At 73.6% G+C, this 56,609-nt stretch carries 50 protein-coding genes and 2 tRNA genes (2 of these 52 cut by a window edge); 24 read left to right on the top strand and 28 right to left on the bottom strand.

The features are described 5' to 3' along the window. The 9 genes from ACIRO3_RS13930 to ACIRO3_RS13890 form a co-directional block, all read left to right on the top strand. On the top strand, positions 1-4,094 hold the 3' portion of the coding sequence (locus ACIRO3_RS13930; RefSeq protein ID WP_404135993.1) for an SDR family NAD(P)-dependent oxidoreductase. Its footprint begins 3,250 nt before the window's first position; the window shows 4,094 of its 7,344 coding nt (coding positions 3,251-7,344); its start codon lies beyond the left edge, outside the window; the stop codon is at positions 4,092-4,094. Continuing rightward, positions 4,087-8,886, top strand: coding sequence for a beta-ketoacyl synthase N-terminal-like domain-containing protein (locus ACIRO3_RS13925; RefSeq protein ID WP_404135990.1), 4,800 nt, complete (start codon positions 4,087-4,089; stop codon positions 8,884-8,886). The genes ACIRO3_RS13930 and ACIRO3_RS13925 overlap by 8 nt, the downstream gene beginning before the upstream one ends. Then, positions 8,876-9,199 carry an acyl carrier protein gene (locus tag ACIRO3_RS13920; RefSeq protein WP_404135987.1) on the top strand — a complete coding sequence of 108 codons (324 nt, stop codon included), beginning with the start codon at positions 8,876-8,878 and terminating at the stop codon, positions 9,197-9,199. The genes ACIRO3_RS13925 and ACIRO3_RS13920 overlap by 11 nt, the downstream gene beginning before the upstream one ends. Before the next feature lie 6 nt (positions 9,200-9,205). Continuing rightward, on the top strand, positions 9,206-10,030 hold the full coding sequence (locus ACIRO3_RS13915; protein ID WP_404135984.1) for an alpha/beta fold hydrolase: 825 nt from the start codon (positions 9,206-9,208) through the stop codon (positions 10,028-10,030). Next, positions 10,027-11,193, top strand: coding sequence for a glycosyltransferase (locus ACIRO3_RS13910; RefSeq protein ID WP_404135981.1), 1,167 nt, complete (start codon positions 10,027-10,029; stop codon positions 11,191-11,193). The genes ACIRO3_RS13915 and ACIRO3_RS13910 overlap by 4 nt, the downstream gene beginning before the upstream one ends. After that, the gene (locus tag ACIRO3_RS13905) at positions 11,190-13,052 is read left to right on the top strand and encodes a methyltransferase domain-containing protein (RefSeq protein ID WP_404135978.1); all 1,863 of its coding nucleotides are present in this window, start codon (positions 11,190-11,192) and stop codon (positions 13,050-13,052) included. Before ACIRO3_RS13910 ends, ACIRO3_RS13905 begins: the two co-directional genes overlap by 4 nt. Continuing rightward, entirely contained in the window at positions 13,049-14,002 is a 954-nt protein-coding gene (locus ACIRO3_RS13900) for a galactokinase (protein WP_404135975.1), read from the top strand. The genes ACIRO3_RS13905 and ACIRO3_RS13900 overlap by 4 nt, the downstream gene beginning before the upstream one ends. Positions 14,003-14,049: 47 nt before the next feature. Continuing rightward, entirely contained in the window at positions 14,050-15,333 is a 1,284-nt protein-coding gene (locus ACIRO3_RS13895) for an alkaline phosphatase family protein (RefSeq protein WP_404135972.1), read from the top strand. A gap of 85 nt (positions 15,334-15,418) precedes the next feature. Then, positions 15,419-16,342: an SDR family oxidoreductase gene (locus ACIRO3_RS13890; RefSeq protein ID WP_404135969.1), complete on the top strand. Its 924-nt coding sequence runs from the start codon at positions 15,419-15,421 to the stop codon at positions 16,340-16,342. Between the two features lie 13 nt (positions 16,343-16,355). Here the strand turns inward: ACIRO3_RS13890 and ACIRO3_RS13885 are convergent, their stop codons facing one another. Then, complete coding sequence (locus ACIRO3_RS13885) at positions 16,356-17,120, bottom strand: TetR/AcrR family transcriptional regulator (protein ID WP_404135965.1); 765 nt, start codon at positions 17,118-17,120, stop codon at positions 16,356-16,358. Between the two features lie 52 nt (positions 17,121-17,172). Between ACIRO3_RS13885 and ACIRO3_RS13880 the strand changes: the two genes are divergently transcribed. Next, positions 17,173-19,512 carry an ATP-binding cassette domain-containing protein gene (locus tag ACIRO3_RS13880; RefSeq protein ID WP_404135962.1) on the top strand — a complete coding sequence of 780 codons (2,340 nt, stop codon included), beginning with the start codon at positions 17,173-17,175 and terminating at the stop codon, positions 19,510-19,512. A gap of 57 nt (positions 19,513-19,569) precedes the next feature. Here the strand turns inward: ACIRO3_RS13880 and ACIRO3_RS13875 are convergent, their stop codons facing one another. Next, a complete protein-coding gene (locus tag ACIRO3_RS13875) occupies positions 19,570-20,661 on the bottom strand; it encodes an enoyl-CoA hydratase/isomerase family protein (RefSeq protein WP_404136330.1) in 1,092 nt (363 codons plus the stop codon). A 113-nt stretch (positions 20,662-20,774) separates the two neighbouring features. Here ACIRO3_RS13875 and ACIRO3_RS13870 point away from each other — a divergent pair, with 113 nt between their 5' ends. The 3 genes from ACIRO3_RS13870 (at position 20,775) to ACIRO3_RS13860 (ending at position 22,684) form a co-directional block, all read left to right on the top strand. Beyond that, a complete protein-coding gene (locus ACIRO3_RS13870; protein WP_404135959.1) occupies positions 20,775-21,446 on the top strand; it encodes an ATP-binding protein in 672 nt (223 codons plus the stop codon). A gap of 94 nt (positions 21,447-21,540) precedes the next feature. Further along, positions 21,541-21,993 (top strand): MarR family winged helix-turn-helix transcriptional regulator, encoded by a 453-nt coding sequence (locus ACIRO3_RS13865; protein WP_404135956.1) that lies wholly within the window; start codon positions 21,541-21,543, stop codon positions 21,991-21,993. Positions 21,994-22,066: 73 nt separating this feature from the next. After that, the gene (locus ACIRO3_RS13860) at positions 22,067-22,684 is read left to right on the top strand and encodes a hydrolase (protein WP_404135953.1); all 618 of its coding nucleotides are present in this window, start codon (positions 22,067-22,069) and stop codon (positions 22,682-22,684) included. On the opposite strand, the gene ACIRO3_RS13855 is transcribed toward ACIRO3_RS13860, so the two are convergent. From ACIRO3_RS13855 to ACIRO3_RS13845, 3 genes are all read right to left on the bottom strand, one after another. Next, entirely contained in the window at positions 22,668-23,114 is a 447-nt protein-coding gene (locus tag ACIRO3_RS13855) for an ATP-binding protein (RefSeq protein WP_361773054.1), read from the bottom strand. The genes ACIRO3_RS13860 and ACIRO3_RS13855 overlap by 17 nt on opposite strands. Positions 23,115-23,178: 64 nt before the next feature. Then, on the bottom strand, positions 23,179-23,544 hold the full coding sequence (locus ACIRO3_RS13850; RefSeq protein WP_361773051.1) for an STAS domain-containing protein: 366 nt from the start codon (positions 23,542-23,544) through the stop codon (positions 23,179-23,181). 357 nt (positions 23,545-23,901) lie between these two features. Continuing rightward, positions 23,902-23,975 (bottom strand) — tRNA-Pro (locus tag ACIRO3_RS13845). A 115-nt stretch (positions 23,976-24,090) separates the two neighbouring features. On the opposite strand from ACIRO3_RS13845, the gene ACIRO3_RS13840 reads away from it, so the two are divergent. Further along, positions 24,091-24,582, top strand: coding sequence for a DUF309 domain-containing protein (locus ACIRO3_RS13840; protein ID WP_404135949.1), 492 nt, complete (start codon positions 24,091-24,093; stop codon positions 24,580-24,582). Positions 24,583-24,629: 47 nt separating this feature from the next. Here ACIRO3_RS13840 and ACIRO3_RS13835 read toward each other — a convergent pair whose 3' ends face one another. Genes ACIRO3_RS13835 through ACIRO3_RS13820 form a run of 4 tightly spaced genes read right to left on the bottom strand, consistent with a single transcriptional unit; the run spans position 24,630 to position 27,890 of the window. Then, positions 24,630-25,022 (bottom strand): VOC family protein, encoded by a 393-nt coding sequence (locus tag ACIRO3_RS13835; RefSeq protein ID WP_361773045.1) that lies wholly within the window; start codon positions 25,020-25,022, stop codon positions 24,630-24,632. A gap of 5 nt (positions 25,023-25,027) precedes the next feature. After that, positions 25,028-25,660, bottom strand: a complete 633-nt coding sequence (locus ACIRO3_RS13830; RefSeq protein ID WP_404135946.1) for a lactate utilization protein C — start codon at positions 25,658-25,660, stop codon at positions 25,028-25,030. After that, positions 25,657-27,138 (bottom strand): lactate utilization protein B, encoded by a 1,482-nt coding sequence (locus ACIRO3_RS13825; RefSeq protein WP_404135943.1) that lies wholly within the window; start codon positions 27,136-27,138, stop codon positions 25,657-25,659. Before ACIRO3_RS13825 ends, ACIRO3_RS13830 begins: the two co-directional genes overlap by 4 nt. Beyond that, on the bottom strand, positions 27,135-27,890 hold the full coding sequence (locus ACIRO3_RS13820; RefSeq protein ID WP_404135940.1) for a (Fe-S)-binding protein: 756 nt from the start codon (positions 27,888-27,890) through the stop codon (positions 27,135-27,137). The genes ACIRO3_RS13825 and ACIRO3_RS13820 overlap by 4 nt, the downstream gene beginning before the upstream one ends. 18 nt (positions 27,891-27,908) lie before the next feature. On the opposite strand from ACIRO3_RS13820, the gene cobF reads away from it, so the two are divergent. Further along, complete coding sequence (cobF, locus tag ACIRO3_RS13815) at positions 27,909-28,661, top strand: precorrin-6A synthase (deacetylating) (RefSeq protein WP_404135937.1); 753 nt, start codon at positions 27,909-27,911, stop codon at positions 28,659-28,661. Here the strand turns inward: cobF and ACIRO3_RS13810 are convergent. From ACIRO3_RS13810 to ACIRO3_RS13800, 3 genes are all read right to left on the bottom strand, one after another. Next, complete coding sequence (locus ACIRO3_RS13810; RefSeq protein WP_404135934.1) at positions 28,648-29,796, bottom strand: aminotransferase class V-fold PLP-dependent enzyme; 1,149 nt, start codon at positions 29,794-29,796, stop codon at positions 28,648-28,650. The two genes, cobF and ACIRO3_RS13810, sit on opposite strands and share 14 nt — an antisense overlap. A gap of 154 nt (positions 29,797-29,950) precedes the next feature. Beyond that, a complete protein-coding gene (locus ACIRO3_RS13805; protein ID WP_404135931.1) occupies positions 29,951-31,558 on the bottom strand; it encodes an endo-1,3-alpha-glucanase family glycosylhydrolase in 1,608 nt (535 codons plus the stop codon). 514 nt (positions 31,559-32,072) lie between these two features. Beyond that, a complete protein-coding gene (locus ACIRO3_RS13800; protein WP_404135929.1) occupies positions 32,073-33,008 on the bottom strand; it encodes a cation diffusion facilitator family transporter in 936 nt (311 codons plus the stop codon). A gap of 218 nt (positions 33,009-33,226) precedes the next feature. On the opposite strand from ACIRO3_RS13800, the gene ACIRO3_RS13795 reads away from it, so the two are divergent. From ACIRO3_RS13795 to ACIRO3_RS13785, 3 genes are all read left to right on the top strand, one after another. After that, positions 33,227-33,799, top strand: coding sequence for a hypothetical protein (locus ACIRO3_RS13795; RefSeq protein ID WP_404135926.1), 573 nt, complete (start codon positions 33,227-33,229; stop codon positions 33,797-33,799). Between the two features lie 89 nt (positions 33,800-33,888). Further along, on the top strand, positions 33,889-35,298 hold the full coding sequence (locus ACIRO3_RS13790; protein WP_404135923.1) for a sulfatase: 1,410 nt from the start codon (positions 33,889-33,891) through the stop codon (positions 35,296-35,298). A gap of 44 nt (positions 35,299-35,342) precedes the next feature. Next, a complete protein-coding gene (locus ACIRO3_RS13785) occupies positions 35,343-36,269 on the top strand; it encodes a formylglycine-generating enzyme family protein (RefSeq protein WP_404135920.1) in 927 nt (308 codons plus the stop codon). An 18-nt stretch (positions 36,270-36,287) separates the two neighbouring features. Here the strand turns inward: ACIRO3_RS13785 and ACIRO3_RS13780 are convergent, their stop codons facing one another. From ACIRO3_RS13780 to ACIRO3_RS13765, 4 genes are all read right to left on the bottom strand, one after another. Then, positions 36,288-37,094 (bottom strand): hypothetical protein, encoded by an 807-nt coding sequence (locus ACIRO3_RS13780; RefSeq protein WP_404135917.1) that lies wholly within the window; start codon positions 37,092-37,094, stop codon positions 36,288-36,290. 62 nt (positions 37,095-37,156) lie between these two features. After that, positions 37,157-37,705, bottom strand: coding sequence for a GNAT family N-acetyltransferase (locus tag ACIRO3_RS13775; RefSeq protein WP_404135914.1), 549 nt, complete (start codon positions 37,703-37,705; stop codon positions 37,157-37,159). A gap of 122 nt (positions 37,706-37,827) precedes the next feature. After that, positions 37,828-40,047 (bottom strand): NADP-dependent isocitrate dehydrogenase, encoded by a 2,220-nt coding sequence (locus tag ACIRO3_RS13770; RefSeq protein ID WP_404135911.1) that lies wholly within the window; start codon positions 40,045-40,047, stop codon positions 37,828-37,830. 234 nt (positions 40,048-40,281) lie between these two features. After that, on the bottom strand, positions 40,282-41,127 hold the full coding sequence (locus ACIRO3_RS13765) for a chitosanase (protein WP_361773003.1): 846 nt from the start codon (positions 41,125-41,127) through the stop codon (positions 40,282-40,284). Between the two features lie 292 nt (positions 41,128-41,419). Between ACIRO3_RS13765 and sigK the strand changes: the two genes are divergently transcribed. Next, positions 41,420-41,944, top strand: coding sequence for an ECF RNA polymerase sigma factor SigK (sigK, locus tag ACIRO3_RS13760; protein ID WP_404136327.1), 525 nt, complete (start codon positions 41,420-41,422; stop codon positions 41,942-41,944). Next, positions 41,941-42,660, top strand: a complete 720-nt coding sequence (locus ACIRO3_RS13755) for an anti-sigma factor (protein WP_361772997.1) — start codon at positions 41,941-41,943, stop codon at positions 42,658-42,660. Before sigK ends, ACIRO3_RS13755 begins: the two co-directional genes overlap by 4 nt. Before the next feature lie 77 nt (positions 42,661-42,737). Here the strand turns inward: ACIRO3_RS13755 and corA are convergent, their stop codons facing one another. The 3 genes from corA to ACIRO3_RS13740 form a co-directional block, all read right to left on the bottom strand. Next, on the bottom strand, positions 42,738-43,820 hold the full coding sequence (gene corA / locus ACIRO3_RS13750; protein ID WP_365997593.1) for a magnesium/cobalt transporter CorA: 1,083 nt from the start codon (positions 43,818-43,820) through the stop codon (positions 42,738-42,740). Between the two features lie 196 nt (positions 43,821-44,016). Beyond that, on the bottom strand, positions 44,017-44,406 hold the full coding sequence (locus tag ACIRO3_RS13745) for a molybdopterin-binding protein (RefSeq protein WP_404135907.1): 390 nt from the start codon (positions 44,404-44,406) through the stop codon (positions 44,017-44,019). A 25-nt stretch (positions 44,407-44,431) separates the two neighbouring features. Then, complete coding sequence (locus ACIRO3_RS13740; RefSeq protein ID WP_404136324.1) at positions 44,432-45,346, bottom strand: LysR family transcriptional regulator ArgP; 915 nt, start codon at positions 45,344-45,346, stop codon at positions 44,432-44,434. Positions 45,347-45,415: 69 nt separating this feature from the next. On the opposite strand from ACIRO3_RS13740, the gene ACIRO3_RS13735 reads away from it, so the two are divergent. Together ACIRO3_RS13735 and ACIRO3_RS13730 are read left to right on the top strand one after the other, a co-directional pair. Then, on the top strand, positions 45,416-46,039 hold the full coding sequence (locus ACIRO3_RS13735) for a LysE/ArgO family amino acid transporter (RefSeq protein ID WP_361772988.1): 624 nt from the start codon (positions 45,416-45,418) through the stop codon (positions 46,037-46,039). Between the two features lie 113 nt (positions 46,040-46,152). After that, on the top strand, positions 46,153-47,073 hold the full coding sequence (locus ACIRO3_RS13730) for an ADP-ribosylglycohydrolase family protein (RefSeq protein WP_404135902.1): 921 nt from the start codon (positions 46,153-46,155) through the stop codon (positions 47,071-47,073). Positions 47,074-47,114: 41 nt separating this feature from the next. On the opposite strand, the gene ACIRO3_RS13725 is transcribed toward ACIRO3_RS13730, so the two are convergent. Together ACIRO3_RS13725 and ACIRO3_RS13720 are read right to left on the bottom strand one after the other, a co-directional pair. Next, entirely contained in the window at positions 47,115-48,431 is a 1,317-nt protein-coding gene (locus ACIRO3_RS13725) for a phosphatase PAP2 family protein (protein WP_404136321.1), read from the bottom strand. A 242-nt stretch (positions 48,432-48,673) separates the two neighbouring features. Then, positions 48,674-48,750 (bottom strand) — tRNA-Pro (locus tag ACIRO3_RS13720). A gap of 205 nt (positions 48,751-48,955) precedes the next feature. On the opposite strand from ACIRO3_RS13720, the gene ACIRO3_RS13715 reads away from it, so the two are divergent. Together ACIRO3_RS13715 and ACIRO3_RS13710 are read left to right on the top strand one after the other, a co-directional pair. Next, positions 48,956-49,657 carry a transketolase gene (locus ACIRO3_RS13715; RefSeq protein ID WP_404135900.1) on the top strand — a complete coding sequence of 234 codons (702 nt, stop codon included), beginning with the start codon at positions 48,956-48,958 and terminating at the stop codon, positions 49,655-49,657. Between the two features lie 105 nt (positions 49,658-49,762). Then, complete coding sequence (locus ACIRO3_RS13710) at positions 49,763-50,668, top strand: transketolase family protein (RefSeq protein WP_404135897.1); 906 nt, start codon at positions 49,763-49,765, stop codon at positions 50,666-50,668. On the opposite strand, the gene ACIRO3_RS13705 is transcribed toward ACIRO3_RS13710, so the two are convergent. The 7 genes from ACIRO3_RS13705 to ACIRO3_RS13675 all read right to left on the bottom strand — a co-directional run. Then, entirely contained in the window at positions 50,627-51,235 is a 609-nt protein-coding gene (locus ACIRO3_RS13705; RefSeq protein WP_404135894.1) for a GAF domain-containing protein, read from the bottom strand. The two genes, ACIRO3_RS13710 and ACIRO3_RS13705, sit on opposite strands and share 42 nt — an antisense overlap. Before the next feature lie 86 nt (positions 51,236-51,321). After that, positions 51,322-51,741 carry a DUF742 domain-containing protein gene (locus ACIRO3_RS13700; protein WP_404135892.1) on the bottom strand — a complete coding sequence of 140 codons (420 nt, stop codon included), beginning with the start codon at positions 51,739-51,741 and terminating at the stop codon, positions 51,322-51,324. After that, a complete protein-coding gene (locus ACIRO3_RS13695) occupies positions 51,738-52,172 on the bottom strand; it encodes a roadblock/LC7 domain-containing protein (protein WP_361773263.1) in 435 nt (144 codons plus the stop codon). The genes ACIRO3_RS13700 and ACIRO3_RS13695 overlap by 4 nt, the downstream gene beginning before the upstream one ends. Before the next feature lie 62 nt (positions 52,173-52,234). Then, positions 52,235-53,887, bottom strand: coding sequence for a sensor histidine kinase (locus ACIRO3_RS13690; RefSeq protein WP_404135889.1), 1,653 nt, complete (start codon positions 53,885-53,887; stop codon positions 52,235-52,237). Between the two features lie 332 nt (positions 53,888-54,219). Beyond that, the gene (locus ACIRO3_RS13685; protein ID WP_361772967.1) at positions 54,220-55,437 is read right to left on the bottom strand and encodes an MBL fold metallo-hydrolase; all 1,218 of its coding nucleotides are present in this window, start codon (positions 55,435-55,437) and stop codon (positions 54,220-54,222) included. 141 nt (positions 55,438-55,578) lie between these two features. Next, positions 55,579-56,364: an SGNH/GDSL hydrolase family protein gene (locus ACIRO3_RS13680; RefSeq protein WP_361772964.1), complete on the bottom strand. Its 786-nt coding sequence runs from the start codon at positions 56,362-56,364 to the stop codon at positions 55,579-55,581. 161 nt (positions 56,365-56,525) lie between these two features. Beyond that, on the bottom strand, positions 56,526-56,609 hold the final stretch of the coding sequence (locus tag ACIRO3_RS13675; protein ID WP_404135885.1) for a LysM peptidoglycan-binding domain-containing M23 family metallopeptidase. It continues 945 nt past the right edge of the window; only the last 84 of its 1,029 coding nucleotides appear in the window; its start codon lies off the right edge, out of view — the gene reads right to left on this strand; the stop codon is at positions 56,526-56,528.

Genomic DNA, 56,609 nt, shown 5'->3' with positions numbered 1-56,609 from the left:
GCGTCAGCGCGTTCGGCTTCGGGGGCACCAACTACCACGCGGTGTTGGCCGGTTACGGCGGTGCGCAGGAGCCGGCGCACGGGCTGGAGGAGTGGCCGGCGGAGCTGTTCTGCTTCCGGGGCGAGGACCGGCGGGCCGCGGGGCGGGCCATGGCGCGGCTCGCCGCCCGGCTGGAGGAGAACGACGCCGCCGGCCGGCCGTGGGCCCTGCGGGACCTGGCTGCGGAGGCCTCGGCGTCCGGCACCGGTCCGGTGCGGGTGGCCGTGGTCGCCTCCGACGCGGACGAGCTGGCGCTCCGGCTGGAGCAGGCACGCGGCTTCACCCCGGGCGCGGGTGTCCACGTACGGGATGAGTCGGCCGACCCGGGCGGGGTGGCGTTCCTCTTCCCCGGGCAGGGCAGCCAACGCGTGGGCATGCTCGGGGACCTGTTCATGGCGTTCCCGGCCCTGCGCGGGCTCCTGGACGAGGCACCGGGCGCGGTGGCGTCCGCCATGTTCCCGCCGTCGGCGTTCACCGCGCCGGCGCGGGCCGCCCAACGAGCGGCCGTCACCGACACCCGGGTGGCCCAACCCGCCCTCGGGCTGGCCGGCGCGGCGGCGCACCTGCTGCTCGGCCGGCTCGGTGTGCGACCGGACTGTGTCGCCGGGCACTCGTACGGGGAACTGACCGCGCTGTGGGCGGCGGGCGCGTACGACACGGCGAGCCTGTCGCGGCTGAGCGCACGCCGGGCCGAGGCGATCCTGGTGGCGGCCGGGACGGATCCGGGTGCCATGGCGGCGGTGTCGGCCGCGCCCGAGGAGGTCCGGGACCTCGCGGCGCGGGCCGGGTGCGTGGTCGCGAACCACAACGCGCCCCGGCAGTGCGTGATCTCGGGCCGGACGGGAGCCGTGGCCGAGGCGGTGGACGCGCTCCGGGCGGCCGGCCACTCGGCCGAACTCCTGCCGGTGGCCTGCGCGTTCCACAGCGACGTGGTCGCGGGGGCCGAGTCGGCGCTCGCCGCCGAGCTGGCGGCGACGGCGGTGACGGGGCCGACGGTCCCCGTGTGGTCGAACACCACGGCCGCCCCGTACCCGGCCGACGCCGACGGCGTACGCGCCCTCCTGGCGGGCCAGGTGGCGCGGCCGGTCCGCTTCGTGGACGAGGTCGAGGCCATGTACGCGGCCGGCGTCCGGACGTTCGTGGAAGCGGGCCCGGGCCGGGTGCTGTCCGGGTTGACGGCCCGGATCCTGCGCGGCCGCCCGCACACGGTGGTGCCGTTGGACGTGCCCGGCGAGCACGGTCTGGTCCGACTGGTCACCGCCCTGGCCGAGCTGGCCGCGGCCGGGGTGCCGATCGCCCCCGATGCGCTGTTCCGCGGCAGGACCGCCCCGCTCCCGGACCGGGCCCCGCGGCGTCCGGGCTGGCTGGTGGACGGGCACCTGGTCCGTACCTCGGCCGGCGCCCCGATCCCGGGCGGCCTGCGCCCCGCCCACCGCATCCCCCGACCGGAGGCACCGATGAGCCCGCAGAGCGCCGCCGACCAGGACGGCTCCCCCCGCTCCCCCCGCCCCGCCGAGACCCCGGCGCCCGTGACGAGGCCCGGCGCCGCGGCCGGGAACGGCTCCGGACCGATCACGGCCCCCGGTCCCCGCGACGAGGCCGTGTTGGAGTACCTCCGGGGCTCGCGACTGCTGATCGAGGCCCAACGCGAGGTCCTGCTGGGCTACCTGGGCCGAACCGACCCCGGCGCGAGCGCCCCGGCCGAACCGACGCCGGGCGCCCCCGCCTGGGCGGACCCGGGCGCGGCGTGGGTCGACCCCGGCGCGGCGTGGACCGACGGATCGGCGTGGCTCGGGGCCGGGCCCGACGGCCGCGCGCCGGGGCCCGGGGGCCCGGGCCGTTCCCCCGACCCGTGGCGGTCGGCGCCGGTCAACGGCCGGGAGCCCGCGCACGCGGCCACGGCGCGCGGGATGACGATGCCCGGCGGCGGCGAGGCGCCGGCGCACCCCGACCCCTGGCGGGCCGCGGACCCCGCCCCCCTCGACGGGCCTGCGAACGGGAACCCGAACGAGCCTGCGAACGGGCCGGTGGACGCATCGCTCGCCCCGGCGAACGCCGCCGCCGCGCCGCTGACCGCCGGCGAGGTGATGGACGTGGTCCTGGACATCGTGCACACCCGGACCGGCTATCCCCTGGACATGCTCGACCCCGGGCTGGACCTGGAGGCCGACCTGTCCATCGACTCCATCAAGCGGGTCGAGATCATCGGCGCCCTGGCCGACCGGATCGGCCTCCCCCAAGACCCGGGCGGCTCCGCCGAGTCGGCCGTCGAGGAACTCTCCCGCCTCAAGACCCTGCGCGGCGTCGTCGACTGGGTCGTGTCCCACACCGCGGCCGCCGGCGGCGGGTCCGACGCCGCGACCGCAGGCAACGCCGCCCACCGCACCTTGCCCCACGGCACCTCGGCCCACGACGCCCCGGTCGCCGGTTCGACGTCGACCGGCGCCGCGTCCGACGGCCTCGTGACCCGCCCCGCGAGTCGCCCCGTCGGGGCGCGACCGCGTCGGATGCGTGTGGACCTCGTACCCGTCGCCCCGCCCGGCGGGGATCCGGCCGCACTGCGCGGGCTGCGCATCGGGATCGTCGAGGACGGGCAGGGGGTGGCGCTCGCGCTGAGCGGGGAGCTGGAGTCCCGCGGGGTCGAGGTGCGGCTGCTGTCCGGGCCCGAGGCCGGCCACGACGGGCTCGTCGACCTGTCCGCGCTCCGGGCCGGTCAGGGCGCCGGGCAGGAGCCCGTCCTGCCCGCCGCCTTCGCCGGGCTCAAGCGGGCCCTCGTCGGTGGTGTCGGTCGGCTGCTCCTCGCCGCCACCCCCGACTCGGGGCTGCACGGCTTCGCCCGCAGCGCCGCCCTGGAGTTCCCCGGCGCCCTGATCCGGGCGGTCGGGGTGCATCCGAAGGAGGATCCGGCCCGGGTCGCCGCGCAGCTCGTCGCCGAGTTGAGCGACACCACCGGGACCGGGGACCGGCATCACGGCACCGGCACCGATGACCACGGCGGCGGCGGCGCAGGCCCGGGCGCCGACTCCGCGGTCCCCCTCCGCTCCGTCGTCTACACCGCCGAAGGAGTGCGCGTCACCGCCCGGCCGGTACCGGCCGACCTCACCCCCTCCGGGTCGGCGCCGCCCCTCGACCGCGACTCCGTCGTCCTGCTCACCGGGGGCGCCCGCGGGATCACCGCCCGGATCGCGTTCGCCCTCGCCCGCGCCACCGGCTGCCACGTCGAACTCGTCGGACGCACCCCCGAGCCGACGGCCGCCGAGGATGATCGGTACGGGCAGGCCACGGACCGGGTGGCGCTGCGCGCCGCGCTCGTGACGGCGGGGCTGCGCACCCCGGCCGAGATCGAGGCCGCCGCCTCCCGGATCCTCGCCGAACGCGAGGTGCGGGCCACGTTGACGGCTCTCGCCGGCGTCGCCGCCTCCGTCCGCTACCACCGCGCCGACGTCACCGACGAGCGGGCCGTACGGGCCGTCGTGGCGGCCGTCCGGGCCCGGCACGGCCGGCTCGACGGCATCGTGCACGGCGCCGGCACCCTGCGGGACGGACTGCTGCGGGACAAGCGGCCGGAGGCCTTCGCCGAGGTGTTCACCACCAAGGTGGCCGGCGCCCGGCACCTCGCAGCGGCCGCCGCCGACCACGGCGACACGCCCGCCCCCGCCTTCCTTGCCCTGTTCGGCAGCGTGTCCGGGGTGTACGGCAACCGCGGTCAGAGCGACTACGCCGCCGCCAACGACGCCCTCGACGGTCTCGCCCACACCTGGGCCGGCCGCTTCCCGGGCCGGGTGCTGTCCCTGGACTGGGGCCCCTGGGCCGCCGAGGCGGGCGGCATGGTCACCCCCGAGTTGGAGCGCGCGTACGGGCGCCGCGGCATCGCGGTGATCGCCCCCGAGGCGGGCAGCGCCGCCTTCCTCGCCGAACTCGCGGACGGCCACGACGTACAGGTCGTCCTGACGGCGGCGCACGACGAGGGGCACGGCCGGACCGAGGAGGGCCCGGGTAGCAGAACCGCGACCGGTGACGGAACCGACTCCGGGGCCGGAGACGGCCGTGGCTGACGGCCCGCGGCGCGGTCCGCGACCGACCGACGCGGCCATCGTCGGGATGGGCGCGGTCTTCCCGGGGGCCCCGGACCTGCCCGCCTACCGCCGCAACCTGCTAGCCGGGACGGATTCCATCGGCGAGGTCCCGCCCGGCCGTTGGGATCCCGAGGTGTACTACGACCCCGCCGGGGCCACCGGGCCGGCGCGCGGGGACCGCTTCTACTGCCGGCGGGGCGGTTTCATCGACGGGGCGACCGGCTTCGACCCGACCCGTTTCGGCATCATGCCGTCGGCGGTCGAGGGAGCCGAGCCGGACCAGCTCCTGGCGCTGCACGTCACGGCCGAGGCGATCGCCGACGCGGGCGGCGAGAACCGGTTGCCGGCCGACCGGTCGCGGATCGGGGTGGTGTTGGGGCGCGGCGGGTTCATGGGGGTGGCCACCGCGCGTCTGGATCAACGGGTGCGTACCGCCCACCAGTTGGCCCAGACCTTACGCGAGGTGGCGCCCGAACTCGGGGAACGACGCATCGCGGAGGTGCGCTCCGCCTTCCAGGACGCGCTGGGCCCGGATCGGCCCGACGCCTCGATCGGGCTCGTACCGAGCTTCACCGCCGCCCGGACGGCCAATCGGTTGGACTTCCGGGGCCCCGCCTACACCCTGGACGCGGCCTGCGCCTCCTCGCTCCTGGCGGTGGACCAGGCAGTCGGACTGTTGGCGGGCGGGCGCTGCGACGCGGTGGTCGCCGGGGCGGTCCACCACTGTCACATCGCCACGTTGTGGAGCGTGTTCACCCAGTTGCGGGCGCTGAGTCCGACCGAGCGGATCCGTCCGTTCGACCGGCGGGCCGACGGGACGCTGCTCTCGGAGGGCACCGGGGTGGTGCTGCTGAAGCGGCTCGCGGACGCGGAGCGGGACGGGGACCGGATCTACGCCGTGATCCGGGGCACCGGGGTCGGCGGGGACGGGCGGGCGGCGAGCCTGATGAGCCCGCTCGTCACCGGGCAGGTACGGGCGCTCGAACGGGCGTGGCGGGAGGCCGGCCTGGATCCCCGCTCGCCCGGGGCGCTGGGGCTGTTGGAGGCGCACGGTACGGGTACGCCGATCGGGGACGCGGCTGAACTGGCCACGTTGGCCCGGGTGTTCGGTACGCCGGACGAAGGATCGGGGTCGGGACGGATCGGCTTCGGGTCGGTCAAGTCGATGGTGGGACACACCATGCAGGCGTCGGGCATCGCCGGGTTGATCAAGGCGGCGCTGGCGGTGCACGAGGGGGTGTTGCCACCCACGCTGCACCTGGAGGAACCACACGCGGACCTGGCCCGGACGCGGATGCGGCCGGTGACGGTGGCCGAGCCGTGGGAGCGGGGCCCCGAGCCCCGGCGGGCCGGCGTCAACGCGTTCGGGTTCGGTGGGATCAACGCGCACGTGGTGCTGGAGGAGGCTCCGGGTGCCTCCGCGCGCCCCACCGGCGGCACACCGAGACCCGCCCCGCCGGTGCGCCGCTTCCTGCCGACGGGCCCGCCCGCCGCGGGCCCCGACCCGGCGACGGAGCCGGGTGCGACGGGGCCGGGTGCGCGGGACGACGTGCTCCTGCTCGCCGGGGACAGTACGGCCGACGTGGCCGAACTCCTCGCCGCCGGAACGCCCTCGGGTCCGTCGGGGGCCTCGTACGGCGACGGCCCCTGCCGGCTCGCGGTGGTCGGACCCACCCCACAGCGGCTCGCGCTGGCCGCGAAGGTCCTGGCGCGCGGGCGGACCTGGCACGGCCGGGGGGACGTGTGGTTCACACCCGAACCCCTGGGCGGCCGGGTCGCGTTCCTCTACCCGGGCCTGGAACCGGAGTTCGCGCCGGTCGCCGACGACGTCGCGGACCTGCTCGGGCTGGACCGCCCGCGCCTCGGACGGGGCGGGGAGTTGATGGAACGGGCGCTGGACGCCATCGAGGCGGGCCGGTTCTTCGGCCGCGCCTTCGGTGAACTGGGCATCGAGGCGGACGTGTCGGCCGGTCACAGCCTGGGCGAGTGGGCCGCGATGGTGGCGGGCGGGATGTATCCGCAGGAGGCCGTCGACACCTTCCTCGCCTCGCTGCGGCCGGGCTCGCTGAAGGTACCGGACCTCGTGTACGCGGCGCTGGGCTGCGGGGCGCGGCGGGCCGAGGCGGCGCTGCACGCCGAGGACGGGGTGGTGGTCAGCCACGACAACTGCCCGCACCAGTCCGTGGTGTGCGGGGATCCCGCCGGGGTCGCCCGGGTCGTGGCGCGGCTGCGGGCCGAGGGGGTGTTGGGCCAGGAGCTCCCGTTCCGCTCGGGGTTCCACACGCCGATGTGGGAGCCGTACCTGGGTCAGGTCCGGGCGGCGTTCGACCGGCTTTCGCCCCGGCCGGCCGCGGCGGGGCGGGTCTGGTCGGCGACGACGGTGTCCCCGTTCCCGACGTCGGCCGAGGAGGTGCGCGAGCTGGTGGTGCGCCACCTCCTGGAACCGGTGCGGTTCCGCGAGTTGACGCTGCGGATGTACGAGGAGGCGGGGGTGCGGCACTTCGTGACGCTGGGCCCGGGAAGCCTGCCCGGGTTCGTCGAGGACACCTTGCGGGACCGGCCGCACCTGTCGGTGGCCGCGTCCTCGCCCCGGCTGTCGGGCGTTGCCGCGCTGCGGCGGGCGTGCGCGGCGCTGTGGACGCAGGGGCAGGCGCCGAAGTGGGACCGGCTGTCGCGGGACACCCCGCCCGACCCGATCGGGACGCCGGCCCCGAACCCGACGCCCACGCCCCCCGTGCCCCCCGCCCCGACCACGCCGACGGCCCCGGCCGCGGTGACGGGCCCAGCCGCGGTGGCGGGCCCGGCCGCGGTGGCGGGCCCAGCCGCGGTGACGGGCCCAGCCGCGGTGACGGGCCCAGCCGCGGTGGCGGGCCCGGCCATGGAGGTGGGCCCAGCCGCGGTGGCGGGCCCGGCCATGGAGGTGGGCCCAGTCACGGTGGCGGGCCCGGCCGCGGCGGGCCGACCGGCGGTGTCCCGCGCGATGCCGCTGGACCTGGGCTCCCCGCTGGTCCGCCTCTCCCCCGCCGCCCTGGCCCGGCTGCGCGCCCCCGATCCGGCCGTGGCCGAGCTTCCCACGGGGAGCGCGGCCCGGGCCCCGTACCTCGCCGGCGCCGAAGACGCCGGCGCGGGACGCGGCGCGGGGCTCGTTGCCGGCGCGGGACGCGGTGTCGGCGCGGAAGGCGGTGCCGGTGACGGCGCGGGGCTCGTTGCCGGCGCGGAAGGCGGGGCCGGTGACGGCGCGGGGCGGGCCGTCCTGCGGCTCGGTCTCGACACGCTGCCCTACGTACGCGATCACCGGGTCTACCTCCAGCCGGCCGGCTGGCCGGAGGAGTCCGACTGGTTCCCCGTCGTACCCATGACCACCATGCTGGAGCTGGCCTCCCAGGCGGCCCTGGCCCACGTCGACCACGGCCGGGGCCGTGTCGAGGTCGTCGGGTACGAGGACGTCCGCGCCCTGCGCTGGCTCCCCGTCGAGCCCGCCCACGAGATCGAGGTCCGGGTCCGCGCCGACGGCCCCGGGCGCGTCCGCGTAGGCCTGGGCGAGTACGCCACCGTCGTCGTCCTGCTCGGTCGGGGCTTCGACCCGGCGCCGGCGCCGGACCCCGCGCCGCTGCGCGAGCCGGACCCCGCACCCGTCAGCGCGGACGCGCTCTACCGCGACCGGTGGATGTTCCACGGCCCCCGTTTCGCCGGGGTGCACGAGGTCCGGACCGTGGCCGCCGACGGCATCCGGGGCGTGCTGCGCGCCCTCCCCGACCCCGGGGCCCTGCTCGACGCCGCCGGGCAGTTGTTCGGGCACTGGATGCAGCTGCGACTGCCGGTGGACCGGCTGGTGTTCCCCGCCACCGTCGACCGCGTCCGTTTCCACGGGCCGCCGCCCCCGCCGCACGCCCTGGTGGCGGCCACCGCCCGGATCCGGGAGGTGCGCGGGACCACCGTGCGGGGCGATCTCGAACTGTGTCGTCCCGACGGCCGGGTCTGGGCGCGGATCGACGGCTGGACGTACCGGCGCTTCGGCGCCGACGAGCGCGTGTGGCCGATGAAGTTCACCCCGGAGGTCTGCGGGATCGGTGAGCCGCAGCCCGCCGGATGGTGCCTGGCCCGCCGCCGGTGGACGGACCCCGCGTCGCAGGAGTTGGTGATGCGGCGCTACCTGGGGGCCGCCGAGCGGGCCGTGTACGAGGGTCGGTCCCCGCGGGTGCGGGCCGCCTGGCTGCTCGGTCGGATCGCGGCCAAGGACGCGCTGCGGAACCTGCTGTGGGACGGCGGCGCCGGCGCGGTGTTCCCGGTGGAGGTGCCGGTCGGCAACGATCCGTCGGGGCGTCCGGTGCCCGAAGGGTCCCTGGTCGCGGGCGTGCACCTCTCGATCGCCCACAAGGACCGGCTGGCGGTCGCCCTGGCCCACCGCACCCGGCCCGTCGGGGTGGACGTCGAGACGGTGACCACCGATCCCGACGCCCTGCTGCGGATCGCCCTGGGGCCGGGCGAACGGGCCCTGGCAGAACGGCTGGCAGCCGTCGACGGGACCACGCTGCCGGGCGCGCTCACCACGCTCTGGTGCGCCAAGGAGGCCGCCGCGAAGGCGGAGGGCACCGGTCTCGCCGGCCGCCCCCGCGACTGGCGGGTGACGGGCGACCCCGGATCCGGGGTCCTGCGCGTGCTGTCCCCCGCACGCGTCGCCCACACGGTCCGCTTCGACACGATCCCCGCGAGTCACCCCACCCCCCTCGATCACCTCGTCGCCTGGACGGAGCCCCACCATGACCACTGACATCCTCGCCGAGATCACCGACATGCTCGTGGAGATCGTCGGCGACGAGTTCCTCGTCGCCCAGGAGGTCACGATGCGCACCACCTTCAACGAGGATCTCGCCCTGGAGAGCATCGAGTTCGTCGCGCTCGCCGAGTCGCTGCACCACCGCTACGGCGCCGAGGTCGACCTGATGGGCTTCCTCGCGGAGAAGGACATGGACGGCATCCTCGCCATGTCGGTGGGCGAGATCGTCGAGCACATAGCCCGGGTGACGCACGGTTCCCTGACCCGGACGGCCGGCTACCCCGCCTCCGCGACCACGGCCGGCTGAGCCGCCGTGTCCTTCGTCCGCGCCAACGGCCTGCGCTTCCACGTCCAGCGGCTCCCGGCCGACGCCGGGGCCGATTCCGGCCGCCGGCCCGTGGTGGTCTTCCTCCACGGTCTCGTCGTCGACAACCTGTCCTCCTTCTACTGCCCCCTGGCCGTCCCGGTGGCCCGGTCCGGGTTCGAGACCGTGCTGTACGACCTGCGCGGACACGGCCGCTCGGAGCGGCCGGCCGCCGGCTACGACGGCGACACCGCCGTACGCGATCTCGTGGCCCTGCTCTGCGCGCTGGGCCTGGGGAACCGCCCGGTTCACCTCGTCGGCAACAGTTACGGCGCGACCCTCGCCGTGCACGCGGCGCTGGCCCGCCCCGACCTGGTCGTCGGGCTGACCCTGCTCGAACCGCCGCTCGGCGGGGCCTGGGTGGAGAACATGGTGGACACCCTGTCCGCCGCCGCGTTGAGCCTGGAGGACAGCCCGGTGCCGGCCGAGCTACTGACCCTGCGGCTGCGCAAGGCCGCGAACCTCACCGCGATCGCCGACGACCTGCTCAACCGGACCAGCCTGATCGACGACATCGCCGCCAGTCGCGTCTTCACCCCGGCCGACTACACCCGGTTGAGCTGCCCGACCCTGACGCTCTGCGGGGAACACTCCGAACTGCTTCCGGGTGGACGCGCGTTGGCCCGCCATGCCGCGCGGGCCACGCTGACGGTCCTGCCGGGTCTGGGCCACGACGTGCTCAAGGAGAGCAGCGGTGTCCTGCGGGAGGCCGTGCTCGCCCACCTCGAAACGACGGCCGCGTCACGGGCGCGGACAGGAGCTCTGATCCCATGAGGGTGCTGTTCACGGTTCCGCCGCTCGCGGGGCACGTCAATCCGACCGTGGCCGTCGGGGCGGAACTCGCCTCGCGGGGGCACGAGGTCGCCTGGACCGGGCCGCCCGGGGAACTGGCCCGGCTGCTCCCCGCGCACGCCCGGATCCTGCCCGCCGGGGAGCGCGTCGCGGGCGGCTACGCGGGGCTGCACGAGCGGTGGCGGGACCTGCGCGGCGTGGCCGCGCTGCGCTTCCTGTGGGAGGAGGCGCTGATACCGCTGGCCCGGGCGATGGAGCCGGGGGTGCGCGCCGCGGCCGCGGATTTCGCCCCGGACGTGCTGGTCGCCGATCAACAGGCCCTGGCGGGACCGCTCGTGGCCCGCCGGCTCGGCATCCCCTGGGTGACGTCGGCCAGCACCTCCGCCGAACTGACCCGGCCCTTCGCCGGATTCCCGAAGGTCGGCGAGTGGGTGGCGCAGCGGATCGGCGCACTGTTGACCGAGTTCGGTGCGGACGACGGCGGCTGGGATCCGCGGTTCTCCGAACGCCTGGTGTGGGTGTTCTCCACGCCCGAGTTGGTGGGTACGGGCGCCGAGGTTCCGCCGCACCACGCCTATGTGGGTCCGGCCTTCGGGGCCCGGCCGACGGCGCCCGATTTCCCCTGGCGGCGGCTGGACCCGGCGCGCCGGCGGGTCCTGGTCTCGTTGGGCACCCTCAACCAGGAGGCCGGGGCCCGGTTCTACCGCGCGGTGCTGGGGGCCGCCGAACGCCTTCGCGACGACGTCCAGTTCGTGGTGTCCGCCCCCGCGTCCGCGGTCGGGGAGGGGGCTCCGGCGAACGTGCTGGTGCAGGACGGCGTTCCGCAACTGGAGTTGCTGCCGCACCTGGACGCGGTGGTCAGCCACGGCGGCCACAACACCGTCTGCGAGGCCCTGGCGTTCGGGCTGCCGCTGGTGGTCGCGCCCATCCGGGACGACCAGCCGATCGTGGCCCGTCAGGTCGTCGAGGCGGGGGCCGGCGTCCGGGTCCGCTTCGGTCGGACGGGGCCCGAGGAACTGCGCGACGCGCTCACGGCCGTGCTGGACGATCCCGGCCCCCGTCGGGCCGCCCGCCGCATCCAGGCCTCCTTCGCCGCGGCCGGCGGGGCCGCCGCCGCGGCCGACCGGTTGGAGAAGCTGTCATGACGCCACCCCCCTCGCGCCGGATCCGGTGGACCTCCGCCGCCGTCCTGGTCGCGCTCGGCGCGGGCACGGTCCGCTCCCATCGCAGGCTGCGGGCGATCCCGGTGCTGCCCACGATCCCACCGGCCGGGTCGGCCGGGGTGCCGCGCGCCGCCGGCTGGCGGCTGCTGACGGCGCGCGGTGTCGAGGCCGATCCGGCGACGTTCCTGGCGGCCTGCGCGCACGCCGAACGGGAGGGCCTGCGGGTGCTCGACCTGCTGCCCGGCGATCTCTCCGTCGAGCGCGCCCTCGGGCTGTTGCGGTTGGTCGATCCGGCCCGCTACCGGGCCGATCGGCTGGGCGAGGGGCGCGGCGCCGGGTTCGCCGTGCTGGTCGCGCAGGAGGTGCTGACCCGGGCGGGGGTGGAGGCGGGCGACGCGCCCCGGGAGCCGGCGGAACTCCTGGCGTTGATCCGCCGCGTGAAGGAGTACGCGCCCGCCGCGGCGGGACTGGCCGTCGCCCCGGCGCTCCGCGCGGGCCGCCGGTCGGAGCCGACCGGCGCGGTCCGGGCCGCCGAGTTGCGGGCGCAGGGCCTGCCGCCGGGTACGGTCGTCGCCGCGCAGCTCGCCGGGCTGGCCCTGCTCGCGGCCGTCGCCGCACGCCAGGGCCGGTGGGGCGCCGCCGCGGCGGGGCTGTACTGGCTCCAGCCGTACCTGGTCCTCGGGGGGCCGGGCGCGCCGCTGCGTCCCGCCGACCTCGCCGCCGCCGGCGCCGCCCGGCCGGCGCGCGCGCTCGGCGCGGCCCTGCGGACGACCGCCGACCTCGTCCGGACGTCCTCCGCGGCGCCCGACACGGACCGGGCGGTCGGCTACCGGGCCGAACTGGCCGCCGGTACCGATCGGTTCCTGGAGCCGCGCCGGACGGACTGTCCGTGGTGCGGCTCCCGGCGGCTCGCCGTGCGGGTGCGGGTGCCGGACCTCCTCCAGGGCAAACCGGGCCGCTTCACCCTGGAGGGGTGCGAGGACTGCGGGCACGTCTTCCAGAACCCCCGACTGACGCTGGAGGGGCTGGAGTTCTACTACCGGGACTTCTACGACGGCCGCGGCGGTGAGAGCGCGGGGACCGTCTTCGGGCAGCTCGGCGACTCGTACCGCAAGCGCGCCGCGATGCTCGAACCGTACGGCGAGCCGACGTCCTGGTTGGACGTGGGCACCGGGCACGGACACTTCTGCAACGCGGCGCGGGCCGTGTGGCCGCACACCCGCTTCGACGGGCTGGACATGGGCGAGGGGGTCCGGGACGCGGAGCGGCGCGGCTGGGTGGACTGCGGATTCCAGGGCCAGTTCCCGGAGTTCGCCGAGAAGTTGGCCGGCCAGTACGAGGTGGTGAGCATGTACCACTACCTGGAGCACACCCGGGATCCGCTCGCGGAACTGGACACGGCCGCCGCCGTGCTGGCGCCCGGCGGGTTCCTCGCGATCGAGCTCCCCGATCCGCGGTCGCGGATGGCCCGCCTCCTGGGGCCGGCCTGGCTGCCCTGGTTCCAGCCCCAGCACCAGCACCTGATCCCGGCGGGGAACCTGCGGGAGGCGCTGACCGCCCGCGGCTTCACGGTCCTCGCCGAGGAACACGGTCCGGCCCACCAGGGCAACGACTTCGTGGGTGCGGTCGCCCTGACCACGACCCGGCTGGCCCCCGATCCGGACCGCCCGTGGGCGCCCCCGGCCGGGCCCGGCCGGCGGGCCCTGGCGCGCGCCGTCCGGGCGGCCGCGCTCCCGTGTCTCGCAGGCGCGGTGGTGCTCGACGCGATCCGCACGGTCGCCGCCCGCCGCACGGACGGCGGCAACGCGTACCGGATGCTGGCCCGCAAGGACGAACGGTGACCGCGGGCCGGGTGGGCACCGTCGGGCCGGACCTGGCCCGCCGGGCCACCGCCGATCCCCTGTTCCGGCTGGTGGCGTACGCGCTGGAGGCGGCGCACGGCCGGGCCCCGGCCGCCGTCTGGAGCGCCCCGTACGCCTTCCACCTGGGCCGCGGCGCGTGGCCGGCGGGCTGCGCGGGGGGCCCGCACCCCGGCCCCGGGTCGGTCGCGGGCGCCGGCTGGCCGGTCGCGGCGGCCGCCGCGCCGCGGGACGACGGGCTGGTTCGGCTCAGCTCGCTCGGGCACCCGGCCGACGGGTGCGATCTGCCGCTCACGCTGTCGGGGCCGGCGCCCGCCGCGCCCGCCTGGGCGGTCCGTCCGTACGCGGTGTTGCGCGCGCTGGCCCGCGCCGGATACGGGCGTGGCGGGAGCGACCTGCACGTCCAGGGCTCGCTGACGGCGGCCTCCGGGCTGGACACGTCGGAGCCGGCGGACTGCGCGGTCGCGCTCGCGGTGGCCGACGTGCACACGCCGCGGGACGTGGACCCGGACCGGGTGGAGCTGGCCGCACTGCTGGCCCGGGCGCTGCCGGACGGGGACCCGGACCTGCGCCGGGCGGCCCTGTTCACCCGCCCCGGCCACGCCCTGCTGCCGGGGGGCGCCGGCGCTCCCCGGTACGCGGCCTTCGACCCGGCGGCCTCGGGCGCCCGACTGGTGCTCCTGGTCGTCCGAGGCGATCCGGCGCGCTGGGCGACGGAATCGGCCCGGGCCGTGGACCGCGCCCGCGAGGCCGGGGCGCTGTGGGCCTGGCCGCCCGGGAGGGTTCCGGGGCGGAGCGTGCTGATGCTGCTGCCGGAGGAACGCAACGCCGCCGTCCGGGCCGCCGTGGCACGGGAGTTCCGCGATCGGGGGCGCCCGGCGCCCCGGTTCCTGAACATCGCCGTGGCCGGAGCGGCCCGGCGCGAGGAGTGAACACCGGCATGCCGCCGGCGTCCCGGCCCATCGAGGAGGAAACGTCCATGCCCATCACCGCGAGACAACGGACCCGAAGGTCCGCGCCGATCGCCGCACTCGGAGCGTTCGTACTGCTCGCCGCCTTCACCGTCGCCCACTCGCAGGCGGCGGAGAACGGTTCGGCGACCGCACCCACGCCTTCCCCGGCGTCCGTCGGCGCCGCCGCGCTGCCGAGCTACGACCACGTGGTGGTCGTCGTGTACGAGAACAAGCAGTACGGGGAGGTCATCGGCAGCGCGAACGCCCCGTACATCAACCAGCTGGCGCGCGAGGGCGCGAGCCTGACCGGCATGAAGGCGCTGACGCACCCCAGCCAGCCGAACTACTTCAACCTCTTCTCCGGCGCCACCCAGGGCATCACGGGGGACGGCTGCTACACCCCGCAGTCGATGACGGCCCTCAACCTGGGCCAGGAGGTGCTCGCGGCGGGCAAGACCTTCGCCACGTACAACGAGGACCTGCCCGACCAGGGGTCCACGGCCTGCACGAGCGGGCAGTACGCGCAGAAGCACAACCCGTGGTTCGCCTTCAAGAACGTCCCGCTCGACAGCGGGAAGACCTGGGCACAGTTCCCGCAGGGCGATTTCGCGGCGCTGCCGAACCTGTCCTTCGTCGTGCCGAACCAGTGCAACGACATGCACTCCTGCCCGGTGGCCACGGGAGACACCTGGACCAGGAACAACCTGGACGCGTACGCGCGATGGGCGAAGGCCAACAACAGTCTGCTGGTGCTGACCTGGGACGAGGACAACTACCTCGGCTCGAACCGGATCGCGACCGTCTTCCACGGCGCGAACGTGAAGGCCGGCGCGTACGCGACCGCGTACAACCACCATCACCTGCTGCGGACCCTGGAGGACCTCCTCGGGACGACGACGCACGCCGGCAACGCGGCCGGCGTCGCGCCCGTCACGGAGGTGTTCGGCGGTTCCACCGAACCGACGCCCACCCCGACGCCGACATCGACGCCCACCCCCACCCCGACCCCGACGCCCACCCCCACGCCCACGCCCACGCCGACGTCGGGTGAGCTGCGGATCGCCGACCCCGGCCCCCAGACCTGCAGGTTCAACCAGACCTGCACCATCCGACTCACCGCCACCGGAGGCAAACCCCCCATCCGCTACACCGCCACCGGACTCCCCCGGGGACTCACCCTCGACCCCACCACCGGCCGACTCACCGGAAAGCCCTGGGCCACCGGAACCCACCCCGTCACCGCCACCGCCACCGACTCCACCGGCACCACCGCCCACACCACCTTCACCCTCACCCTCGACTGGTTCTGATCCCCGCCCCGAGGTGATGCCCGGGCCCGTCGCCGCGCCCGTGGATCGGCGGGCCCCGCGCGACGCGGCGTCGTAGGCTCGGGACATGGCGGACACAGAGCAGACCCTCCGGGGCAAGGTCGCCCTGGTGGCGGGTGGGACACGGGGCGCGGGCCGGGGCATCGCCGTCCAACTGGGCGCCCGGGGCGCGACCGTGTACGTGTCGGGGCGCAGCACCACCGGCAAGCGGTCGGAGTACGACCGGCCGGAGACGATCGAGGAGACGGCCGCGCTCGTGACGGCGGCCGGCGGTCACGGGATCGCCGTGGTGGCGGACCACCTGGTGTCCGAGGAGGTCGCGGCGCTGGTCCGGCGGATCGACTCCGAGCAGGGCCGGCTGGACGTCCTGGTCAACGACATCTGGGGTGGCGAGCTGCTCTTCGAGTGGGAGAGCACGGTCTGGGAGCACGACCTCGACAAGGGGCTGCGGCTGATGCGCCTCGCGGTGGAGACCCACGCCATCACGAGCCACCACGCACTGCCGCTGCTGCTGCGCGGTCCGGGCGGGCTGGTGGTGGACATGACGGACGGGACGGCCGAGTACAACGCGAGCCGCTACCGGGTGTCGTTCTTCTACGACATCGCGAAGTCGGCCGTGCTGCGCATGGCGTTCGCCCTCGGCCACGAGCTGGGGCCGCGCGGCGCGACGGCGGTGGCGCTGACCCCGGGCTGGCTGCGGTCGGAGATGATGCTGGAGCACTTCGGCGTGAGCGAGGCGAACTGGCGGGACGCGCTGGAGAAGGTCCCGCACTTCGGGATCTCCGAGACCCCCGCCTACGTCGGCCGCGCGGTCGCGGCGCTGGCCGCCGACCCGGAGGTGTCGCGCTGGAACGGGCAGTCCCTCTCCAGCGGGCAACTGGCCCGGGTCTACGGTTTCACGGACCTGGACGGAAGCCGGCCCGACGCCTGGCGGTACATGGTCGAGGTCCAGGACCCCGACCGCCCGGCGGACACCACCGGCTACCGCTGAGCGGCGCGCCCCGTCACTGCGGGCCCCGCCGCTCCTCCACCCGTCGGGCGAGCCCGTCGAGCACGCAGCGCAGCCCGAAGTCCCACACCGTCTCGGGCCGGTACCCGCCGACGGCGCTGCCGACGCGTCCGGCGAGGGGATAGCGCTCGGCGTCCATGGCGCGCTCCAGCAGCGGGGCACTGACGGCCCACCACTCGTCGTCGCTCTGCCGGTCGTTGTGGGCCCGCGCGTCGGCGGCGGCCAGGGCGTTGGCGTGGACGAAGCCGAGCAGGTGGGTGAGGGCGGCGTCCATCTCGACGTCGGTCAGGCCGATGCCGTCGAAGGCCCCCAGTTCGTGCTCGTACTTGCCGATCACGCCGGGGCCCAGGGGGGGTCGGGTGACCGCGAGGTCGGCGATCCACGGGTGGCGCAGGAGCAGGTCCCGGTTGTCGTCGGCGACCCGGGCGACGCGGACCCGCCAGGGCTCGTCGGCCCGCGTGTCGCGGCGCGTCATGCGCCGGTACGCCTCGTCGAGCATCAGGTCGAGCAGCTCCGCCTTGCCCGGTACGTACGTGTACAGGGTCATCGGGGTCACCCCCAGCCGGCCGGCGAGGGCCCGCATGGTCAGGGCTGTCAGGCCCGCCTCGTCGGCGAGCGCGAGCGCGGCCTCGACGACCGCGTCCGCCGTGAGCCCCTGGCGGGGGCCTCGGCGTCCGCTCGGAGCCCCTTGTCCGGGCTCCCTCCACAGCAGTTCCAGGGTGCGGACGGGATCGCCCGCACCGCTCCGGTCCTTCGTCATGCCCGGCTCCTTCCAGCCCGCGCCACAATCTCTCTACGCCGTACAGAATACTATGTACAATGTACGGCAGAGCCACCGAGACGCAAGGAGTTCCGTGCAGATCGCCAGTTCCGCCACATCCCCCTCCCAGCCCATCGCGGCCGCCGACGCCCACCAGGTCATCCAGGTCCGGGGCGCCCGGGAGAACAACCTCGCGGACGTCTCCCTCGACATCCCCAAGCGTCGCCTCACCGTCTTCACCGGAGTCTCCGGCTCCGGCAAGTCCTCGCTGGTCTTCGGTACCATCGCCGCCGAGTCCCAGCGCATGATCAACGAGACGTACACCGCTTTCATCCAGTCGTTCATGCCGAGCCTGGGCCGTCCCGACGTGGACGGACTGCACAACCTGAGCGCGGCCATCGTGGTCGACCAGGAGCGGATGGGAGCCAACTCCCGCTCCACCGTGGGCACCGCCACCGACGCCTACACGATGCTGCGGATCGTCTTCTCCCGGCTGGGCGTCCCACACATAGGCACGTCCACCGCCTTCAGCTTCAACACCCCCGACGGCATGTGCGCCCGCTGCGAGGGCATCGGCCAGGTCTCCGACATCGCCGTCGATCAACTCGTCGACCGCGAACTCTCCCTCAACGAGGGCGCGATCACCGTCCCCGGCTTCGCCGTGGACTCCTGGTACTGGCAGATCATGGCGAACTCCGGCCTCTACTCCCCCGACACCAAGCTCAAGGACTTCACCGAGCGGGAATGGGCCGACTTCCTGCACGCGCCCTCGACGAAGGTGAAGGTCGGCTCCAACAACTTCACCCACGAGGGCCTGATCACCAAGATCCAGCGCACCTACCTCGCCAAGGACCGCGAGGCCATGCAGCCCCACATCCGGGCCTTCGTGGACCGGGCCGTGGTCTTCGCCGACTGCCCCGACTGCGCGGGCACCCGACTCTCCGCCGCCGCGCTGTCCTCGCGGATCGACGGGGCGAACATCGCGGACTGCTCGGCCATGCAGATCAGCGACCTGGCCACGTTCGTCCGGCGGATCGAGGATCCGGCCGTCGCCCCGATGATCGCCACCCTGCGGGACCTGCTGGACTCCCTCGTCGAGATCGGTCTCGGCTACCTGAGCCTGGACCGGCCCTCCGGCACCCTGTCCGGCGGCGAGGCCCAGCGCGTCAAGATGGTCCGCCACCTCGGGTCCTCGCTGACGGACATCACGTACGTCTTCGACGAGCCGACCACCGGGCTGCACCCGCACGACATCCGGCGCATGAACGACCTGCTCCTGAGGCTGCGCGACAAGGGCAACACCGTCCTGGTCGTGGAACACAAGCCGGAGGTCATCGCGATCGCCGACCACGTGGTGGACCTCGGCCCGGGGGCGGGCACCGCCGGCGGGCGGCTCTGCTACAGCGGGGACGTGGCCGGACTGCGCGCCTCCGACACGCTCACCGGTCGGCACCTCGAACACCGGGCCGCCCTGCGCGAGCCCGTGCGCGCCCCGCGCGGCCACCTGTCCGTCAAGGACGCCGACCTGCACAACCTCAAGGACGTCAGCGTGGACATCCCCCTCGGGGTGCTGACGGTGGTGACCGGCGTCGCGGGCTCCGGCAAGAGCTCCCTGATCCACGGCTACCTCTCCGGCCGGGACGGGGTGGTGGTCGCCGACCAGTCCCCGATCCGGGGTTCGCGCCGGTCCAACCCGGCCACGTACACGGGCCTGCTCAACCCGATCCGCACCGCCTTCGCCAAGGCCAACGGGGTCAAGGCGTCCCTGTTCAGCGCCAATTCGGAGGGCGCCTGCCCGAAGTGCAACGGTCTCGGCCTGGTCTACACCGACCTGGCGATGATGGCCGGCGTGGCCTCGGTCTGCGAGCAGTGCGAGGGCAGGCGCTTCACGCCCGAGGTGCTCACGTACCTACTGCGCGGCAAGAACATCAGCGAGGTGCTCGACATGCCGGTGGCGCAGGCGCACGCGTTCTTCACCACCGGCCAGGCCCGGGCGATCCTGGGCCGGCTCGCGGACGTGGGCTTGGGCTACCTCAGGCTCGGGCAGCCGCTGAACACCCTGTCGGGAGGCGAGCGCCAGCGGCTCAAGCTCGCCATCAACATGGCGGAGAAGTCCTCGACGTACATCCTGGACGAGCCGACGACCGGCCTGCACATGGCCGACGTCGACAAGCTCCTCGCGCTGCTGGACCGCCTCGTGGACGACGGCAACTCGGTCATCGTCATCGAGCACCACCAGGCGGTGATGGCCCACGCGGACTGGCTGATCGACATCGGCCCGGGCGGCGGCCACGCGGGCGGCAGTGTGATCTTCGAGGGCACCCCGGCCCAACTGGTCTCCGAAGCAGATACGTTGACGGCCCGTCACCTGCGGGAGTACGTCGGCTCCTGACGGCGGGGAGGGGTGTCGGGCCGCCGCGCGCGGGATGGGGGCGGCGGCCCGACGCACTCAGCCGCTGACGCTCTCGTCCCGCACCTCCGGGAAGATCAGTTCGTGGTCCGCTCCGAGGGGGGCGAAGAAGCGGGCCACGTCCTCCTCGGTGACCTCTTCGAGGGTGGCGGGCGACCAACGGGGCCTGCGGTCCTTGTCGATCACCTGGGCCCGGACGCCCTCCACCAGGTCGGGCAACGCCAAGGCGTTGCAGGAGACCCGGTACTCCTGCTCCAGCACCCATTCGAGGGGCCCGAGTTCGCGGGCCCGGCGCACGGCGCTCAGGGTGACCTTGAGGGCGGTGGGCGACTTCGCCAGGATGGTCTCGGCGGCGGCCTTGGCCTCGGGTTCGTTGGCCGCGAGGAGCCATTCGACGATCTCCTCGACGGTGTCGGCCGCGTAGCAGCGGTCGATCCACCGGCGGTGCTCGGCCAGTTCCGCGTGTCCGGGCGTGCCGACGTGGTGCGGAAGCACCTCGTGGACCGGGGCGAGGAGGAGTTCGGCGGTCAACTCCGGCAGCCGCCCGGCCGGTACGAAGTGACCCGCGAGCCCGCACAGCAGCGCGTCGGCGGCCCCCACCGGTGCGCCCGTCAGGGCCAGGTGGATGCCCAGCTCCCCGGGGGCACGCCCCAGCAGATACGTTCCGCCCACGTCCGGGACGAAGCCGATGCCGGTCTCGGGCATGGCGACGCGCGAGCGTTCGGTGACGATGCGGACGTTGCCGTGGGCGGAGATCCCCACGCCGCCGCCCATCACGATGCCGTCCATGAGGGCGACGTACGGCTTGGGGTAACGGGCGATGAGGGCGTTCAACCGGTACTCGTCCCGCCAGAAGTCCGCCGAGGCGGTCCCGCCCGCCTTGGCGTCGTCGTGGATGGCCCGGATGTCACCGCCCGCGCACAGCCCGCGATCACCGGCGCCGCGCAGCAGGACCTGGGTCACGCCGGGATCGCGCGCCCAGTCCGTCAGTGCCTCGGTGATCCGCAGCACCATGGGATGGGTGAGCGCGTTGAGGGCCCTGGGCCGGTTGAGGGTGATCACCCCCGTGTGGCCGTCGATCTCGATCAGGACCGTGTCGTCTGTGGCGTCTTCGCTCTTCACAGCCGCCAGTATGGAGCGTGGTCCGCCCTGCGGAAGATCATCCCGGGGGTGTCGACACCCCCGGGCGGCCTCTTCGGGGCACCCGCCCCCGCCGACCGCGGCACGGTCGTCATACTTCCGTGATGGACGGTTCGAGCGGTTCCTGGCGCAACACCACGCACGACTGGGCGGAATCCGTCGACCGGGAGCACCTCGCCCTCATCCGCCGGGACCCGGCCGGCTTCGCTCCCGGCGGTGTCCGGCACCTGCTCCTGGAAGTCCTCGCCTACGCCGCCGACGAGGCGGAATCCAAAGGTGCGGGTCGCTGTACGGTGACGCTCCGCCCCGACGGGTCGGTGTCCGTCGCGGACGACGGGCGGGGCACCGACACCCGCTTCGACGAGCACGGCCGGCCGGTGAGAAAGCCGATCATGGCGACGAAGGACCTGCGGTTCTTCGACCACCCCGAAGCCGAGTCGCTGCCCGACGGGCACCCCCGCCGGGGCGTGTCGGTCGTCGCGGCGCTGAGCGAGTGGCTCGTCCACACCAACCGCCGTGCGGGCGGGGCCTGGAGCCAACGTTACGAGCACGGCGTGCCGGCGACCGGGCTGACGCCGATCGCGGACGACGGCACCACGGGCACGCTGGTCCACTTCCGTCCCGCCGAACCGGCGCCCACGCCCGCCACGACCGCCACGACCGCCACGCCCGCCACGACCGGCTCCGCGCGCGATCTGGTCGTCGAGCACCTCGCCGGCCTCGTCGCGGCCTGGCCCCTCCTGTCCGTCGGGTTCGACGACCGTCGCGCCGACTGACCACGCGGCCGGCGGGCGGGCGAGCGGCGGGCCGAGGCACGGAAAGCAGTAAGGTCACCTTGCAAGTTTGACTGTATGTCCCTAGCGTGGCGACATGTCCCCCGAACCCCCCGCGGTTCCCCGAGGCCCCCGGCCCCGCGACACCGCGGAGGAACTGCAACTCGCGCTCGGCATGCTGGTGCGGCAGACGCGGGCCGCCGCCGGTGGCGGGGTCAGCCTGTCGCAGATGTCCGTGCTCAAGCGACTCGACCGGCTGGGGCCCTGCACTGCCTCCGAGCTGGCTCGGGCCGAGAAGATCCGACCCCAGTCCGTCATCGCCACCGTGAACTCCCTCCAGGCCGACGGCCTCGTCGTCCGCACCCCACACCCCACCGACGGGCGCAGGCTGCCGATCTCGCTCACCCCCGAGGGCCGGGCCCTCGTACGGGAGCGCCGCGAAGCGGGCCACGGCCGGCTCGCCGAGCTGATCACCGAGCGACTGAGCGATGCCGAGCAGCGGATGTTGGCCGATGTCGTACCCCTGCTGCGGCGCCTCGCCGAGGACTGAGCACTCGAGGGCTGAAAACCAGAGGACCGAACGCCCGCCGACCGAGCACCCGACGACCCTAGGAGACCGCCCCATGACCACGCCCATGTCGCCCGCAGGCCCCGGGCCCACCGCCCTGGCCCTGGATGCCGCCACGGCCCTGGTCCTCATCGACCTCCAGAACGGGACCCTGGCGATGCCCACCACCAGGCCCGCCGCCGAGGTCCTGAAGAACGGCGTCGCACTGGCCGAGGCCTTCCGCGCCCACGGGCTGCCGGTGGTCCTGGTCAGGGTCGGCTGGTCCCCCGACGGCGGGGACCTGCCCACCCTCCGGGTCGACCGCCCCGGACCGGCCGCGGCCCCGCCCGCGGCGTTCTCCGAGATCCCGGCCGAGCTGGCAGCGCTGGGAACCGTGATCGTCACCAAGCGGCACTGGGGTGCGTTCACCGGCACCGAAATCGATCTGCAGCTGCGCCGCCGGGGCGTGCGCCGCATCGTCCTGGCCGGCATCTCCACCAGCATCGGCGTGGAGTCCACGGCCCGCGCGGCTTGGGAGCACAGCTACGAGCTGGTCTTCGCCGAAGACGCCACCGCCGACTCGGATCCCGACGCGCACGCCCACAGTTTCGGCAAGATCTTCCCGCGCATCGGCATGGTCAGCGCGACCGGCGAGGTCATCGCGGCCCTGGACGCCCTCAAGCCCCGGGACTGACGGGCCCGCCGCCGGGTCCGCCCGTTCCGTCGGGCCCGACCTCCAGCCAGACGCACTTCCCGTCCGGATCCGGCCGGGAACCCCAGGTCCGGGCGAGGCGTTCGACGATCAGCATGCCGTGCCCGCCGGGTCGGCCCGGCGCCGCCGAGCCCGCGGGGATCGGTACCGGCGGGGCCGGGTTGCCGTCGGTCACCTCTATCCGCAGCCGCTCCGGCGTGCGGTCGAGGACGAGCACGCCCGGCCCTCCGCCGTGCAGACAGGCGTTCGACACCACCTCGGACACCAGGAGCAGTACGTCGTCGGTCGCGTCCGCCGGCCACCGCCAGGTGTCGAGCGCCATGCGCGTGAAGTCCCGGCTGCGCGTCACCGGGTGGCGGGCGCCCGCCAGCTCCAGGAGCCAGGTCCGGTCGGACGACCCACGCTGCTCCATGGTGCTCAGACTCCTCGTGTCCTCGTTCGAAACGCCGGGCGTCCGCTCGTCGGGCGCCGACCGCCTAGCCGGGCTGTCGACCACTGAGCGCCTGCTCCACGTCGGCGTGCACCGGGAAGACCCCGTCCGCGCCGGTGATGCGGAACATCCGTGCGACGGGCCCGGCGAGGCCCGCCAGCTCCAGGGTGCCGTCGGCCTCCTGGGCCGTGATCCTGCTGTGCAGCAGCACGTTCAGGCCGGTGGAATCACAGAACTCCAGCTTCGAGAGGTCCACCAGCAGGCGGACGCCCGGGGTGATCGCCGCGTCGAGGGCATCCCGCAGGGGCTGGGCCGTGTCGTGGTCCAGCTCCCCGGTGAGAGCCAGGATCACAGCACCCTCCGTGGCCCGCTCCACCACGGTGAACCGCTCTTTCTCCACTCCCGGCACCATCCGCCATCATCCTTCCGTCCCGCTGCCGATGCGTCTGCCCCGATCCCGCCGGGATACGCGCCACGGCATGAAGTCTGTCGGACCGGGCGGGCACATCCCCGCAACCGGTCGGGAACCACACCGTACGCGGAAGCGGAAGCGGCCCCGCCGCCGCCCGTGCCGAACGACCGACGACGCCCCCGTCACGCCTCAACGGCGCCCCGCCTGACGGCACTTGTCCGCGCAGAGCACACGGGAAGCACGCCGGGAGCACGCCGGGAGCACGGAGAACGAAGGATCGGGGAGCGGATCGCGGCAACGAAAGAGAGGCCGTATCGGATGAATCCGATACGGCCTCTGCTTCACGACTCTCACGAGTCGGGACGACAGGATTTGAACCTGCGACCCCTTGACCCCCAGTCAAGTGCGCTACCAAGCTGCGCCACGTCCCGTTCTGCTTTGCGCCTTCCACCTGGGGTTTCCCCCTCGTGCCGGGCACATGCAGAACATTACCCCACGCCGAGGGGTACGCGTGCACCGGTAATCGGCGGGAGAGAGGATGTGCGGGTGAACGCACGGGATCGGGATGGCGAGGGGCGGGCGCGGAGCGCGCGCCCGCGGGACGGGCTCGGGCGGCCGTTGCCGTACGGAACGCCGGGGGTCGAGCGGCAGCCCGAGGGGGTGGTGCGGACGCCCGCGGCGACGCTCGCGGAGGCGCAGCGGCTGCTGGACACCGGGATGCCCTTCCACGCGCACGAGGTGTTCGAGGACGCCTGGAAGTCGGGCCCGCCGGCCGAGGCCGCGCTGTGGCGGGGTCTCGCCCAGTTGGCGGTGGGACTCACGCACGCGGCGCGGGGGAACGCCACCGGTGGGGCCCGGTTGTTGCGGCGCGGCGCCGGCGTGCTGGCCGGGTTGGACGCGCCGTACGGGATCGACCTGCCCGGACTGGTGGGGTGGGCCGGGGCGCTGGCCGGCCGGGTCGAGTCCGGCGCGGCGGTGGACGCGGTGGCCGAGGCACCCCGGCTCGCCGCGACCCCGGACGGACCGGCGGCGGCCTGACCGTCCCGCGCCGGAGCCGTGCGCCGGCCGGCGCGGGTCCCGACGGGCTACGCCGCCGGTTGGAGCAGGTCCCAGCGGTTGCCGTACAGGTCCTCGAAGACCGCGACGGAGCCGTACGTCTCGTGGCGCGGCTCCTCCAGGAAGCGGACGCCCTCGGCGGTCATCCGGGCGTGGTCGCCCGTGAAGTCGTCGGTGTGGAGGAAGAACCCGACGCGGCCGCCGGTCTGGTCGCCGACCCGGGAGCGCTGGGCCTCGTCCTTGGCCCGGGCGAGCAGCAGGGCCGCCTCGGTGGCGCCTCGCGGCCGGACCACGACCCAGCGGGAGCCGTCCGGTCGGGCGGTGTCCTCGACGAGGGTGAAGCCGAGGGCGCGGGTGTAGAAGTCGATGGCCTCGTCGTAGTCGTGGACCACGAGGGCGGTGAGGGCGATGTGTGCGGACATGGGTCCTATTGTGCGGACGCGTCGAGCAGCACGACCTCCAGGGTCCGGGGGCCGTGTACGCCCTCCACCCGGTCGAGCTCGATGTCGCTGGTCGCCGAGGGCCCGGAGATCCAGGTCAGCGGGCGGGTGGGGTCCAGCCGTTCCAGGGCCTGCGGGACCGAGTCCACCAGCCGGTCGGGGATCCGGACCACGCAGATGTGGTGGTCGGGGACCAGGGTGATCCGGCGCCGGCCCTGCTCGGGGCCGCCGTCGAGGACGAGGGTGCCGGTCTCCGCGACGGCCAGGGCGCAGCCGGTCACGACGCTGTCCACGCCGTCGAGTTCGGCCGGGGTGGACGCGGCCAGGTCGGGGACGAGAGCCACGTCGGCCTCGGCGAGCCAGTGCGGGGGCAGGCCGGGCGGGACGAGCACGGTGGCGGAGCCGCGTCGGGCGAGGAGTCGCGCCAGGAGCGGCGCCAGGCCGTCCTCGTCGGCGCGGTGCACCGTCGCCCGGTACTCGGTGAGGTGGGCGGCGAGCAGGTCGGCGCTCTCCGCGGGGGTGCGGGCGCCGTGGCTGCGGAGGTAGTCCCGGGGAATCGGCACGTCGGGGCCGTCCACGGCTCGTCGGATGCGGCCCAGGACGCGGTCCCTGGTGCTCATCGGTTCTTTCCTTCCCGGTCGCCGCGTTCGCGGGCCCACCAGTCGCGGAAGGACTCGGCGGGCGGGCTCGGCAGGTCGCGGCTGTCGGTCCAGGCCCGGCCGGGTCCGGGCAGTCGGCGCGGTCGCAGGCGGCGGGCGCGGGACAACAGCCGCTCCCCCGCCCGGAGGGCGCCCGGGCGGTCGAGGAGGAGTCGGGCGGCCCGCATGGCGGCCCGTTCGGAGGTGTGACCTCGGGCGGGGCGGATGCGTACGCGGATGCCCTCGCGGGTCACGGGCCCGCCTTGGGCGACGCGTTCCCGGAGGTGGACGAGGACCTCGGGGATGTCGATGGCGACGGGGCAGACTTCGTAGCAGGCGCCGCACAGGGTGGAGGCGTAGGGCAGGGAGGCGTCGATCTCGCTTCCCGTGCCGCGCAGTTGGGGGCTGAGGATGGCGCCGATGGGGCCGGGGTAGACGGAGCCGTAGGCGTGGCCGCCGGCGCGTTCGTAGACGGGGCAGACGTTCAGGCAGGCGGAGCAGCGGATGCAGCGCAGGGCTTGGCGGCCGACCGCGTCGGCGAGGGTGTCGGTGCGGCCGTTGTCGAGGAGGACGAGGTGGAAGGCGGTGGGGCCGTCGCCTTCGGTGGTGCCGGTCCACATGGTGGTGTAGGGGTTCATCCGCTCGGCAGTGGAGGAGCGCGGCAGCGTCTGGAGGAAGATCTCCAGGTCCCGGAAGGTCGGCACCACCTTTTCGATGCCCACGACCGAGATGAGGGTCTCGGGCAGGGTCAGGCACATCCGGCCGTTGCCCTCGGACTCGAAGACGACCATGGTTCCGGTCTCGGCGACCATGAAGTTGGCTCCGGACACGGCGACCTTGGCGCGCAGGAACTTCTCGCGCAGGTGCAGGCGGGCCGCTTCGGCGAGTTCGCGCGGGTCGTCGCCGAGTCCATCGGGTGCGGGCCTGCCCCAACTCCCCATTTCGGCACGGAAGATGTCGCGAATCTCGGCACGGTTGCGGTGGATGGCGGGGACCAGGATGTGTGAGGGCCGGTCGTGACCCAGTTGCACGATGAGTTCGGCCAGATCGGTTTCGTACGCGGCGATGCCGGCCGCCTCCAGCGCTTCGTTGAGGCCGATCTCCTGCGTGGCCATCGACTTGACCTTGACGACCTCGCGTTCGCCGGTGGCCAGCACCAGTGTGGTGACGATCCGGTTGGCCTCGTCCGCGTCGGCCGCCCAGTGCACGGTGCCACCGGACGCCGTGACCGCGTCCTCCAACTGCACGAGGTAGCGGTCGAGGTGACGGAGCGTGTGGTCCTTGACCGCCTTGCCCGCCGCGCGGAGCCGGTCCCAGTCCGCCAACTCCCCCACCGCGCGGGCCCGTTTGTCGCGGATGGTGTGCGTGGCGTGCCGGAGGTTGGCGCGCAGGACCTCGTCGTGCACGGCGTCGCGCGCCGCGGTGGGGAAGGCGGGCATGCCGAGCGGGATGGCGGTCATCGCGGAAAGTCCTCCTCGGTCGCGGCGAGGATCTCCGCGAGGTGCAGGGCGCGCAGCGGGACGTCACGGCGGCGGAGCATCCCGTCGAGGTGGGCGAGGCAGGAGTTGTCGGCGCCGCACAGCACCTCGGCGTCGGTGGAGAGGGCGGCGCGGATCTTGTCGGCCCCCATCGCGGCGGACACGTCCGGGTTCTTGACGGCGAAGGTGCCGCCGAAGCCGCAGCATTCCTCGGCCCCGGGGAGTTCGACCAGTTCCAGGCCCTTGACGGCGGCCAGGAGCCGCCGGGGGCGGTCCCCGAGGCCGAGGGTCCGCAGGCCGTGGCAGGAGGGGTGGTAGGTGACGGTGTGCGGGAAGTACGCGCCGACGTCGGTCACGCCGAGGACGTCGACCAGGAACTCGGTCAGCTCGTACACGCGGGGCACGAGGTCGTCGGCGAGCCCGGCGAGCTCCGGGCCGCGCCCCTCGTCCGCGGCCCTGCGGCCGATCCGGGGGTAGTGCTCGCGGATCATGGCGGCGCAGGATCCGGAGGGGGTGACCACGTACGCGTGCCCCGCGAAGGCCTCGGCGGTGCGCCGCACCAGCGGTTCGCTCTCGTGGCGGTAGCCGGTGTTGTACTGCGGTTGCCCGCAGCAGCTCTGGGCGGCGGGGAAGTCCACGTCGACGCCGAGCCGCTCCAGGAGGCGGACCACCGCGATGCCGGTCCGGGGGTACAGCGCGTCGTTGACGCAGGTGACGAACAGGGCGGCGCGCATGACGGGCAGAATAGCGGGGTGAAGAAGTTCTACGTGATCGGCATCGGCGCGGGCGACCCGGACCACCTGACCCTCCAGGCGGTCAAGGCGATCGGCGCCTCGGACGCATTCCTCATTCTGGAGAAGGGCGAGGAGAAGTCGGACCTGACCGGGCTGCGGCGGGCGATGCTGGAGGAGTACGCCCGTCCCGGCCACCGGCTGGTGGAGGGCCGTGATCCGGACCGGGACCGGACGCCCGCGCACTACGCCCCGACCGTGGACGGCTGGCGCAGCGCCCGGGCGGAGATCTTCGAGCGGTTCATCGCCGAGGACCTGGCGGACGACGAGACCGGGGCCTTCCTGGTGTGGGGCGACCCCTCGTTGTACGACTCCACGCTCGCGATCCTCGACGAGGTGCTGGAGAAGGGCCGGGTCGCCTTCGACCACGAGGTGGTGCCCGGCATCAGCAGCATCTCCTCGCTGCTCGCCCGGCACCGGACCACCCTGAACCGGGTGGGCCGGCCGGTACAGATCACCACCGGCCGGCGGCTCGCGGAGGGCTGGCCGCAGGACGTGGACGACGTGGTGGTGATGTTGGACGCGCGGCACGCCTTCACGGCCCACCTCGACCAGGACCTGTACATCCACTGGGGTGCCTACGTCGGCACGCCCGACGAGATCCTGGTGTCGGGGAAGCTGGCGGAGGTGGCCGGCCGGATCGAGGAGCTGCGGACCGAGGCCCGCGCCCGCAAGGGCTGGATCATGGACACGTACCTGCTCAGGCGCCCTTGAGGTAGTCGGGCAGGGCGGCGGCCAGGCGTTCGTACTCCTCGGGCCGGTTGTAGATCTGGCCGCAGACCCGGATGCCTCCGCCGCCCGGCCAGGGCCAGATCAGCACGCGTACGCGCGGCTCGGCGGCGATCCGTTCGCGCAGGGCGCGGGCGCTGTCCTGGGTTTCGGCGATGCCGGGCGGCAGGCGCAGGGCGCGCATGGCGAGCCCCTCGGTGTGCGGGAGCCGGGTGAGCCCCGGGATCTCGGCGAGCAGGTCGGCGCCGTGGGCGGCGAGCGCGGCGTTGTGGGACCGCACGGCGGCCGCGTCGAGGCGGTCGAGGAGGTCCAGGCCCTCGGGTGCGGCCAGCCAGCCGGTGTAGTCGGCGGTGGCCCGGTTCTCGACGGAGCGGGGGAAGCCGTGCTGGTCCTCCCACGAGGGGACCAGGGCCCGGATGCGGGAGCGGTGGCGCTCGGCGACGGCGAAGACGGCGCTGCCGGAGGGCGCGTAGCCCCACTTGTGCAGGTTCCCGAACCAGAAGTCGGCGCCGCCGGCCAGCGGGTCGGCGAGCATGCCGGGGGCGTGGGCGCCGTCGACGATGGTGGTGACGCCCCGGGCGGCCAGGTCCGCGAGGAGCGCGGGGCCGGCGATGAGCCGGGCGGTCGGCGAGCTGATGTGGTCGAGCACCGCCACCTTGGTGCGGGGGGTGAGCGCGGCGAGCACGGTCTCCCGTACGGCGTCCTCGTCGGGGAGGTACGGGTCGAGGGTGACCGTGGTGAGGGGGGCGCGGCGGGCGGCGGCCGCGACCACGGTGCCGTAGCCGTGGTCGGTGACCAGGATCTCGTCGCCGTCGGCGAGGGCGAGGGCGTCGAGGGCGAGGTTCGCCCCCTCGGTGGCGTTGGCGATGAACCCGATGCCCTCGGTCTCGGTGGCGAGGTGGGCCGCGACCCGGGTGCGGGCGGCGGCGATGCGCTCCGGCACGCCGATGAAGAACACGTCGGGGTCGTGGTGGACCTCTGCCTGGAGTGCGGCGTGCGCCTGCTGCACGGGGACCGGCACGGCGCCGAACGATCCGTGGTTGAGGTGCGCGACGTCGGGGTCGAGCCGGAACAGGGCGCGCCCGCCGGGGAACTCCGCCGGGGCTTTCGGCTCGGTCACTGGGCCTCCGTGGGTGGGTCGGCTGGTGCGCCGATCATCTCCCGGGGCGGGTCCGGACCGGAAGACCGCCCCCGCCCCGCACGGAAGGGGCGCCCCGCCCCGCACGGAAGGGGCGCCTCGGCCCGTACGGAGGGGGGCGCCCCGGCCCGGCGGCCTACTCCCGGCCGCTGGTCGCCGCGTAGTACTGGAGGTCCTGGACCTCCACCCTGTGGTCCGCCGGGTAGGGGAGCTCGACCTCCGTCACGGTCCGGCCGGCCCGTACGACCTCCGCCGAGCTGACGCCGGTCTTGAGCGGCAGCAGTTCGGTGTAAAGGCCGGCCGGGGCCTCGTGGGAGTCCTCGGCGGCGCCGACGGCCGTACGGATCTTCGCCGACCCGGTCAGGAAGCTCAGCACCTCCACGGTGTCCCGGGGGGCCGCGCTGCCCCTGCGCAGCGACATCAGCAGCGACTGGTCGCCCGTCGGGTCGGCGGCGGCGAACTGGGTGCGGGCCGTGAGGTACAGGGTGTCCCGGACGATCCGCGGCCAACTTCCCGTCTTGAACCTGGTCAGGTAGTACGAGGTGAGGTCCAGGTAGGCGTACCCGTTGTGCAGGGACGGGGCGAACTGGCTGCCCTCCGAGTAGTCGTTCCAGGTGGTCAGCTGTACCCAGTCGGCGCCGTCGTCGATGGCGTGCGTCCACGTGGACCGCAGGGTGGCCGTGTTGCCGGCCTCGTCGTAGATGCCCTGGTTGGGGCGGGCGTCCTGGACGGAGACGGGCTGCATCCAGATCTTGCCCATGCCGTGGGCGCGGCGCACGTCGCGCGTCGAGCTGTCCTGGCCGACGTAACTGCGGCTGCCCCACTCCGAGAAGCCGTGGCTGATCGGTGCGAAGGCCGCGCCGTTGGCGTCGAAGTCGAGGAAGAGGGGGACGAAGGCGGTACGGATGCCGTGCTCGGACTTCAGGTCGTCGAGCACCCGGGTCCACCAGGCCACGTTCTTGGCCTCGGCCTTGAAGGGCGACACGACGAGCCGCCCGTCGCCGAGCCGGTGGGCGGCCGGGCTCTTGCCGAGGGCGGCGATGGCGTCGGCCAGGACGCCCGGGTCGTCGGTCTTCAGCGAGGTCATGTCCGGCATCAGCATGATCTTGAAGTCTGGGTCGACCGAACGGGCCGCCGCCATCAGGAGGTTGGAGCGCTCCCAGTTCTTCCCGGAGAGGGAAAGCATGTCGAGGGTGAACCCGTCGATGCCGGCCGCGCGGGCGGTGCGCACCTCCTGCTGGAGGTTGGTGTACTCCCAGTTGCCGCCCTTGGGCTGGACGGGCAGCGGGCGGTCGCGGAGCAGGCCGCCGTACCGCTCGTGCTTGCCGCTCTCCCCGTCGGGTTCGAGGTAGTTGCGGGTGTAGTAGTCGGTGTCCGCGCTCGCGTTGTCGAGGGACAGCGGGTACGGGGTGAAGTAGTGGGCGAACACCAGCTTCTTGCCGGCGGGGCCCGAGCGCAGCGCGGCCGGTCCGGGCATGTCGAAGGGCAGGGCTCCGGCGGAGCGGGCGCCGCCGGTGTCCACCTGGCCCCGGGGGACGGCCCGTTCGGACTCCTCGGGCGATCCGCTCGGGCTCGGGGTGGCCTCGGGTGTGCGGGAGGCGTGGGGCGGGGCCTCGCCGCCGGGGGCGGTGGTCCAGGGCGCGTCGATCTCGGGCGTCGCGCGGTTCTGGTACGCGTCGGCGGTGAAGGGGTCCCAGGCGACGCCCGTCGCGGCGCAGACGCCGACGAGCAGGAAGGCCGACATCAGGAACGTCAGCAGCGGTCTGCGCCCCCGGAAGGGGGGCCGGCGTCGGTGCGACGTGGGTCGTGCCTCCCGCTCTGCCCGCCGGTCCGCTCTCATATGCGTGCCCCTCCCCGGAATATGCCCCGACTGCGGGGCTGCACAGCAGTAGAGCCGATTCCCGGCTGTCAAACAACCGTTCCCCGGGAGCCGGGGCCCGGCACGTACGTCACGGGGACCACGGGAACTACGTCGACCGCTTTGCCATGGCCAACACGGCGTCCGCTGCGGGGCCCTTGGCACATCGCGGACGCGGCCGTGTTCCGTGAGCGCGCGAACGCGTACGCAACGTCCCGTACCCGACCGTTGGGCGACGGGCGGGCCCCGGGACGGCGGACGCGGCCGTCGCCCACCTGGGAGCTTCGGCCGCCGCGCCGACCCGGCCGGGCCTCCCGCCGCGTCCGTCGTCTACGCGCCCTCCACCATCCGACCGACGCGCGTCAGCCACGTCGTGGACCGCGCCCGGGGCGGGCGGCGGTCAGCCGTGCAGGGCCGACCCGTCCTCCTCGTGGCCCTCGGGCTCCAACTGGAGGGTCGAGTGGGCGATGTCGAAATGGTCGCCGACACATGCCTGCAAGCGGGTGAGGAGCCGGCCGTGGTCCTCGCCGCGCAGGGTCTGGGGATCGACCACGACGTGGGCGGTGAGCACCGGCATGCCGGAGGTGACGGTCCAGGCGTGCAGGTCGTGCACGGCCAGTACACCGGGTTCCCGCAGGAGGTGGTCGCGCACCTCGGCGAGGTCCGTGTCCTGCGGGGTGGCCTCCAGCAGGACGTGCGCCGCGTCGCGCAGCAGCCCCCAGGCGCGCGGGACGATCATCACCCCGATGACGAGGGAGGCGATCGGGTCGGCGGCCTGCCATCCGGTGAACAGGATGACCAGACCGCCGATGATGACGGCGATCGAGCCGAGGGCGTCGCCCAGCACCTCCAGGTAGGCGCCCCGCAGGTTCAGGCTGTGGTCCTTGGCGTCGCGCAACAGCCACAGCCCCACCCCGTTGGCGGCGAGGCCCACGGCGGCGACGGCGAACATCAGTCCGCCCTCGACCTCGACCGGCTCGCGCAGGCGTCCGATCGCGGAGTGGACGACCCAGACGAAGATCCCGAGGAGGAGCAGGGCGTTCAGTACGGCCGAGAAGATCTCCACGCGGTAGAAGCCGAAGGTGCGGCGCGGGGTGGGGGCGCGTTGGGCGAGGGTGATCGCGCCGAGTGCGAGGGAGACGCCGACGGCGTCGGTGAGGCTGTGGGCCGCGTCCGCGAGCAGGGCGAGGCTCCCGGACAGCAGGGAGCCGACCACCTGGAGGACGGTGATGGTCACGCTGATGCCGATGGTCCACAGCAGGCGGGTGCGGTAGGTCCCGCTGAGGGTGCCGGTGGCGGGCGGGGGTGCACCGTGGTCATGGCCCATGATCGCCATCCGACCACATGCCCCCTTCCGTCGCCGTCCGGCGCGGGCGGGGTCCGGTGCGCCGCGCAAGCCATTCGGCGGAATACGACATTCCCCTGGTCTTGCCATGAAACTGGCGCATAATCGTCGGCATGCGGCCTGAAGCACGCCTCTTGCCGCGCCTGGTCACGCATGCAATGGGGGGCATCGTGCCGATGGGGAAATCGCGACCGGCCGAAACACTGCCGATGACATCGACCGAACTGTCCTGGCTGCTCACGACCGTCCGGCGGGGTCGGGTGCTGACCGTGACCGGCCGGTTCCGCGCACCGCGCAGCCTGTTGGTGCGTGACGTCGCACGGCGGCTCTCGTCCAACTTCTGCGACGGGGTGGCCGTGGTCACGGTCGCGCGGGCCGGTGGCGTACCGGAACTCGTGGCCGCGCTGGGCCGCGTACCCGGCATGCCCTTCCTGCCCTACGGCACGCGCGACGCCGCCTCCTGGCTCGCGGAGCGGGACATGCTCCTCGTCCTGGACGGCGTGGACCACCTCACGGCCGACACCCTGCGCCGGCTGCGCGAGCTGCTCGCCGTCGCGCCCGGAGTGCGGATCCTGGCCGCCGGCCGTCGGACAGGGCCGGGTCCACCGCCTCTGAAGCCCGCCCGGGCACCCCGGCGGCCTCACCGACGCTCTCACCAACGCCCTCACCTGCGCCCGCACCGGCTCGCAACGCGCGCGGCACAGCGCCGTCATGCTCGCGCCACGGCACTGCCACAGCACTGCCATGCGGGGGACATTGAGTCGCGGCTGCTCGAATTCTAGGGTCTGACCTGCGGGTTCCGGAGGGCCATCGGTCCGCCGCGAGCCGTGCGTACGTACGTCACCTTCCCCCGCGCGTACAGGAGACCCTCGTGAGCGAGCAGCACCCCAGCGGGCCCCGGAACTCCGCCGTCGGCAGACGCGGCTTCCTCGCCGGCGCGGCGGCCGTGGCCGCCGCCGCGGCCGGCCCGGCCCTCGCCCGGGACGCGGTGGCCGCGCCGACGGCGCGCCCCAACATCCTGCTGATCGTCACCGACGACCAGCCCAAGCAGACCGATTGGGCCATACCGAAGACCATCGAGTGGCTCGGGGACCACGGCGTCACCTTCACCCACGGGCACGCGGCGACCCCGCTGTGCGCGCCGTCCCGGTCCTCCATCTTCTCCGGACGGCACGCGCACCACCACGGGGTGCGCAACAACTCCGCCTCGCACAGCCTCGACCAGTCGACCACCGTGCAACGCCACCTCAAGCAGGCCGGCTACCGCACGGGACTGTTCGGCAAATACCTCAACTCCTGGACACTCGCGGACAATCCGCCGCACTTCGAGGAGTTCGCCCTCCTCCAGCCCGGTTACAACGACGCCCGCTGGAACGTGGACGGCACCGTCCAGCAGCTCCCCGGGTACACCACGAACATCGTCAAGAACCGGACGCTGGCCTTCCTCGACAGGTCGACCACCGACAGCCGTCCCTGGTTCGCGTACGTCACTCCGTACGCCTCGCACGCGCCGAACACGCCCGCGCCGAAGTACACCGAGACGCCCGTCCCCGCCTGGAACGGCCGCCCCTCGGTCCCGGAGGACGACCGTTCGGACAAGCCCCCCTACATCCGCGACGCGACGTCCACCCTCGACGACGCCCGCGAGACCCGCAAGCGCCAACTGCGCAGCCTCCTCTCGGTGGACGACGCCGTGCGGGCCATCCACGACAAGCTGGTCGCGCTGGGCCAGTTGGAGAACACCCTCGTCATCTTCACCGGGGACAACGGCTACACCTGGGCGGACCACGGCTGGACCAAGAAGTCGGTGCCCTACTCCCCCGCCCACGAGGTCCCGTTCTACCTGTCCTGGCCGGCCGGCGGCCTCGGCGGCGGCACCCAGGACCACCGGATCGTCGCGAACATCGACATCGCGCCGACGATCCTGGACGCCGCGGGCATCGCGCGGCCCGCCGGTCAGGACGGCCGGTCCCTGCTGACCTCCGAGTCCCGGGACCACCTGCTGGTCCAGTGGTGGAAGCAGGGCACCGGCGCCGAGGGGCCCAAGACCTGGGCCTCCTACGTGGCCAAGGACAAGCAGTACACGGAGTACTACGACCTGCACACCGACGCGACGGGCGCCGTGTCCGGCACCGGACAGGTCACCTTCCGCGAGTACTACGACCTGGCCGCCGACCCGTACCAACTGAGGAACCTGCTGTACCAGGCCACGCCCGCCCAGGAGCAGGCCCTCGGTGTCCCCGCGCTGGCCGCGCGACTGGCCGCCGACCGCGCCGGCTGAGCCCCCGTCCCGCCCGTACCGCCCGTACCGCCGTCCCAGGAGTGATGTCCGTGCCGCCCAAGTCCTGCTGCGCCCCAGGCCGCGAACCGGCCGCCGCCGTGGTCGCGCTCGCGTCCCCGCCGCCCGCCCCGCGGGCCGACCCGGCGGCGGAGCGGGCCGTACGCGACCTGGTGGAGCTGGCGGGCGGCCGGTTCCTGATGGGCACCGAGGACCCGGACGGGTTCCCGGCGGACGGCGAGGGGCCGGTACGGGAGGCGGTGGTCGGGGCGTTCCGCATCGCCCCGACCACCGTCACCAACGCCCGGTTCGCCTCGTTCGTGAAGGCCACCGGACACGTCACGGAGGCGGAGTCCTTCGGGTTCAGCTTCGTCTTCGCCGGGTTCCTCGCGCCCGAACTCGCCGCGCACTCACCGGCGGTGGCCGGTACCCCGTGGTGGCGGGCGGTCGACGGCGCCAACTGGCGCCGCCCCGAGGGGCCCGGCTCCTCGTTCGCCGCGCGGCAGGACCACCCGGTCGTGCACGTGTCGTGGAACGACGCCCGGGCCTACTGCGCCTGGTCCGGCACCCGGCTCCCCACGGAGCCCGAGTGGGAGTTCGCGGCGCGCGGCGGGTTGGAGGGGAAGCGCTACCCCTGGGGCGATGAACTGCGCCCCGACGGGCGGTACATGTGCAACATCTGGAACGGTGACTTCCCCCGGCACAACACGCGCGCGGACGGCTACGCGGGCACGGCCCCCGCGAAGTCCTTCCGCCCCAACGGCCACGGGCTGTACAACGCGGTCGGCAACGTCTGGGAGTGGTCCGCGGACCGCTTCGCCGCGGCCGGCCCGGAGCGCGCGATGCGCGGCGGCTCGCACATGTGCCACGACTCGTACTGCAACCGCTACCGCGTCGCGGCGCGCACCCGCAACACCCCGGACAGCTCCGCGGGCAACATCGGCTTCCGCGTGGCGGCCGACGTCCACACCTAGTGTTGTGGCCGGATCCGCTCAGATCCGGCGGATGCGGCCCCACATCCGCGACGCGGGCACCGAGGGACGTGCCGACGCCGGTCGGTGGGATCGGAGCCGGGACCAGACCGCCTCCGGGCACCGGCCCTGCGGCCGGGACGCGAGGAACTGCCGGTACGGCACGACCCGGGGCTCGTGGCCTATCTCCACCCAGTGGGAGCGGCCGGAGACCTCGTCCCAGCCGTCGTTGGGAAGCCGGACGTGGTCGCGCCGGCCGTCCTTGTCCTTGGTGGTGATCTGCGCGACCTCGGCGCGGCCGCGCCCGGTGGCGAGCACCACGCAGTAGTGCCGCAGGTGCCGCGACGGGTCCTCCCGCAGCGGCACCATGGCCAACCAGATCTCCCCGGCCCGGGGGCGCGCCCCGCACGTGCGGTCCCAGCGGCGCACGCCGAGGTACACGGCGAGGGCGGCCAGACCGGCGGCCCCGCTCGTCAGGGCGCCGCGTGCGTTCCACGACTCGATGTCCGCCACCCGGTGCCCGGCGAAGAGCACGGCGCCGGCGACGACGGCGAGGAGGAGGGCCGCCCGGGCCAGGAACCGCCACCAGACGAAGCCGGCGCCCCGGCCGGCGAGGGCGGTGAGGGCGAGCGCGACCACGACGGGTATGCCGTACAGGATCGCCCAGGCCCCCGGGCCCTCCACCCGTACCGGCGGATCCTGCCGGGCCATGAGGTCGGGTATCAGTACCGGTGTGGCGAGCAGCCCGCCGACGATGACCACCAGGTTGAGCAGCAGATAACCCACGCACCCGATTCCGGCGCAGGACGTGTTGTCGCGACGAGCCACCAGTTCTCCCCCCAGCCCACCGGCGGCAGGCTAACGCACCCGGCGGGCTCGTGTACGGGGAATCAGCCGTGCCAGGAGGGGCGTTCCCACTCGTCGGCGGGCAGTCCGAGGATCACCTCGTCGACGAAGGCCCCGTACACCCACGCGGAGCGCCGCAGGGTGCCCTCGATCCGGAAGCCCGCGCTCTGTGCGGCCCGGATCATCGCCGGATTGTCGGCGAGGGTCTCCAGCTGGAGCCGGTGCAGACCGCGCACGGTGAACCCGTAGTGGCAGAGGAGTTGGACGCTCTCCGCGCCGATGCCGCGGCCCCGGGCGCCGGGCAGGAGGGACATCCCGAGGTGGGCGCCCCGGTTGTGGAGGTCGATGCCCCACAACAGGGCCTCGCCGGCGAGTTCGCCGCCGGCCAGGTCGACGACGGAGAAGGCGGCCTTGCCGTCGTCGGAGGGCCCGTCGGGCTCGTACGGGGAGTGGCCGCTCGCCGGGGTCAGCGGGCGCCAGGGCCGCGAGTCCGACCGGGCGTGGTTCGGTACGTCCTCGTAGAGGCCGGCGTGCAGGATCGCCACGTCGTCGGGGTGTCGGGCGCGCAGCCCGGCCAGCTGTCCAGTGATCACCCCGTATTACTAGCCCCGGGCGGACCCCCCTCACAACCGGAAATACGGCCGCCGGCGCCCGGACGCGCCGACGCCCCGGCCGGGAGGTCCCGGTCGGGGCGTCGGCGGACACGCCGTGGGCGTCAGCCCAGGATCGCGAGCGCCTGGTTCAGGGTCTCGGACGGGCGCATGATCTTCGAGGCCTTGGCGGCGTCGGGCTGGTAGTACCCGCCGATGTCGGCCGGGGAGCCCTGCACCGCGATGAGCTCGGAGACGATGGTGTCCTCCTGCTCGCCCAGCGTCTTGGCGAGCGCCTCGAACGCGGTGGCGAGCTCGGCGTCGTCGGTCTGCCTGGCCAGCTCCTGCGCCCAGTACAGGGCGAGGTAGAAGTGGCTGCCGCGGTTGTCGATGCCGCCCAGCTTGCGGCTCGGCGACTTGTCCTCGTTGAGGAAGGTGCCGGTCGCGCGGTCCAGGGTGTCGGCCAGCACCTGGGCGCGGGCGTTGCCGGTGGTGGTCGCGAGGTGCTCGAAGGAGACGGCCAGCGCGAGGAACTCACCGAGGGAGTCCCAGCGCAGGTAGTTCTCCTTGACGAGCTGCTGCACGTGCTTGGGGGCGGAGCCGCCGGCGCCGGTCTCGAAAAGGCCGCCGCCGTTCATCAGCGGGACCACCGACAGCATCTTGGCGCTGGTGCCCAGCTCCAGGATCGGGAAGAGGTCGGTCAGGTAGTCGCGCAGCACGTTGCCGGTCACCGAGATGGTGTCCTCGCCGCGGCGGATCCGCTCCAGGGAGAAGGCGGTGGCCTCGACCGGGGAGAGGATCTTGATGGTCAGACCCTCGGTGTCGTGCTCGGCGAGGTACGTCTTGACCTTGGCGATCAGCTGCGCGTCGTGCGCGCGGCCCTCGTCCAGCCAGAAGACGGCCGGGTCGCCGGTGGCGCGGGCGCGGGTGACGGCGAGCTTGACCCAGTCCTGGATCGGCGCGTCCTTGGTCTGGCAGGCGCGGAAGACGTCGCCCTTGGCGACCTTCTGCTCCAGGACCACGTTGCCCTCGGCGTCGACGAGGCGGACGGTGCCCGCGGCGGCGATCTCGAAGGTCTTGTCGTGGCTGCCGTACTCCTCGGCCTTCTGCGCCATGAGGCCTACGTTCGGCACCGAGCCCATCGTGGACGGGTCGAAGGCGCCGTGCGCGCGGCAGTCGTCGATGACGGCCTGGTAGACACCGGCGTAGCTGCTGTCCGGGAGGACGGCGAGGGTGTCGGCCTCGGCGCCGTCGGGGCCCCACATGTGACCGGAGGTGCGGATCATCGCCGGCATGGAGGCGTCGACGATCACGTCGGAGGGGACGTGCAGGTTGGTGATGCCCTTGTCCGAGTCGACCATGGCGAGGGCGGGGCCCTCGGCGAGCTCGGCGTCGAAGGAGGCCTTGATGGCGGCGGCGTCCGGGAGCGCGCCCAGGCCGTTCAGGATGGTGCCGAGGCCGTCGTTGGGGGACAGACCGGCGGCGGCCAGGGTCTGGCCGTGGCGGGCGAAGGTCTTCGGGAAGAAGGCGCGGACCACGTGGCCGAAGACGATGGGGTCGGAGACCTTCATCATCGTGGCCTTGAGGTGCACGGAGAACAGCACGTCCTCGGCCTTGGCCCGCTCGATCTGGGCGTTCAGGAAGGTGCGCAGCGCGTCGACGTGCATGACGGACGCGTCCACGACCTCACCGGCGAGGACCGGTACGGACTCGCGCAGGACGGTGGTGGTGCCGTCGGCGGCCACGTGCTCGATGCGGAGCGTGCCGGCCTCGGTGATCACGGTGGACTTCTCGGTGGAGCGGAAGTCGTCGGCGCCCATGGTGGCGACGTTCGTCTTCGACTCGGAGGTCCAGGCACCCATGCGGTGCGGGTGGGCCTTGGCGTAGTTCTTGACCGAGGCGGGGGCGCGGCGGTCGGAGTTGCCCTCGCGCAGGACCGGGTTGACGGCGCTGCCCTTGATCTTGTCGTAGCGGGCGCGGATCTCGCGCTCCTCGTCGCTCTTCGGGTCGTCCGGGTAGTCCGGGAGCGCGTAGCCCTGGCCCTGGAGCTCGGCGACCGCGGCCTTGAGCTGCGGGATCGAGGCCGAGACGTTGGGCAGCTTGATGATGTTGGCGCCCGGGGTCTTCGCCAGTTCGCCCAGCTCGGCGAGGGCGTCCGCGATGCGCTGGCCCTCTTCCAGGTGCTCGGGGAAGCTGGCGATGATCCGACCTGCCAGGGAGATGTCACGGGTCTCGACATTCACACCGGCCGTCGACGCGTACGCCTGGATCACAGGCAGGAAGGAATACGTCGCGAGGGCCGGGGCCTCGTCAGTGTGCGTGTAGATGATGGTCGAGTCAGTCACCGGATGCTCCGCTCCACAGTCTGCGTCTCTCGTCTGCAACATTGCTCGACATCAAGATATCTCGTGATCGGACCGGTCTGGACAGCCCCCTGCCGGAACCCGGGGGAGACACGCGTCACCCGCCGCCGTTCGCCCGGTCGCACGGCCGCGGCCCGGGACGGGGAGGGGACCGTCCCGGGCCGCGGGGTGCGGGCGCCGGAGGGGGCGCGGGGTGCGCGTGGTGCGCGGGGCGGGTCAGCCGATGTGGAAGGGGTCCCCGTAGACCTTCCAGTCGAGCGGGGTGTCGAGGTTCAGGTTCCCCTTCTTCAGCCACACCCGCTGGGCGGTGTCCACGCGGCTGGTGTCGCTGTGGGCCTCCTCCTGCTTCATCGCCCAGACGCGGGCGTCGAGGAAGGCGTTCAGCCAGGTGGTCTCGTTGCCGCCCTGGGCCGGGGGCTTGGCCTTGGTCAGGGCGCGCTTGCGGATGTTGCGGAAGCTGGTGGAGTCGGTTCCGTCGCCGTGCATGACGATGGCGTCGTAGTAGGCGAACTGGCCGAGGGTGCCGACGCCGTCGGTCTTGCCCTGCTTGACGGCGGGGTTGAAGTAGACCCGGTCGCGCTCGTGGTCCTGGGCCTTCTTGAACTCGGTGTCCTGGGCGGCCTTGGCCCAGTCCTTGGTGAAGTTCGGGTCGAGGCCGGCGTGCGAGTCGCTGCCGTCGACCTTGCGCAGCGCCGGGAGGTACTTCGCGAGCACGTTGCCCGGCTTGACCTGGGTGTAGTACTCGACGAGGTCCAGCATGTCGCCGGTGCCGGAACAGAATCCGATGATCCCGGCGGTGTAGCCGCGGCCGTCGTCGATGTCCTCTATGTACTTGTACTGCGCCTTCCAGTCCAGCGAGGAGTTCTCCGCGCTGGAGACGATCTGCATGGCGATGTCCTTCTTCGCCGGGTCGTCGAGTCCGGTCGCCGCCGCCGCGGTGGAGGCGGCGGGAGCGGCGGCCGGGGCCGCCGTGGCGTGGGCCGCGACGGGAGCGGCGAGGAGGGCGGCGCCGAGCAGGGCGCCGAGCGCGACTGTCCTGTGCTTGCGCTGGGGGGTGAACACAAGGCCTCCATGCGGTGGTTGAGGCTTCCCGATTCCGTTAGGAAACTTTACTACCAGATATCGGCGACACGGAAAACCCTTGTTGTCACTTCCGGAGCAAACCAATCCACGGCGGCTCCGGCTACGAAACCCTCCATGTGCCACCCTCGTCAGTCGTCGCCGCTCCCGAAGGAACCCCCGCCATGACCAGTACTCGAAACGGCCGGCTCCTCGGGCGAAAGGGGCTCTCGTGCGGCAACCGGTGACCTTCGGCGCGGCCTGGGAGAAGCCCGGCCCCGACCTGCCCGCCCTGATGGACCAGGTCGCCCGCGGCGACCAGGACGCCTTCGCCGCGCTCTACGACGTGGTCGCCGGCCCCGTCTACGGCATCGTCGTCAAGGTCCTGCGGGACCGGGCGCAGTCCGAGGAAGTGGCCCAGGAGGTGCTGATCGACGTCTGGCGGCAGGCCGCGCGCTACCGCTCCGACAAGGGCAGCGTCATGACCTGGGTGATGACGATCGCGCACCGGCGCGCGGTCGACCGGGTCCGCTCCGCGCAGGCGGCGGCGGCCCGTGAGCAGGACAACGCGGCGCGGGAGCACACCCGCCCCTACGACGAGGTGAGCGAGCAGGTGGAGGTCCGGCTGGAGAGCGAGCAGGTGCGCCGCTGCGTGCGCGGACTCACCGAACTCCAGCGGCAGGCCGTCAGCCTCGCCTACTACGGGGGCCTGACGTACCGCGAGGTCGCGGAGACCCTCGGCGCCCCGCTGCCCACGGTCAAGACACGGTTGCGCGACGGCCTGATCCGCCTGCGCGACTGCATGGGGGTCAACGTATGAGCACCGGGACCGACCAGATGCACGCCCTCGCCGGCGCCTACGCCCTGAACGCCCTGGACCCCGAGGAACGGGCCGCCTTCGAGCACCACCTGGCCCGGTGCGCGCTGTGCCCGCAGGACGTACGGGAGTTCACGGCGACGGCCGCCCGGCTCGGCTCGGCGACCGCCCTGCCCGCGCCGCCCGCGATGCGGGCGCACGTACTGGCCCGGATCGACACGGTGCGGCAACTGCCCCCGGCCCGTCGGGGCATCCCGAGCCTGCGCCGGCGCGCCCTTCCGCTGGCCCTCGCGGCCTGTCTGGCCGGGGCGCTCGCCCTGGGCGGTACGGCGGTGTGGCAGCGGGACCAGGCCGTCCAGGCCGGCCGGGAGCTGCGTGAACTCCAGAACCTGACGGAGGTGATCACCGCCCCGGACGCGCGGACGGTGGTGGGTCGCACCGCGTCCGGCGCGAAGGGCACCGTGGTGGTGAGCGCGGCCCGCGACCGGGCGGCGTTCGTCGGCTCCGGGATGGCACCCGCCCCGGCGGGCAAGACGTACCAGCTGTGGTTCGCGGACGGTCCGGGGATGCGGCCGGCGGGCCTGGTCGGCGGCGACGGGAGCACCCTGATGACCGGGCCGGTCGGCCGGGCCACCGCCGTGGGGGTCACCCTGGAGCCGGCGGGCGGATCGCCCCGGCCGACGTCCGATCCGGTGATGCTGATGAGCCTGGCCGGTTGACACCGGGCGCGCGGCCGGCCGATCCGGATCATCGACCGGGCCGCACGCTTTCGCCCCCGCCCCGCCCGCGCTCCGGATCAGAGCCAGCCGTTGCGCCGGAATCCCCGGTGGATCACGAAGCAGGCGATCGCCATGACGCCGACGACCAGCGGGTACCCGTACGTCCAGTGCAGCTCCGGCATGTTGTCGAAGTTCATGCCGTACACCCCGCAGACCATCGTCGGCACGGCGACGATCGCCGCCCATGCCGTGATCTTGCGCATGTCCTCGTTCTGGGCCACGGTCACCTGCGCGAGGTGGGCCTGGAGGATGGAGTCGAGGAGACCGTCGTAGGCGGCGATCTGCTCGGTGGCGCGGGTCAGGTGATCGGCCACGTCGCGGAAGTACGCGCGGATGTCCGGCGGGATGAGCGGTATCGGCTCCGTGCCCAGCAGGTGGAGCGGTCGACCGACGGGGGCCACCGCCCGGCGCAGTTCGAGGAGTTCGCGCTTCAGCTGGTAGATCCGTCCGGCGTCGCCACGCCCGCCGTACTCGCTGAACACCGCGGTCTCCACGGCGTCCATGTCGTTCTGCACGGCGTCGGTGACGGCCACGTAGTCGTCGACCACGTGATCGGCGATGGCGTGCAGAACGGCCGCCGGACCCTTGGCGAGCTGCTCCGGAGCGCCTTCCAGTGCCTCCCGGACGGGGCCGAGGGTGCCGCGGCCGCCGTGCCGGATGGTGAGGACGAAGTCCTCGCCGACGAAGGCCATCAACTCGCCGGTCTCCACGACCTCGCTGGTCGCCGTCAGCTCCTCGTGCTCGACGTAGCGAACGGTCTTGAACACGGCGAAGAGGGTGTCGTCGTACCGCTCCACCTTGGGCCGCTGGTGGGCGTTCACGGCGTCCTCGACGGCGAGCGGGTGCAGGTCGAACAGCCCGGCGAGCCCGGTGATCTCCTCCTGCGTCGGTTCGTGCAGGCCGACCCAGACGAACCCCTCGCCGCTCTTGCGGACCCGGCGCAGCGCCTCCTCCACCTCCCCGCAGTCCTCCTGGCGCATGCCGTCGCGGTAGACGAGGCAGTTGACGACCGCGCTGCCGAGGGGGGATCGGGCCGGGTGGCTGAGGTCGACGGCCCGCCGGTAGCCGCGGCGCACGGCCCGGCGCAGGTTGCTGAACATGGACAACGACGTACTCCCCTTCGGCGGATCAGCCGCCAGTCTGCCACCGCCACGCGGGTGCGCGACCCCGGACACCACCGGCCCCGCGCCGCGGCGGGGCGTCGCCACGATCAGCCTCCCCCGCGACGGTCGGGACGCATCGCCTACACGACGGTGATCACCATCCTGACCCGCCCGTACGACAAGGTCGCGCGGTTCAACCCCGGTCGACGAACACGCTCGTCGACTTCACCCGGGCGATCGCCCGCGCGCCGACCTCCAGCCCCAGTTCCTCCACCGCCTCCCGGGTCAGCAGGGAAACGACCCGGTGCGGTCCCGCCTGGATCTCGACCTGCGCGTCGACCGTGCCGAGTTTCACGGCGGTGACGATGCCGGGGAAGGCGTTGCGGGCCGAGGTGTGGGGGGCCTCCTCGTCGTCGCCCTCCCGCGCCACCTGCACGCAGAAGGCCGCCAGGTCGGGGCCCTCGACCATGCGCCGAGAGCCCTCCCGACGGGTGGGGAAACGTTCGGCGTCGGCCCAGCGGCGCGCCGTGTCGACGCTCACCCCGAGCAGCCGCGCCGCCTGGCCGATCGTGTAGGACTCCATGTCGACAGCGTAGGACCTGCCCGACTCAGCGCGTCGGAGGCAGCAGCGCCTCCCCCGCGGCCTCCGCGATCACCTTCGCGACCACGGCGAGCACGGGCGAGTCGAGCTTCCACTGCTGCCAGTACAACGGCACGTCCAGCGTCCGCTCCGGCGTGAGCAGGGCCAGTTCCCCGGTCCGCAGCAGTGGTTCGGCCTGCGACTGCGGCACCAGCCCCCAGCCCAGGCCGGCGGCCACGGCGTCGCGGAACCCCTCCGAGGTCGGCACGTGGTGCCGATGTGAACTCGCCCCCGCGCCCGCGCCGCGCGCCAAGGCCCGCACGAACCGGTCCTGGAGCTCGTCCCGCCGATCGAAGACGATCACCGGCGCCTCCCGCAGGTCCCGCCCCAACGACCCGGTCAGGTACCGCGCGGCGAAGTCGGGCCGCGCCACCGGCAGGTAGCGCGCCAGCCCGAGCGCCCGCACCGTACACCCGGCCACCGGGTCGGGCGTGGAGGTGACCGCCGCCATCACCTGCCCCTCCCGGAGCAGCGTGGTGGTGTGTCCCTCGTCCTCGCGGTGCAGCTCGAAGCAGACGGGCGGGTCCCGGGGCACGCGGGTCAGCGCCGGCAGCAGCCAGGTGGCCAGCGAGTCCGCGTTGACCGCCATCGGCAGGCGGACCGGCTCCCGCGCCTCGTCCGCGCCCAGCCCCAGCTCGGCGCGGGCGTCCCGCTCCAGCCGGGCCAGTTGGCGGGCGAACCGGATCACCACCTGCCCGGACTCCGTCGCCCGCACCGGCTTGGTCCGCATCAGCAGCACCCGGCCCGTGCGCTGTTCCAGGGCCTTCACCCGCTGACTGATCGCGGAGGGGGTCACGTGCAGGGCGGCTGCGGCGGCGTCGAAGGTGCCCTCGTCGACCACGGCGAGCAGGGTCCGCACCTGTTCCAGGGGAAGCTCTTCCATCACGAGCGCTAAGGGTACGTAAAAAACTTTAGCTGTACTGAACCGACGCGCCTGTCTACGGTCGGATCCATGACACACGGCATCACCACGGCGGGTCTCGCGGGTTTCGGCACCGGTCTCTCCCTCATCGTCGCCATCGGCGCCCAGAACGCGTTCGTCCTGCGCCAGGGGGCGCGCCGGCAATCGGTCCTCCCGGTGGTGGCCATCTGCGCCGTCTCCGACGCGCTCCTCATCCTGCTCGGCGTGGCGGGGGTCGGGGCCTTCGTCAGTGCCTGGCCGGCCGCGCTGACCGCCGTCGGGATCGCCGGCGGCACCTTCCTGATCTGCTACGGGGTCCTCGCGGCCCGCCGGGTGCTGCGGCCCGTTCCCGGCGCGGCGCTCACCGCGCGGGGCACGGCCCCCGGGTCCGCCCGCGCGGCCGTGCTGACCTGCCTGGCCATGACCTGGCTGAACCCGCACGTCTACCTGGACACCGTCCTGCTCGTGGGCTCCCTCGCGGCCGACCGGGGCGATCTGCGCTGGGCCTTCGGCGGCGGCGCCGTCCTGGCCAGCCTGACGTGGTTCAGCGCGCTCGGCTACGGATCGCGGCTGCTCAGCGGTCTCCTCGCCCGGCCCTCGGCCTGGCGGGTCCTGGACGGGCTGGTCGCCGCGACGATGGTCACCATGGGCGGGCTCCTCCTGGCCGGCGCCTGAGCCCCCTCGGGCACCCGCCCGGGACACCGGTGCGACTCCCGGCGGGCCGGCGCGGGGCAGGGACGGGTAAAAACGCGTGCGCGAGGGCCGGTCGCACCGGCAGCATGCACGCCATGACGACACCCATGGACGCCGCGCGTGACGCCCTCGAAGGCCTGGCCCTCGGCGATGCCTTCGGGGAGCTGTGGTCTGCGTACTTCCGACCCGGCGACTCGGCGCTCGAAGGGATCCGGGCGCGCCGCGAGCCGCAGGAGCCGGCCTGGCGTTGGACCGACGACACGGCGATGGCGGTGTCGCTGCTCCAGGTGCTGAGGGAGCACGGCACGGTACGTCAGGACCGGTTGGCGCAGGCGTTCGGCGCGGCCTACGTGGCGGACGCCCACCGCGGTTACGGCCACGGCATGCGCCGGCTGCTCCCGGAACTGGCGAAGCGGCCGTCGAGTTGGCGCACCGAGGCGAGGAACCTCTTCGACGGTCAGGGCAGTCTCGGCAACGGCGCGGCGATGCGGGTGGCGCCGCTGGGCGCGTGGTTCCACGCGGACCTGGACGAGGTGACGGACCAGGCCGTCCTGTCGGCCGAGGTCACCCACGCCCACCCGGAGGCGATCGCGGGCGCCGTGGCGGTGGCCGTCGCGGCGGCCCTGGCCGCGCGCGGTCGGGGCCGGCCCGTTCCGCGGGCGGCGGACTTCCTCCGGGAGGTGGTCGCGTTCACACCCGCCGGACAGGTCGCGCAGGGCCTGCGCCGGGCCGCCGAACTGCCCGCCGGCACGGGGCCGGGCGAGGCGGCCGACGTGCTCGGCAACGGCCGGTCGATCCGCGCGAGCGACACGGTGCCCTTCGCCCTGTGGTCCGCCGCCCGGCACCTGGACAGCCTCCTCGACGCGCTGTGGACCACGGCGGAGGGGCTCGGCGACGTCGACACCAACTGCGCGATCACCGGCGGCACGGTCGCCGCGCGCACCGGCACGGCCGCGATCCCTGATACCTGGTGGGCGCGACGGGAGCCCCTGCCCGACGGCCCCGCGACCGCCTGAGCCGCCGCGACGCGGCCAGGGCCTGTCTTTCGGATCGGGCCCTAGACCAGTTCGGGCTGGGGTTCGCGTCGCTGTTCCGGGATGCGCGCCGGGGCGGGCTCGCGTTCCCAGGACCTGGTGGTGCGCACGTAGCCGTAGACCACGGAGCCCGTCGCCAGGAGCAGCAACGGTCCGAACACCCAAGGGTGGCCGGCCATCTCCGTCGACAGGTGGCGGTACGACACCAGGAGCGCGACGAACACCGCCGCGCCGTGGGCCACCAGTCGGGCTCCCGACCGGTCCCAGCCGCGGGCGAGCGACCGCAGTCCCGCTTCGATGGTGAGCGTGAACACCACGCCGGCGATGATGTCCGCGCCGTAGTGGTAACCGAAGCCCAGCGTCGCGCCGAGCGTCGCGATCAACCAGAACGTGCCCGCGTAGCGCAGGGCACGCGGGCCCCTGCGGGAATGGACGAAGATCGCTGTGGCCCAAGCCGTGTGCAGACTGGGCATGCAGTTGCGCGGGGTGAACTCGTCGAAGGGCATCGCCTGCGGGACGCCGAGCGGCGGCGCGGTGTTCGGCCACAGGTCGGCCAGCGCCCACTGCCCGCCGTCGGCGCCGTAGGCGAAGATCGGCCCGACCACCGGGTAGATCATGTAGATGCCCGGCCCGAGCAGGCCGATGACCAGGAACGTGCGCACCAGGTGGTGGCTCGGGAAGCGGCGCTCGATCCGCACGTTGCGCAGCTGGTACAGCGCGACGGCGACCGCGGCGACCGCCAGCTGGATGTAGACCCAGTCGAGGACGTTGGCGCCGACCGCGCCGGTGGCCTCGACCATGCGACCCACGACCCACGAAGGGTTGCCCAGCGCGTGGTCGGCTGTCGCCACGTACTGGTCGAGCACCAGCGGCCGGGTCTTCGACGTGATCAGCAGCCAGGTGTACCCGGTCTTGCGGCCGGCGACCAGCAGCAGGGCCAGCCCGACGCCTTTGAGCAGCAGGGCGCGCTCCGGGCCGGTGCGGCGCGTGACCGCGATGACGGCGCAGCCCAGGGTCACCCACAACGCGCCGTTGCCGAACATCATCTGGGCGCCGGCGAGCCACCGCACGAGCCAGAACACCAGGTCGATGCCGATCGCCGTGCCGACCGCGATGAACCGCTGCCGCCAGGTGAGCACCACCATCATCAAGGCCATGCTGGCGTACAGCACGGTCCCCGACTGGGGCGCGAAGATCACCTCGCGCGCCTGAACGGTCACCGGACCCGGCACGCCGTAATGGCGCGCGGCGATCTCCAGCGCGACGAGGAACCCGAGGGCGACCACACCCACCGCGCCCCACAACAGGACCCGTGGTCGACGCCACCCGACGAACCCGATCCCGCCGCCATTTCGCGAGAGGGATCGCGACACCCTAGATATCAATTTTCAGCCGATTTATATGAATTCAACCTATGATCATTGTTTGCTCGAACATGTTAACGGAGCGGGTACACATCACCGATGACGGGTGCCCCGAATGTGGCGAGCACCTCCCCCGGCCCCCGACGCGACCGGACCCCGAACACACGAAAGGCCGTCCTCTCACGTAGAGAGAACGGCCTCCGACCTGCGAGAAACGCTGGTCGGGACGACAGGATTTGAACCTGCGACCCCTTGACCCCCAGTCAAGTGCGCTACCAAGCTGCGCCACGTCCCGATGCCCGCTGACCTGGGGGTTTCCCCGGGTTGAACTGGCACGAGAACAATACCGCACTTCGGAGGGTGGTCGCGCGCACCTTTCCCGGAGCCGATCCCCGGAGCCGATCCCCGGACCCGATCCCCGGCCGCTTCGGCCGCCGCCTCGACGGGCGCCTCGACGGGCGCTTGACCTCAAGTCGACTTGAGGTTGCACGGTTGGACGCATGACACAGGCAACTGCGGACACCGGGTTCCGCCACGAAGACCTGGGCCGACTCATCGCCCTCATGACCGGGGCCGAGAAGCACGGGCCCGCCGCCACGTCCACGCTCGACGTGTTGTGGGTGCTCTACGACCGGGTGTTGCGGGTGGGGCCCGAGTCCGCCCGGGATCCCGAGCGGGACCGGTTCCTGCTCTCGAAGGGACACGGGCCCATGGCCTACTACGCCGTGCTCGCCGCGAAGGGGTTCTTCCCCGTCGAGTGGCTGACCGGGTTCGGCTCGTACGACTCCCCGCTCGGCCACCACCCGGACCGCACCCTGATCCCCGGCGTGGAGATCGGCAGTGGCTCGCTCGGGCACGGGCTGCCGCTGGCGGTCGGCAGCGCGCTCGGGTTGCGGGCCCAGGGGCTGGACGAACCGGCGGTGTGGGTGCTGATCGGGGACGCCGAGCTGGACGAGGGCAGCAACCACGAGGCGATCGCCCACGCGGGCCCGGCCGGCCTGGACCGGCTGCACACGGTGGTGATCGACAACGACTCCGCGACCCACGGGTGGCCGGGCGGGATCGCCTCCCGCTTCGAGGCGGCGGGCTGGTCGGCGGTCACCGTGGACGGACGGGACCACGAGGCCCTGCACGCCGCCTTCACCATGGCGCACCCGGGTCGACCGCACGCCGTCGTCGCCCGCGTCGAGAAGAAGTTCTGATCAGACGTACTTGTCAGACCGATCGGACGACCGGATCGGAAGTCCGGATCGGAAGTCCGCACCGGACGTCTTGTGAGAAGCAGAAGCCAAGGGGCAGGGAAGAACATGGACACCATGCGGGAACGGTTCATCGCGGTCACGTCACGGCTGCTCGACGAGGATCCCCGGCTGGCCCTCGTGCTCGCCGAGATCACCATGGACGGATTCCGCCCGGCCCGAGAACGCCACCCGGACCGGGTCGTCAATGTCGGGATCCGCGAACAGTTGCTCGTGGGTGTCGGCGGGGGCCTGGCCCTCACCGGGATGCGCCCGATCATGCACACCTTCGCGAGCTTCCTCGTGGAGCGGCCGTTCGAGCAGGTCAAGCTGGACTTCGGACATCAGGGCACCGGCGGCGTGCTGGTCAGCGCGAGCGCGAGCTACGACTGGCCCGCCGGCGGTTTCACCCACATGTCACCGGGCGACGTGGCCCTGTTGGACACCCTCGACGGCTGGACGATCCACGTGCCCGGCCATCCCGACGAGGCCGAGGAACTCCTGCGGCACGCCTACGCCGCCGGCGACGAGCGGGTGTACGTCCGCCTCTCCGCGCAGGAGAACAGCCGCTCGCGCCCCTTCTCCGGCCTGGGCTTCCGGACGGTGCGGGAAGGACGCGGCGGCGTGGTGCTCGCCGTCGGCCCGCTGTTGGACGACGTCTTGGCCGCGACGCGGGACATGGACGTCAGCGTCCTCTACGCGACGACCGTTCGGCCCTTCGACGGCGCGGCACTGCGCGCGGCCGTCGGCCCGGGTCCGGCCGACGTCGTGCTCGTCGAGCCGTACCTGGCCGGCACTTCCACGGCCGCCGCCAACGACGCGCTCGCCGACCTCCCCCACCGCGTCCTGGGCCTCGGGGTCTCGCGGGCCGAACTCCGCCGCTACGGCACGATCGCCGAACACACCGCGGCGCACGGGCTGGATCCCGCCGGACTACGGCAGCGGATCTCCGCCTTCCTGGGCCCCCGCGCCTGACGGCGGGGGCTTGACCCGGGAAGTGCCTTGCCGGTCCTCGCGCGTGTGCACCAGCTCGATCAGCTCCTCCGCGAGGCCCTTCAGCGCGGCCAGTCCGTCCAGTCCCCAGCGCCTCGGCACCAGGTCCACGGCGCACACCGTCCCCAGGACGAACCCCCGCCGGTCGGTCAACGGGGCTCCCAGGTAGGACCGCACGCCGCTGCCGTCCACGACCGCGTTCCCGGCGAAGCGGGCGAAGTCCCGTACGTCCTCAAGGGCCAGCGCCCGGCGCCGGACGACCACGTACGGGCAGTAGCCGTGGTCCCGGGGCAGGGAACGTGCCGGATAGCCGCGCCGCGGGGCGTCCGGCACGCGGTGCAGCCCGGCGAAGAACTGCCGCTCCTCCCCGATGAAGTTGACCCCCGCGTAGGGCGACTCCAGCGTCTCGGTGACGCGTCGTGCGAAGGCGTCGAGTTCCGGGTCCGCCCGCTCCCCGAGGCCCAGTTCGCGCAGTCGCGGGGTGCGCGCCGGCGCCTCCCGGTCCACTGGGGTGAGGAGCAGGTGGCCGGTCGATGCGTACAGGGTCATGCGGTTCCCCCGGATCCGAGAGCGTGATGGGTCGGGCGGCGCGGGTTCGGGCGGCTCGCGTGGCGCGGAGCGGGCGGGGGCGGGCGTCACAGGCACCGGTGCAGGCCGTCGAGGACCGCCCGCAGCAGGGTCTGGTCGTCTGCGATCAGCGAGGCGCCGTCCAGGTGGCGCGGTGCCTGCGCCGTGACGGCCCCGTGTTCGAGGAGGTCGCCCAGCAGTACCTTCACCACCACCGTCGGGAGCCGCAGGTGCCCCGCCACCTCGGCGACCGTGACCGCCGCCACGCCCGCGCAGAAGCTCAGGACAAGGGTGTGCTCGGGTCCGAGCGGCGCACGCGGGCGTACGCCGGTCGCCGTCACCAGCGAGAGCAGATCGAGGGCGACGGTCGGTCGGGTCCGACCGCCGCTCGCGGTGTACGGGCGCGTCACCCGGCCCGCCGTGTCGTCCAGCCAGGGAGTGTCCCGCCCCGCGCCGTACGTGTGCGTCCCCCCTGCCCGCGCCCTCATCGCTCCGCGTCGGCGGCGACGGGCCGCCTCGGCGGCGCCGCCAGGTACGGGCGGACGCTCTTGACGAGCATCGCCATCTCGTAGCCGAGGACCCCGGCGTCCGCCTCCCCGTCCGCGAGCACCGCCAGGCAGGTTCCGGAGCCTGCCGCCGACACGAAGACGAGAGCCGTGTCCAGTTCGACCACCACCTGCCGGACCTCCGCGCCGTCCGCGAAGCGCGAACCGGCCCCGCGCCCCAGGGAGTAGAGCCCGCAGGCCAGCGCCGCCATGTGGTCGGCGTCGTCGGCGTCCAGTCCGTACGCGCAGGTGACGAGTCCGTCCACGGTGAGCAGGACGGCGCCGCGGGTGTACGGCACCCGCTGGACCAGCCCGCTGAGCAGCCAGTCGAGATCGGAGAGCCTGACCGTCTTCGTCGCCACTTCGCCGCCCATGGGGGTGTGCTCCTTGCCGAGGTGTGGGGTGGGGGTCGTGAGAGGGGTGGTGGGGGTCGCGCTCATGCGGGCCACTGCGACCGCGCCTGACCGAAGCCCCGTTGGAAGGCGGCCATCAACCCGGGGTCATGCACGGGTGGTTCGGCCTCCGGTGCCCGGCTCGGGCCGGCGTCCTCGCCGGACCCGGGGACGAGGTGCGCGCGGGTGTTCCGTCGGGGCAGCGGCGGCGGGTCCGTGTCCGCCCAGGCGCCGGGGACAGCCGCGGGAACCACGGGGACGGCCGCGCTGACGGCCGCGCGGACGGTCTCGGGAACGCTCTCGGGGACGACCGTGCCGAGGAGCACCCCGGCGTCCTCGACAGCGTGCTCGGGCCGGCGCGGTGGGGCGGGCACCCGTACGGGCGCCGGTGGCGCCATCGTGGCCGGTTCTCCGGATCCCCACGACCCGGCAGCCCGCGACCCGGCCCACGATCCGGCCCGCGAGCCGCCGCCCTGCGCGTCGGAGGCGTGCGGTGCCTCCGCGCCCAGCAGTTCCTGCGGCAGGACGAGCACGGCGAGCACCCCGCCGTAGATGTTGGACTTAAGCTCGACGGCGATCCCGTGCCGCCGGGCCAGCGCCGCGACCACGAACAGCCCGATCCGACCGTCCGCCGGCAGGTGCCGGACGTTGACCTGGTCGGGATCGCCCAGCAGGGCGTTCATCCGGTGCTGCTCCTCGACGGGCATGCCCAGTCCCCGGTCCTCCACCTCGACCGCGATTCCCGCGGTCACGCGCTCGGCGCGCACCGTCACGTCGGTGTCGGGGGCGGAGAAGACGGTGGCGTTCTCGACGAGTTCGGCCAGCAGGTGCACCACGTCCGCGACGGCGTGCCCGCGGACGGTACCGCCCGCCGGGGGCACCACCTTCACCCGCGTGTACTGCTCGACCTCGGCGACGGAGGACCGCAGTACCTCGCTCAGATCGATGGGTCGGGTCCATTGGCGCCGGGAGGGGGCGCCGCCGAGCACGGCGAGGTTCTCGGCGTGGCGGCGGATCCGGGTGGCGAGGTGATCGACGTGGAAGAGCTGCTTGAGCAGGTCGGGATCCTCGACGGTGTCCTCCAGGTCGTCAAGGAGGGCGATCTCCCGGTGCACCAGGGACTGGAGCCGGCGCGCGAGGTTGACGAAGACCTCGACCTTGCGGTCGCTGTCGGACGGGGTGACCGGAGCGGCCAGCCGGACGAGGGTCGTGTGGGCCTGTTCCCGGGCGCCCCGCAGTTCCTGGGAGAGCAGCCAGAACTCGTCCACTCCCGCCGGATCGGTGGCCGGCGCCGGCCCGCTCGGGCCGCCGCGCACCGGCCGGGCCGCGGCCTCGCCCCGTTCCAGCCGGTCGGCGGCCGTGCGCAGTTCCTGACGGCCTCGCACGCTGGAGCGGCGCAGGGCCTCGCACCGGTCGCGGACCGCCTTTGCCGCGCGCTGCCCGCCGAGCAGGGCCGCTGCGAGCGCCCCGACCACGAGCAGCGCGCAGCCCCCGAGCACCGGCCACAACCGCGCGTCCCGGTCGCCGGCGCCTCCGCCGAGCTGGAGCGTGAAGATCACCGCGGCCGCGCCGCTGAGTCCGGCGGCGAGGGTGGGCAGGACGGTGGCGCGGAGCATCTGGGGGCGTATCTGCCGGCCGGGACCGGTGGCGGCGTGTCTCGACGGGGAGTGGTGGCGGGCGGCGCGGAGTCCGGACATCGGCGTCCTCGGTACGTGGGGCCCGGGCCCCCGGATGTGCCGAGGCCCGGCGTTGATCACCGGATACCCACGCTAGACCGCACTCTCCCGCCCGGGACCGCCAGTTGGGGAACTTGGCGGGGGTGCTTCCCGCTTGCGACGGAGCGCTCGTACGACAGCCCGAATCCGCCGGGAGCGCGCACGCCCGGGCGGGCCGGGGCGTACGCCGTCCGGGCGCGCGCCCGCGCCCCCCGGGGTGGCCGGAGCAGGGCCGTCCCGATCGGCTCCGCCGGGCGGTGTCGTGCCGATCGGGCCGGATCGGCCCGGCCGCCCCGGCCCGATCGGGGCCGCCCCTACGACCCGACGGCCTCCGACTCCTCCCGCCCGGTGGCGACCGGGGCCGGGGCCGTGGCCGGCGCGGGGGCCGTCGGCGTGGCCGGCGTCGTACGGGCGGGGGCGGGTTCGGCGGAGACGAAGGGCCGCCACCACGGTTCGACGGGCGCGTCGGAGGCGCCCGGTTCGAACGGCTGGCCCGGTACCGGCAGGGCGATGGCGGAACCGGTCTCCCGGGACGCGGTCACCGTGCCCTCGCCGGGTTCGTCCCAGGGGTGCAGGGCCAGGTTGAAGGTGCCCCAGTGGATGGGCAGCATCGTGCCGTGCGGGATGCCGCCCTGGAGGTCCAGATGGGCCTGCATGCCCTCCTGGGGCGTCATGTGGATCTCGCTCCAGTACTCGGAGTACGCGCCGATCTGGATCATCGTGGCGTCGAAGGGGCCGTGCGTCGCGCCGATCTCCTTGAAGCCGGGGAAGTAGCCGGTGTCCCCGCTGTGGTAGATCCGGTGCCGCTCCCCCGCGACCACCCAGGAGGCCCACAGGGTGAACTGCTGGTTGCGCAGTCCCCGGCCGCAGAAGTGCCGGGCCGGGGTGGCCGTCAGCGAGAGCCCGGCGACCTCGGTGGTCTCGTTCCAGTCGAGCTCGCGGATCCGGTCGGCGGGGACTCCCCAGCGCTCCAGGTGGGCTCCGACGCCTAGCGGGACGGCGAAGACGATGTCCCTGCCGGCCAGCGCCTTGATCGTCGGAAGGTCGAGGTGGTCGTAGTGGTCGTGCGAGATCACGACCACGTCCACGTCGCCCAGGGAGGCCAGCGGCACGGGCACGGGGTGCAGCCGCTTGGGTCCGGCGAAGGGGAAGGGGGAACAGCGCTCGCCCCACACCGGATCGAAGAGCACCCTGCGACCGTCGATCTCGGCGAGCACGCTGGAGTGCCCCATCCAGGTCAGGCGCAGTCCGCCGACCGGCGGCTTCGCCAGTTCGGCGAGGGTCGTCGGATAGACGGGGATCGCGGCGGAGGGGCTGCGCCGGGCCCGCTGTTCCTTGTGGAAGTAGATCTTGGCGAACTCCGCCATCGAGCCGGAGGGCCTGGTCCGGGCGCCGACCGGGTTCTGGAAGACGCCGTCGGCGAAGTTCGGGGAACGCAGGATCCGCTCCAGGCGGGCGCCTGACGGGTCCGCGCCGAAGGCTTCGGGCCGCAGGGCGCGCAGCCGGGGACGCAGGGGACGGGAGCCGGTCAAGGCGCCTCCTGGGTGGATCGGGGCAGGACGGTCGTACGACTACGACCATCCCAACGCACACCGGCCCCGAAGGATTCCGCTCCCGCCCACCGACTCCTCGGGCCGTCGTCCCGTACGACCCGGTCGGCGGATCCCCCGGCCCTACAGGGGCAGCAGGTCGGGGCGCTTCGCCGCGACGTGGTCCCCGGAGGACTCCCCGCGCAGCCGTCGGCCGATCCACGGCACCAGGTGTTCGCGCGCCCACTGGATGTTGTCCCGCGTCACGTCCACCGAGCCGCGCGGGCGCTCCGGCGGCCACGGCTGGTCGGGGTCGGTCGGCACGTCCAGGCCGAGCACCTGCGCGGCGCGCAGCGCGACGCGGGTGTGGCCCTCGGGCGAGAGGTGCAGCCGGTCGCCGTCCCAGGCCCGGCGGTCCTGTACGGACTTCAGGGACCAGAGGTCGAGGACCGGGCAGTCGTACTTGTCGGCCACGGCCCGCACGTGCGCGTTGTACGTGGCGATCTTGCCCCGCATGTAGCGCAGGACCGGAACGCTCCGGGTGTCGAACCCGGTCGTGATCATGACCTGTCCGACGGAGCCGACGAGGTCGGCCACGGCCGCCTCGAAGCGTTCCGCCGTGGCGTCCGGGTCGCTGCCCGGCCGGATGATGTCGTTGCCGCCCGCACAGAAGGTGACCAGGTCCGGCGCGAGGGCCTTGGCCCTGGGTACCTGGTCGGCCACGATCTGGTCGAGGAGCTTTCCGCGCACGGCCAGGTTGGCGTACCGGAAATCGTGTTCTTCGCGCCGATCGGCCAGGAGGACGGCCAGCCGGTCCGCCCAGCCGAGGAACGAATCCCCGGGTCCCGGATCCCCCACGCCCTCGGTGAAGCTGTCCCCGATCGCCGCGTACGAGCCGATGGTCTTGAGTGTCGTCTTCGTCGCTGCCACAGTTCGACATCCTTCACCCCCGCGGCCGACCTACGCCAACGTAATGAGGGGTTGACGGACCGTGATCTATCCCACCCTGCATACGAGGAATAAGAATCGCGTGAGGCCGGGGCCCCGTCGGTCCCGGCCTCACGCGTGTCGGTGCTCCTGCGGGTCGTGCGTCAGATGCTGACGCCCTTCGAGCGCAGGTAGGCCAGCGGGTCGACGTCGGAGCCGTAGGACGGGCCGGTGCGGATCTCGAAGTG

Source organism: Streptomyces sp. NPDC102278, assembly GCF_044766345.1.
Classification (GTDB): domain Bacteria; phylum Actinomycetota; class Actinomycetes; order Streptomycetales; family Streptomycetaceae; genus Streptomyces.
Note: the sequence above shows the minus strand (reverse complement) of the source record. Positions and strands in the feature narration are given on the sequence as shown.

Bases quoted from the DNA above. Each gene is read 5' to 3' on its own strand.
- ACIRO3_RS13920 (WP_404135987.1), top strand. From the start codon at position 8,876: ATGACCACTGACATCCTCGCCGAGATCACCGACATGCTCGTGGAGATC.
- ACIRO3_RS13910 (WP_404135981.1), top strand. From the start codon at position 10,027: ATGAGGGTGCTGTTCACGGTTCCGCCGCTCGCGGGGCACGTCAATCCG.
- ACIRO3_RS13905 (WP_404135978.1), top strand. From the start codon at position 11,190: ATGACGCCACCCCCCTCGCGCCGGATCCGGTGGACCTCCGCCGCCGTC.
- ACIRO3_RS13895 (WP_404135972.1), top strand. From the start codon at position 14,050: ATGCCCATCACCGCGAGACAACGGACCCGAAGGTCCGCGCCGATCGCC.
- ACIRO3_RS13890 (WP_404135969.1), top strand. From the start codon at position 15,419: ATGGCGGACACAGAGCAGACCCTCCGGGGCAAGGTCGCCCTGGTGGCG.
- ACIRO3_RS13885 (WP_404135965.1), bottom strand. From the start codon at position 17,120: ATGACGAAGGACCGGAGCGGTGCGGGCGATCCCGTCCGCACCCTGGAA.
- ACIRO3_RS13880 (WP_404135962.1), top strand. From the start codon at position 17,173: ATGTACAATGTACGGCAGAGCCACCGAGACGCAAGGAGTTCCGTGCAG.
- ACIRO3_RS13870 (WP_404135959.1), top strand. From the start codon at position 20,775: ATGGACGGTTCGAGCGGTTCCTGGCGCAACACCACGCACGACTGGGCG.
- ACIRO3_RS13865 (WP_404135956.1), top strand. From the start codon at position 21,541: ATGTCCCCCGAACCCCCCGCGGTTCCCCGAGGCCCCCGGCCCCGCGAC.
- ACIRO3_RS13860 (WP_404135953.1), top strand. From the start codon at position 22,067: ATGACCACGCCCATGTCGCCCGCAGGCCCCGGGCCCACCGCCCTGGCC.
- ACIRO3_RS13855 (WP_361773054.1), bottom strand. From the start codon at position 23,114: ATGGAGCAGCGTGGGTCGTCCGACCGGACCTGGCTCCTGGAGCTGGCG.
- ACIRO3_RS13850 (WP_361773051.1), bottom strand. From the start codon at position 23,544: ATGGTGCCGGGAGTGGAGAAAGAGCGGTTCACCGTGGTGGAGCGGGCC.
- ACIRO3_RS13835 (WP_361773045.1), bottom strand. From the start codon at position 25,022: ATGTCCGCACACATCGCCCTCACCGCCCTCGTGGTCCACGACTACGAC.
- ACIRO3_RS13830 (WP_404135946.1), bottom strand. From the start codon at position 25,660: ATGAGCACCAGGGACCGCGTCCTGGGCCGCATCCGACGAGCCGTGGAC.
- ACIRO3_RS13825 (WP_404135943.1), bottom strand. From the start codon at position 27,138: ATGACCGCCATCCCGCTCGGCATGCCCGCCTTCCCCACCGCGGCGCGC.
- ACIRO3_RS13820 (WP_404135940.1), bottom strand. From the start codon at position 27,890: ATGCGCGCCGCCCTGTTCGTCACCTGCGTCAACGACGCGCTGTACCCC.
- ACIRO3_RS13805 (WP_404135931.1), bottom strand. From the start codon at position 31,558: ATGTCGGCCTTCCTGCTCGTCGGCGTCTGCGCCGCGACGGGCGTCGCC.
- ACIRO3_RS13800 (WP_404135929.1), bottom strand. From the start codon at position 33,008: ATGGCGATCATGGGCCATGACCACGGTGCACCCCCGCCCGCCACCGGC.
- ACIRO3_RS13795 (WP_404135926.1), top strand. From the start codon at position 33,227: ATGACATCGACCGAACTGTCCTGGCTGCTCACGACCGTCCGGCGGGGT.
- ACIRO3_RS13785 (WP_404135920.1), top strand. From the start codon at position 35,343: ATGTCCGTGCCGCCCAAGTCCTGCTGCGCCCCAGGCCGCGAACCGGCC.
- sigK (WP_404136327.1), top strand. From the start codon at position 41,420: ATGGACCAGGTCGCCCGCGGCGACCAGGACGCCTTCGCCGCGCTCTAC.
- ACIRO3_RS13755 (WP_361772997.1), top strand. From the start codon at position 41,941: ATGAGCACCGGGACCGACCAGATGCACGCCCTCGCCGGCGCCTACGCC.
- corA (WP_365997593.1), bottom strand. From the start codon at position 43,820: ATGTTCAGCAACCTGCGCCGGGCCGTGCGCCGCGGCTACCGGCGGGCC.
- ACIRO3_RS13745 (WP_404135907.1), bottom strand. From the start codon at position 44,406: ATGGAGTCCTACACGATCGGCCAGGCGGCGCGGCTGCTCGGGGTGAGC.
- ACIRO3_RS13740 (WP_404136324.1), bottom strand. From the start codon at position 45,346: ATGGAAGAGCTTCCCCTGGAACAGGTGCGGACCCTGCTCGCCGTGGTC.
- ACIRO3_RS13735 (WP_361772988.1), top strand. From the start codon at position 45,416: ATGACACACGGCATCACCACGGCGGGTCTCGCGGGTTTCGGCACCGGT.
- ACIRO3_RS13730 (WP_404135902.1), top strand. From the start codon at position 46,153: ATGACGACACCCATGGACGCCGCGCGTGACGCCCTCGAAGGCCTGGCC.
- ACIRO3_RS13715 (WP_404135900.1), top strand. From the start codon at position 48,956: ATGACACAGGCAACTGCGGACACCGGGTTCCGCCACGAAGACCTGGGC.
- ACIRO3_RS13710 (WP_404135897.1), top strand. From the start codon at position 49,763: ATGGACACCATGCGGGAACGGTTCATCGCGGTCACGTCACGGCTGCTC.
- ACIRO3_RS13705 (WP_404135894.1), bottom strand. From the start codon at position 51,235: ATGACCCTGTACGCATCGACCGGCCACCTGCTCCTCACCCCAGTGGAC.
- ACIRO3_RS13700 (WP_404135892.1), bottom strand. From the start codon at position 51,741: ATGAGGGCGCGGGCAGGGGGGACGCACACGTACGGCGCGGGGCGGGAC.
- ACIRO3_RS13695 (WP_361773263.1), bottom strand. From the start codon at position 52,172: ATGGGCGGCGAAGTGGCGACGAAGACGGTCAGGCTCTCCGATCTCGAC.
- ACIRO3_RS13690 (WP_404135889.1), bottom strand. From the start codon at position 53,887: ATGTCCGGACTCCGCGCCGCCCGCCACCACTCCCCGTCGAGACACGCC.